Consider the following 55125-nt stretch of genomic DNA (forward strand, 5'->3'; position numbering starts at 1 on the left):
CGACCGACCGCGTCGAGAGCGTCGTCGACCGCCTCGACATCCTCGTCGCGCTGACCGAGCGCACCATCGAGGAGAACCTCGACGAACTCCACGACGACTCCGTCATCATCTACGACGGTGAGCGCACGGAGATGCAGGACGTCGATATTCCGGGCGAGATGACCGGGCTGTCGGTCCCCCTCCAGCGGCTCGCCGAGGAGGCGGGTGGGGCCATCATGCAGAACATCGTCGCGCTCGGCGCGGCCTGCGAGGTCACGAACTTCCCCATCGAGAATCTCGACTCTGCTCTCGAGAAGAAGTTCGGCGCGAAGGGCGAGTCCATCGTGGAGAACAACAAGGAGGCCGCCCGCAAGGGCCAGGAGTTCGTCGCCGAGGAGTTCGACCACGAGTTCGACTACGACCTCGACACGACGGACAACGACTACGTCCTCCTGAACGGTGACGAGGCCATCGGGATGGGCGCAATCGCGGCCGGATGCCGCTTCTACGCTGGCTATCCCATCACCCCCGCGACCGACGTGATGGAGTACCTGACGGGCCGCATCGAGCAGTTCGGCGGCGAAGTCGTCCAGGCCGAGGACGAACTCTCGGCCATCAACATGGCGCTCGGTGCCGCGCGGGCCGGAGCGCGTTCGATGACAGCCACCTCCGGGCCGGGCATCGACCTGATGACCGAGACGTTCGGTCTCGTGGCGACCAGCGAGACCCCGCTGGTCATCGCCGACGTGATGCGCTCGGGTCCCTCGACCGGGATGCCGACTAAGCAGGAGCAGGGCGACCTCAACATGACCCTCTACGGCGGCCACGGCGAGATTCCGCGGTTCGTCGTCGCGCCGACCAACGTCGGCGAGTGTTTCCAGAAGACCGTCGAGGCGTTCAACCTCGCCGAGAAGTACCAGACGCCGGTCTTCCTGCTGGCGGACCTCTCGATGGCCGTCACCGAGCAGACCTTCGAGCCTGAGGTCTTCGACATGGACGCGGTCGAAATCGACCGCGGGAAAATCGTGGACGACGACGAGGTCGAGGCGTGGACCGACGAGCGTGACCGCTTCCAGCCCCACTTCCCGACCGCCGACGGCATCAGTCCGCGCGCGCTCCCCGGCACCGAGAACGCCGCCCACATGTCCACTGGTCTCGAACACAACTCGCTTGGCCGACGGACTGAGGACACCGACGTCCGTATCGAGCAGGTGGACAAGCGCAACCGGAAGGTCGAGACCGCACAGGAAGAGGAAGACTGGAGTCCCCGCGAGTTCGGCAACCCCGACTCGGACAACCTCGTCATCTCGTGGGGGTCGAACGAGGGTGCGATGCGCGAGGCGCTGGACTTCCTCGAAGAGGACGACATCGACGTGCGGTTCCTCTCGGTGCCCTACATCTTCCCGCGCCCCGACCTCAGCGACGACATTGAGGCGGCCGACGAGGTCATCGTCGTGGAATGTAACGAGACGGGGCAGTTCGCCGACGTCCTCGAACACGACGCCCTGACCCGCGTCAAGCGCGTCAACAAGTACAACGGCGTCAGGTTCAAGGCCGACGAACTGGCAGACGAAATCAAGCAGAAGCTCCAGAGCGAGGAGGTCAAAGCATGAGTTCGGACGTACGATTCACAGACTTCAAATCAGACAAACAGCCGACGTGGTGCCCCGGATGCGGGGACTTCGGCACGATGAACGGCATGATGAAGGCGCTGGCCAACACGGGCAACGACCCGGACAACACCTTCGTCGTGGCGGGCATCGGCTGTTCCGGCAAAATCGGCACCTACATGCACAGCTACGCGCTTCACGGCGTCCACGGTCGCGCCCTCCCCGTCGGGACGGGCGTCAAACTCGCCAACCCCGACCTCGAAGTGATGGTCGCGGGCGGCGACGGCGACGGCTACTCCATCGGCGCGGGTCACTTCATCCACGCGGTCCGCCGGAACGTGGACATGACCTACGTCGTCATGGACAACCGCATCTACGGGCTGACCAAGGGGCAGGCCTCGCCGACCTCGCGCGAGGACTTCGAGACCTCCACGACCCCCGAGGGTCCCAAACAGCCGCCGGTCAACCCCCTCGCGCTCGCCCTCTCGGCGGGCGGGAGCTTCATCGCCCAGTCGTTCTCCACGGACGCCCAGCGCCACACCGAAATCGTCCAGAAGGCCATCGAACACGACGGCTTCGGCTTCGTGAACGTCTTCAGCCCGTGCGTGACGTTCAACGACGTGGACACCTACGACTACTTCCGCGACTCCATCGTGGACTTGGACGAGACCGACCACGACCCGACCGACCGCGAGGCGGCCAAGACGAAGATTCTCGACGCCGACAAGGAGTATCAGGGCGTCCTCTACCAGAACGAGGAGAGCGTGCCCTACTCGGACCTCCACGGTCTGGACTCGAACATGGCCGAGATTCCGGACGGTGCCCCCGAGGGCGCGATGGACCTCGTCCGCGAGTTCTACTGACAACCTGATTTCGGTTCGGCCGTTTTTCGCTCTCGTCTCACCTCGGTTTCGCTTCTCCTGTTATCTCGTCTACGCCCACTGAATCCACCACACGATACCGAGTAACATCAGGCCGATGCCGAGCGTGGAAGTCGCTGGCTCGGGAAAGACGAACAGGAGAAATCCGACTCCGATGAGTATCGTCGGTTCCACTTCCTCCGCGTGGTCTGAGAGAGCCATAGCCTCGTTACTCGGCCTATCGCCACGGAGCTGTTGACCGCTCGTACCCGTCCCGGCCCCCAAAATTATCCGCGGAAACGTCGTGGCTCACTCCATGAATCGACGGGAACTGCTGGCCGCCGTCGGCGTGGGGGCGACCGGGATAGCTGGCTTCGTCGGGGGCCGAGGAGCGAGCGCGAGACAGGGCACCCGGACCACTACCCCATCGACCACGACCGAGAGCGACGGGTTCACCGGCATCGACTCGTCGGCCGAGCGGCCCTTCGCCGCGATTTCGGTCGGGTCCCGCGAGGGCGTCCGGAATCCGGAGAACAACAAGGCTCACGCCGTCCGGGTGTGGAACGACAGCAACTCGGCGCGGACCATCGGCCTTCTCCTCTCGCGGGGCGATTGGGGCGACGCCGAATCCCCGCTGATAGACCGACAAATCGAGTTCCCCGCGGACGGCTATCTGACACTCCGACTGCTCGAACCCGCGAGCTACGCGCTGGCGGTCAGTTCCGGCGGAGGCACAAGCGAACCCGTCCAGATTCCGCGGGCGCAGTTCGACTGCAACGACTCGCAGACCGACGTGGCGGTCACAGAAGACGGGCAGGTCGAGTCCGTGACGACCACGACCGAAATCGGCTGTCCGCCGGAGGTGACCGACCGGACGTTCACCGCGCTCGCCGGGTCCTGCGGGTCGGAAAGCGAGGCCAGCGTCTCGTTCGCCGAGGAGTCGGTCGGCGTGTCGGGAGCCATCCGCGCGCCGAACCCCTGCTACGGCGCTGAGTTGGCCGAGGTGGCGGTCTCCTCGGCGGACACCCTCCGGGTGGTCGTCGGGACCACGGAGCCGACTGCGTCGGTGTGCGCCCAGTGTATTGCGAACGTCAGGTACGAGGCGGACCTCCAGTTCCGCGACCGCGTGCCGGGGACCGTCGAGGTGGTCCACGCGCGGGGCGACCAGACCGAGACGGTTGCGACCGTGACGCGCGACGGGGCGACGACCGGTCGAGGGACGACGGAATCGGGGACGACGGGCCAGCGGGATACGACGACCGAGTAGACGCGAGGCCCGACCACCGTCGTAAAAGAAATACTACTATTGATCTAGTATTCATAAAGAATGCTCGAGAACAGATTTTAATTTCTTTATTGCCGCGGCGGCGTCTCCGCTGAAGTTCTCCGAACCGAGGACGGTCGAATCCGAAACCGAGGACGCCCGGGCCAGTCCGAGACGGCCGACTGCACCCCGGTCGAATCCCGAATGGTCGTCCGCGACTCCGAGAAGGCAAGAGCCGTCCCAAAAATACGCTCGGTTGACACGTCTCGCCTTTTGCCCGCGTCGCGCCAACAGAATTCCCGTGCGAGAGCGTTTGCGTCCGTTTTTTATGGGAGAGGTGAATACACGCAGTAGAGATGACTGCGGACGAATACGACATCGGCGGGATTACTTCGCCGACTGACCGGACCCGCTCCGGTGACAGTCCCGTCGTCGGGGGCGAGGCGGGAAACGGGGCCGCCTCGACGCCGAGCGAACGGTTCGACGCCGACCGCGGGGGCGACGACCGACAGATTCGAGGCTTCGGGACAGTAGCCGAGACGCCGTCTTCTACCGACACCGAGGAACCACTCTATGTCTGAACACTTCGACGTAATCGTTGCCGGTGCCGGACCGGCCGGGGCGCAGTGCGCACGGGACTTGGCTCAGCGAGACCACGACGTGCTGGTGTTAGAGGCCGAGTCCGAAGACGAGTTCCCGCGCCAGTCGAACAAATCGACGGCGGGGACCTTCCCGTCGATGATGGGGTCGTTCGGGATTCCCGACGATGTGGTGATGAACTACACCGACGACGTGGTGCTGGAATCGCCGAACCGACACTTCGTCCGGCGACAGCCCGGTGCCGTGCTGGAGTTCGCCGACTTCAAGAACTTCCTCGTGGAGGACGCCCGCGAGGACGGGGCCGAGTACTGGTTCGACGCTCGCGTCTCGAAGCCCGTCACGGACGACGGCGAAATCGTCGGCGTCAAGTACGGCGGCAATCAGGAGGTCTACGCCGACGTCGTCGTGGACGCGACCGGCCCGGCCGCGCCGCTGGCGAAGAAACTCGGCGTGACAGACCTCGAGCGCGAGAATCAGGCCATCGGCGTCGAGTACGAGTTAGAGGGCATCGACATCGACGCGGACGGCTACGCCGACCTCACCGACTCGATGATGCTCCGACTCGACCACGAACTCGCGCCGGGCGGCTACTCGTGGATTTTCCACACCGGCGAGGACACCGCGAAGGTCGGCCTCTGCTACATCCAGAACGAGGCTCACCGCGACTACGCCAAGGACGGGATGGGCATCGACGACTACCTCCAGTACTGGCTGGACAACGACCCGCGATTCGAGTCCGCCGAGCGCATCGAGGGCAAACAGCACCGCGGGTCGGCCCACATCCAGATGCCCAGCGGCTTCAGCACCGACAACTTCATGGCAATCGGTGACACGGTCCCGACAATCGACCCGCTCTGGGGCGAGGGCATCCACACCTGCATGAAGTCGGGCCGCGCGGCCGCCATCACCGCCGACCGGTGTTTCATGGCAAACGACCGCGACACCTCCGCCGAGAAGATGGCAATCTATGACGACCTCTGGCACGACCAAGTCGCGCCGAACATGCGAGTCCGGCTACTGATGACCCAACTGCTCTATCTCGCACCCAACGAGCGCTACGACACCCTCATGGAGGACCTCAACCGCCTCAACCCCGAGACCCTGAGCGACGCGAACGCCGGAAGTACGCGGGAGATTCTGAAGCTAATGCACACCGACGACATTCCCCTCCTCGTCCAGTTCGCCAAGGAGCGACTCCTCGGCTGAAGCTCCCGGTTACGCCAGCGAACCCGGCCGACCGCGAAGCCCCCGAACCAGTTTTCGCAGGAGTTTGAGCGACCGAACGACGCTCCGCACGTCGTCTACGATTCTGACGAGTCGCACCAGTCGTGTGAGTATCGAAGCCATGTTGGGTGTTACCACTCCTTTCCGTATAAGCGTCGGGCCGCCCTCCTCGACTTTTTACCGGAAGACGAGACAAAGCCAGCCCATGTCGAGAGCGTGTTGGACAGTTTCGACCGGAGGAAGGCGATGAAGGAAGACGACGAGCAGGACGACCTCGACGTTCGCGCGTCGGTCGATTCCTTCCGAAGGGCGGGAGTGGCGGCGAGTGACGGCCTCGGGAGACTCTACGAGGCGGGTAGAATGTGGCTCGGTAGACGCCACTCGCTCGTCCGATTCGTTGCTGCGACAGCAATCTGGTTCGTCGGAAACTGGACGTACAACCGTATCGCTTCGCCGATTATCGGTACGGCAACGAAGATACTCGGTCAAATTTCCTCGGAACTCGCAGTCACACCCGCTGTCGCATTCCTCGAAGGAAACCCGATTTTCGCGTCGTTACAACTTCTAGTGATTCTCATCGCGGTCGTCGTGGCACAGAATAGAAGACATACCCAGAAACTTAAGGACTCCGAGGATAAATTGACTAATATGACTAACGGGTCGGAGGAGATTACGGACGGCGGGAGCCGAAAACTACCGCCGACAGGCCCGCGGGCAATCGGTGGGCTGATAGCCGGTGGTGCCATCGGCCTCAGCTTCGGGCCGGGTGGTGTTCTCGCAGGGATGTTTCTCGGCTTCGCGTGGGGCGACAAACTCGACATCCGAGCCTACGAACGCAACCCGAACACCCCCGAACTGAACCGCGAATCCAATACTGAGCAATAAAGAATCGGATCGAAATCATCTAATTCGCAATCAAAGTTTATTTTGTGAGCGTTGGTTTTTACTTCTCATAATCTCCATGTTGAATATGGACGATCTACAGGAGCTTTCGATTATAGAGTACGATTTCTCGACTGGAGAGGTCTGTGAGGTTTCCTCACCTAAAGATATAGAAAACATCGGAGGTCTAGAAAATATGACACCGACCACAACAGAAAGCATCGCCGCAAACATCTACAAGGAAAATGGATTTAAAGTAAAAAGACTCCATAATACCTCTAGCACTTTTACAGAGATGCACGAAAGAGGTGAAGAACTGAACGGGTTAATTCAGTTATTAGATGAAGAAGTTTCGAAAATTGCTACTGAGTTCGGTAACACACATCTTTGGGCCTTGGATAGATCCGGTTGCCCTGATTTACTAGTATATGAAATTAACGAGGACGGCATAGATTATAAATTTGTAGAAGTAAAATCGACGCCAGCTATACCTGGAGTTAGATCTAGAGATCGTCTTAAACACTCGCAAATCGACTGGATAACGCGTTTTAACTTTCTCTCAGTTAAAATCGCGTTTGTAGTCAACCCAGCAAATTGGGATGGTTTCCATGAGTTTTCGTAAGACGTTTGGGTAATTAAATTTGATTCCTACTTCTCACCGAACTCCGATTTCACGGCCTGCCGGTCGATTTTCGAGGGGCCGGACATCGGCATCTCCGCGACGAAGTCGAGGTGGCGCGGTCGCTTGAACCGCGCGAGTTTCCCGTCCAAAAACTCGGTCAGTTCCTCCAAGGTCAGCGACTCGTCGCCCTGCACGACCGCCTTGCCGACCTGCCCCCACTGGTCGTCGGGGACCGGCACGACGACGACCTCCTCGACCTTGGGGTGGTCGGCGATTCGGTCCTCGACCGCGGCGGGATAGACGTTCTCGCCGCCCGAGACGTACATGTTCTTCTTCCGGCCCTCGATGTAGACGTAGCCCTCCTCGTCCTTGCGAGCCAGATCGCCGGTCGAGACCCATCCCCCTCCGAACGTCTCCTCGGTCTCCTCGTCGTTGCGCCAGTAGCGATCCGCGGCGTGAGGACTCGCCAGTTCGAGTTCGCCGATTTCGTCGGGCGGGAGTTCAGTCCCGTCGTCGTCCACGACTCTGGCGTCGGCGTGCATCACCGGGACGCCGACGCTGTCGGCCTTCTCGCGGGGCCAGCCCTCGGGCATGGTGAAGTTGTTCGGGCCGCACTCGGTCAGGCCGTAGCCCTGCGAGAGGTCCACGCCCCTATCCCACCACGCCTCCATGACGGACTCGCGGCAGGGGCCGCCGCCGGACTTGGCGAATCGGAGCGTCGAGAGGTCGGTGTCCGCCCAGTCGTCGTGGTTCGCCATCATCCGGAGGACCGCCGGGACGGCCACGAGGACGGTCGCGCCCTCCGACTCCACGAGGCGGAGGACCTCGCTCGGGTCGAACTCGCGGGCGATGACGACCGTCGCGCCGAGGTGGAAGAGGGGAACCGAGAGGACGTTCCACCCGCCGGTGTGGAACATCGGGAACACCATCGGGGTCACGTCCTCCGGTCGGAGGCCCCACGCCGTGATGGTGTTGAACGAGTTCCAGAGGAGCGAGCCGTGAGTCAGGACCGTCTCCTTGGGAATCCCGGTCGAGCCGCCGGTGTGGAGGAACACGTGGGGGTCGTCCATCGAAATCTCGGCGGTCTCGACCGGCGAGTCGTCGTCGGGGAGCGCGCTGGCCCACGTTTCCCAGTCGGAACTGTCTGCACCGTCTTGAGTCGAGAGCGACAGGACCGAGCAGTCGAAGTTCCGGCGCTCGTGGTTCAGCACGTCTTCCGCGAGGTCCGCGAACGGCTCCTCGACCACGAGGAGTGCCGGGTCCACGTCGTCGAGCATCTCGACCAGTTCGCCCGCCGCGAGGCGGTGGGAGAGGGGCGCGAGGATGCCGCCGGTCTTGGCGGTGGCGAAAAAGAGGTCCACGAGTTCCGGCCGGTTGCGCGAGAGGACCGCGACGCGCTCGCCGTCCTCGCCCTGCGCTCGCTGCTCGACGCCGAACTCCCGCAGGAGTCGGGCGGTCCGATTCGCTCGCCGGTCTAACTCGGCGTAGGTGAATCGCTCGCCGGTCGTGGCGTCCACGAGGCCGACCGAGTCGGGCGAGAGGCGGGCGCGCTTCTGGCTCCACGCGCCGACCCAGTCGTAGGGTCGTTCGTCGTGGCTAAACATGGCTCAGGAACTCCGCGAGGCGGTCGTTGACCGTCTCGGCCTGCTCGACGAAAAAGAGGTGCGGGCCGCCCTCGAAGACGGCGAGTTGGGCGTTCGGAAGCTTCTGGTAGAGGAGGTCGGCGTTCCCGACCGGCAGGACCGTGTCGTCGGTGCCGTGGGCGACGAGGACCGGAATCTCGATGTCGCCGAGGCGGTCGCTCGAATCGAACTGCATCACTCCGGCGGCCTGCGCCTCGCGGGCCGAATCGCTGGCGTCGCCGTCGAGTCGCCAGTCCACGATGTCCGAAATCAGGTCGTCGTTCTCGGCCCAGAACTCGTCGGTCATCGCTGGCTTCATCTTGTACCGGATGGCCTCGCGCTCGTCGGCGTCGTCCGGCGCGCCGAACATCCGGGCTCGGGTCTCCTCGGGGGTGTCGATGGCCTCCTCGCCGCCGTGGCTGGTGCAGAGGAGTTCGAGGCTCTCGGCGCGGTCGTAGTCCAGCGCGTACTGCTGGGCAATCATTCCGCCCATGCTCGCCCCGACGACGTGGGCGCTTTCTGCGCCGACCGCGTCGAGGACCGCTTCGAGGTCGCTCGCCATCTCCTCGACGGTGTACGGGCCGTCTGGTTCGTCCGAGTCGCCGGTGCCGCGGTTGTCCCAGACGACGACGCGGTAGCCCTCGTCGGCGAGTCGGTCTTTCTGCCAGCGCCACATCCACCGGCCGTAGCCCAGTCCCTCCACGAGCGCGACGGTTTCGGCGTCGCCCTCGTCGGTGGTCGCTTCCGCTGGGTCGGTAATCTCGTAGTAGAGAGAAACCCCGTCGTTGTCCGCGTAAGGCATGGCTGAACCCACGGACGACCCCGCCTTGAAATCCCCGTTTCACATGTTAACCCGCGGATTGATTCGCCGGGCGCGGCCTCGTTCAGGTATGCCAGTCGCAACTGTGGACGACACCGCCGAAGCCACCCTGACAGTCACCGAGGAGACCATCGACGCCTACGCCGACCTCACGGGCGACGACAACCCCATCCACCGCGACGAGGAGTACGCCGCCGAGACGTTCTTCGGCGGCCGAGTCGCCCACGGGATGCTCTCGGCGGGCGTCGTCAGCGCCGCCTTGGCGGACCTGCCGGGCGACATCGTCTACCTCGCCCAAGACCTCGACTTCGAGAACCCGGTCCGACCGGGCCAGACCGTGACCGCGACGGTGACCGTCGAGGAGGACCTCGGCGACGACCGCCTGCGCGTCGAGACGATTGCGGAGGCCGAGGGCGAGGCATCCGACGGCGACGCCGAGCAGATTCTCTCCGGCGAAGCGGTCGTGATGTCTGTTCCGCACGAGGGCGAATAGATAACTAACCGTTTCCTTAAGATAGTTAATTATACTTTAAAGAACGAATTTCAATTCTCTAAAACCGGCGCGCGCTGGCGTCTTGCTGAGCGTAGTCGTTCGAAAATCGGAGATTTTCGTGATCACGAGAGCGTTGCTCTCGGACGACGAAGCAAGGTTCGTGGGAGGTTGCCTCCCACGGCGCGACCCTGTGTCGCGCCATCGGCGTGCGAGGTCTGCGGTCGCGGCGCGGTTGCGAGAGACGGCTTGGCTCACGCCTGAAGCTAGCTTCCTCTACTGTTCTCGGTTCACGGTCCGGTTCGGAAATCGAGAACAGACACGACACCAGGAACGAAAAGCCGACGCCGAAACCGCCGACAGAGAACTCCCGAAACGACGGATTCTCAGTACGACTTCGCGTAGTACGCGGTCTCGCAGGCCTTGTCACCGCAGACCGCGCACTCGTCGCCGATGGGTTCCTCGTCGCGGTCCATCGGGACCATCACGATTTCGGCCGCGATCTCCTCCTTGACGACCGTCTCGCAGGCCTCGTCGCCGCACCACGGGGCCTGCACGTAGCCGCCGTGCTGGCCGATGGTGCCCAGAATCTGAGAGGTCTCGTAGGCCTCGCGGACGTTCTCCTCGAGGTTCTCCTTGGCGGCGTCGTAGAGCTTGGCGTAGACTTGGTCGAAGTGGCTCTGGATGGTGTCGCCGATGCCCTCGCGGTCGACCACGGTGTCCTCGCCGTCGGGGCGGTGGACCACGGTGACCTCGTCGTCTTCGACCTCGTTGGGGCCGATTTCGATGCGAACGGGGACGCCCTTCAGCTCCCACTCGTTGAACTTGAAGCCGGGGTTGCGCTCGTCGCGGTCGTCCAGTTCGACGCGGACGCCGGCGTCGTCTAAGTCCTCGGTCACGTCCTCGGCGTAGTCCAGCACCTCCTCGCGGTTGTCCTCGTTCCAGATGGGGACGATGACGACCTGCTCGGGCGCGAGTTTGGGCGGACAGACGAACCCTTGGTCGTCGGAGTGGGTCATGATGAGCGCGCCGATAGCGCGCCACGAGAGGCCCCACGAGGTCGTGTGGGCGACCGATTCCTCCTCGTCCTCGTCGGTGTAGGTCAGGTCGTAGGCCTCGGCGAAGCCCTGCCCGAGGTAGTGGGAGGTCCCGCCCTGCACGGACTTGCCGTCGGGCATCAGCGCCTCGACGGTCGTGGTAGTGTGCGCGCCGGGGAACTTGTCGTGTTCGGGCTTGCGACCCCGGAGGACGGGGATGGCCAGCACGTCCTCGTAGAGGCTCTCGTACTGGTCGAGGCGAGTCATCGTCTCGTCCCACGCCTCGTCCTCGCTCGTGTGGGCGGTGTGGCCCTCCTGCCAGAGGAACTCCTTGGTCCGGAAGAACGGCTTGGTCTCGGTGGCCTCCCACCGGATGACGCTACACCACTGGTTGAGGCGCATGGGCAGGTCGCGGTGGCTCCGGACCCACTCGCTCATGAACGGCGTGATGATGGACTCGCTGGTGGGTCGGAAGGCCAGCCGTTCCTCTAGCTCCTCGTGGCCGCCGTGGGTGACCCACGCGACCTCGGGGTCGAAGCCCTCCACGATGTCGCTCTCGCGTTCGAGGTAGCTCTCGGGGATGAGCGCGGGGAAGTAGGCGTTCTGCGCGCCGGTATCCTTGAATCGCTCGTCGAGATAGTCCTGAATCCCTTCCCAGAGAGCGTACCCTCGGGGCCGGGTGACGATGAACCCGCCCATAGGGGCGTAGTCGGCGAGTTCGGCCTTCTTGACGACCTCTGCGTACCACTCCCCGGGGCTGTACTCCTTGCGCTCGGTGATGCCGAGTTCCTGCTCGTCGTCGGTCATTGGGTAGGAGTTTCTTCGATGTGGTCTTAAATGCGATGAAGCTATGGCAAGGATTCAGACGAATCCTCGCCGTGGGTTGTACTGACGACTCAAAACCAGACAATCTTGGATAAATATAACAATACTGTCGGGTGGTTCGGTGGACGAATCCCCGATTCGAGAGCGACCCCAGACTCGGGCGTAACGAGCGGACTACCCTCTCGAAGCGAATAGAACTGGATAAATGTAGTGAAAGCGGCGAAAACTCGTTCTCCGAAGACGAACCCAGTTGCTCGCTGACTCGTCACGGGGTCTTCGCTGGTCGCACTTGACGGAATGCGAGCGTTTTTAAATTGTCCACAGTATACAATACTATATGGTGTCCCCCAGCGAATGAGTGTACAGCGAGAAACGGAAAGCGACAACAAGTCTGCTCGCCGCGTCGCAGGAACCGCGGTCGGCACGTTCAGCATCATCGTATTGCTCGCGGCGGTCTCGTATTCGGTCATGGTGAACGTCGTCGATTGGGTCACGGTCGACGTTCTGACCTATCCCGTCAACGGAGTCGCGCCCTTCGTGGTCATTAGTGGGGCGATACTGACGATTCCCGTTCTCATCCCGACTGTCCTACTTACCGCGAAGCTTATCGAGTAGTCGGCTCATCGTTCCTTGTAGATTCGAACCACTTCTCCGTCTTTGAGACTCTGCGAGATAGCCACGAATTCAGAACTCCGTAGCTGCGTCCACCTCTCGCACGCCGGTCTCGACCTCCCACTCCAGCAACTCGTCGCCATCCTCGCCGAAGACGAACTCGCCCGCGAAGGTCTCGCCGTCGAGGAGATGCGGCATCCAATACCGGTCGTCCTCCCACATCTGGTCGTAGGGGAGCGCGCCGTAGTCGAACCACTCGGGGTCGGCCTCCGGGGACTCCTCGGGAGTTCCATCGAACTCCTCGGCCCGGAAGACGTGGACGAACATCTCCGACGACTCGCCGAAGACGAACTCGAACTCGCCGACTTTCTCGGGGGCGCGAGGAGTCACGCCGATTTCCTCCTCGACTTCGCGGACGACGCACTCTCGGGGCGTCTCGTCCTCCTCGACTTTGCCGCCGGGGCCGAGGTAGTTGCCCTCGCCGAGGCCGCGCTTCTTCCGGATGAGGAGGACCTCCTCGTCGTCGGGTCGCAGGAGGTAGCAGAGCGTGGCGGGTTGCATGGGTGGACGGTCAGGGCCGCGACAGATAAATCGGAACGGTTCGGCGGCCACCCGAGTTATCCGGCTTCCCGGCGTACTCCCTTCGATTCCATGAGCGACATCCACGAGGTCACGGTCACGTCGGTCCACCAGATGACGCCGAACGTCAAGCAGTTCGTCCTCGAATCCGACGACTACACTTTCGAGTTCGACCCCGGCCAGCACACCCACGTCCACTTCCCGCGGGAGGAGAGTCCGGCCGTTGATGATGAGGAGTCCAGCGACGAGGTCGTCCGGCCCTACACTTCGACCGCCCTGCCCGGCACCCGGAAAATCACGCTCGCAATCAAGCGCTACCCCGACGGCACCGCCTCGACGTGGATGCACGAGCGAACGCCGGGCGACACTATCGAAATCGACGAGTTGGGCGGAAATCTCTACCTGCGAGACCTCGACTCAGACGCGGCGTTCGTCTCGACCGGGACCGGCATCACGCCGATGATTGCGATGGTCAAGCAGTACGTCGAGGAGGGGTCCGGACAGGCCACCTTCTTCTTCGGCGAGAAGGACGAGGAACACATCTTCTACCGCGAGACGCTCGACCAGCTCGAAGCCCAGAACGACAATTTGGAAGTCGTCTACGTCCTCTCGGAGGCCGACGACGAGTGGTCCGGGCCGGAGGGCCACGTGCAGGACCACCTCGAAGAGCATCTGGACGACTTCGGCGACCGAGATTTCTACATCTGCGGCGTGCCGGAGATGGTGGTCGAGACGCAGGACTATCTGGACGAACAGGGTGCGGACGAGGAGCGTGTTTACGTGGAAGGATGGGAGGGCGACGAGGTGTCCGACGAGAGCGCGTGAGTTGACTTGGAAGGTGATGAGATGAAGTGCCGGGAGAAGACAGCGACAAAGACGAACACCGGAGATGCGGAGAAGAACGCTTAGAAAGCCCCCGCCCGGTCGCGGTCGCCTCTGCGGGATATTCGCGGTCCTCTCCGCACCGGAAGACAAACCGCGTCTTCCGAGCCATCATCGTCCGAAAATCGGAGATTTTCGTGATCACGAAAGGCTTCGCCTTTCGAACGACCTCACTTCGTTCGGTGAGACACCGCCCGACCCGCGAATAGTGGCCCGCAGAGGCGACCACAGGTCTTCGACCCGCCGGGAGACAATCCGCGTCTCCCGAGGTCACGCTCGGTTCCCTCGCGTGACCGCGACCGGGCGGCCCCTTCATCCCACCCGGCAGTTGATTCGCCGAGCGTTCGCTGGCGGTTGGTCAGCAGACCGTAACCCGTGGTCTGTTCGGCCCGCGCTCGACTCACTTCGCTCCGGCGATTTCGGCGGAATCGCCGGAGCTCCTCCCTGTCGCCACCCTACGCCCGGTCGATGGCGAAGGGACTCTCGGTCTCCTGCCAGTCCCATCCGGGCAGTCGGGTCTGGAACCCGGCGGCGAGCGCGGCGTCGAGGTCGTCGGCCCCCGCGGTTTCGCGGCCCTCCTCGGCGTGAACGCTCACGTCGGCGTAGTGGAACGTGGCCTCGCCGAGGAGGCGCAGGGGTTGAGTTCCGGCGATGGTGCCCGCGAGTTCGCGGCCCAGCATCTCGTCCACCACGAATCCCGGATAGTCGCCCTTCACGTCGAGTTCTCGGAGGAGGGCAATCATCGTGGCGAGGTTGACCGCCCGGTCGCCGTCCGCGAAGAGTCGGTCTACCTCCTCGCGGTAGGCCTCCTCGGAGACGGGGGCGACCTCGGTGTCGAACAGGTCACCGAGGTCGGCGCGCACGTCGTTGATTAGGGGCACTACCACGTCGGTCCGGTCGCGGACCCACTCGTACTCGTCGGCGACGCGCTCGGGAGTCAGTCGCATGTCGGGGCGAACGACCGCCACGGGCTTGGGTGTGCTCATTTTGAGAAGGCTTTTATAACATCGGCGACTAAAGACGCATAAGCGGGTTTTCCTGCGTCCCCGAGTGAGCGTCCGGTCCGCCCCGGTGATTCGGGGGCGTGGACGACTCGCCGACGCGCGAGTTATCGTATCCCGCGGAGAAGCGAAACCTATGCTGTGCTGTACTCTGCGTCATAGTCCTGACGGCATCCCGACCGGTCCGACACGCGTCCGTGAGCCAGTAGCTCGGGGTCGCTCAAGACCGGTGGGACGCCCACTCGGGACGACCCGGAGGACAGCGCGGTCACAGACGCAACCACTTTTTCACTATGAGTAAAGTAGACCAGCAATTAGAGGACCTGCGAGCAGAGATTACGAGCGAGTTACCGAGCGACATCTCGGTGTCGGACGTGAAGTACGAAGGCCCGGAACTGGTCGTGTACACCCGCGACCCCAAGAAGTTCGCCCGGAACGGCGACCTGATTCGCCAGTTGGCGAGCCAACTTCGCAAGCGCATCACGGTCCGGCCCGACCCCGACGTGCTGTCGCGCCCCGCCGACGCCCGCGAAGACATCATGGAGGTCATCCCGGAAGAGGCGGGCGTGACCGACCTCGACTTCCACGCCGACACGGGCGAGGTCGTCATCGAGGCCGAGAAGCCGGGGATGGTCATCGGCAAGCACGGCTCGACCCTGCGCGAGATTACCCAAGAGGTCGGCTGGACGCCCGAAGTCGTCCGGACGCCGCCCATCGAGTCCTCGACGGTCTCGAACGTCCGGAACTTCCTGAAACAGGAGCGCGACGAGCGCCGCGACATCTTAGAGAAGGTGGGTCGCCAGATTCACCGCGAGGAGATGTCCGACGACGAGTACGTCCGCGTCACGACCCTCGGATGCTGTCGTGAGGTCGGCCGCGCGAGCTTTATCCTCTCGACGCCCGAGACGCGCATCCTCATCGACTGCGGCGACAAGCCCGGTGCCGAGGACGAAGTGCCCTACCTCCAAGTCGAGGAGGCCCTCGGCGCGGGAGCCAACACCATCGACGCGGTGGTGCTGACCCACGCTCACCTCGACCACTCGGCGCTCATCCCGCTGCTGTTCAAGTACGGCTACGACGGCCCGATTTACACGACCGAGCCGACCCGCGACCTGATGGGTCTGCTCCAACTCGACTACCTCGACGTGGCCGCCAAGGAGGGCCGCGCGCCGCCCTACGAGTCCGAGATGGTCCGCGAGGCCATCAAGCACACCATCCCGCTGGAGTACGGCGACGTGACCGACATCGCGCCCGACGTGAAACTCACCCTCCACAACGCGGGTCACATCCTCGGGAGCGCGGTCTGTCACTTCCACATCGGCGACGGTCTCTACAACGTCGCGTTCTCCGGCGACATCCACTACGACGACACCCGCCTGTTCAACGGCGCGGTCAACGACTTCCCGCGGGTCGAGACCCTCATCCTCGAATCGACCTACGGCGGTCGCAACGACTACCAGACCGACCAAGAGGACTCCGAGCGCCGACTCAAGGAGGTCATCAACGAGGCCTACGACCGCGGCGGGAAGGTCGTCATCCCCGCCTTCGCGGTGGGCCGGTCCCAAGAGATGATGCTCGTCCTTGAGGAGGCGATGCGCAACGGCGATATCCCCGAGATGCCGGTCCACCTCGACGGCATGATTTGGGAGGCGACCGCCATCCACACGACGTATCCCGAGTACCTGCGCGACGACCTCCGGGACCGCATCTTCCACGAGGACGAGAACCCCTTCCTCGCCGACCAGTTCAACCACATCGACGGCGGCGAGGAGGAACGCCAAGACGTCGCCGACGGCGACCAGTGCATCGTCCTCTCGACGTCCGGTATGGTCACGGGCGGCCCCATCATGTCGTGGCTCGAACACCTCGGCGGCGACCCCGACAACCGGATGGTCTTCGTCGGCTATCAGGCGCAGGGGACGCTCGGCCGACGCATCCAGAACGGCTGGGACGAGATTCCGATGAACCGCGGCGGCGGCCGCAACGGCACGCTCAAACTCGAACTCGACGTCGAGACCGTGGACGGCTTCTCCGGCCACGCCGACCGGCAGGGCCTGATGAACTTCGTGAAGACGATGAACCCCCGGCCCGAGAAGATTCTCTGCGTCCACGGCGACGAGTCCTCGACGCAGGACCTCTCGTCGTCGCTCTACCACGAGTTCAACATGCGAACGTTCGCGCCCAAGAATCTGGAGACCTTCAGGTTCAAATAGGCAACACTCGCGCTCGTAGGCCCCTCGAAGGCCTTCGCAGGCCTTTCGTAGGCACCTTCGCAGACTCAGCCCGTCGAAGGCCTCTCGCAGGCCCCTCGTAAGCCTCTCGTTCTCCGCGTTTCGGCACGGGTAGCCGTGGGTGGGGCCGTCACGCGAAAGAAATAGAGAGGTTGGTTTAGAAAATAAATACCTGTTCTAAAGAAAGAAGAAATTGGCTAATGCCCTGTGCATGACCGCCGACCGCTCCGGTCGGCGGTCACGCGCTCGCTGGTGGAACTGCCGCCTGCTCGCCGGTCTCAGAGCCCTTCCAGCGACCGCAACTTCTGCTCGACGACGGCCGGGGCGGCGCTCGGGCCGTCCCGAACCCGGTGGTCCGGAATCAGCAACGGCGCGGGGTTCTGGTCGAGCGCGGTCCGGACCGTGTTCAAATCCGCCTCCTCGGTGTGGTCGATGCCGCTGGTCATCCGGGCCAGCGTCTCGACGTTGATCTGGTCGCCGTAGGGAATCTCGCGGACCCGCTCCAGCACTTTGCGCTGGTCGGTCGGAATCGTGAGCGCAACCCCCACGTCCGAGAAGTCGTCCTCCTCGACGCCGTCGAGGTAGTCGAAGATGCGGTCGAGCAGGTCGTGGTCCTCGGCGGCCTCCTCGTCGGCCGTGTCGGGGAAGGAGACGCTGAGGACTCGCCCGCTGGCGACGCCCAGTTGGACGTACCGCTCTAGGTACGACGACTCGCGCGCGAAGATACCAGCAACGCCGTTCGCGTCGCTACTCTCGTCCATGCCCCTCGGTTCGGGCGGTCCGGACTTGAAGATTCCGCGGGCGGACCGACCCCTCAACGCAAGCCTTATGTACAATTCCGTCCGTTAATGCACAACGATGAACGAAAGCGAGGAGCTCGCGCCTGCGGTCGCCTCCATTCTCCGGTCTGCGGAGGCTCGGGGGAGTCCCGACGGCGGTCCGCTGTCGGTCGATTCCCGGTCGCTTCCCGACGCGCTCGCGGACGCCGAGGCCGACGGGCGCGTCCCAGTCGTCGCCGAAGTCAAACCGACGAGTCCGACGACGGAGGGGACCCGCGAGGCCGACCCCGTGGAACTGGCAGAGCGGATGATTGAAGGCGGCGCGGCCGCCCTCTCGGTCCTCACCGAACCCGACCACTTCGAGGGGTCGCCCGAGAACCTCCGGCGGGTCCGCGAGGCGGTGGACGTGCCGGTCCTCCGGAAGGATTTTATCCTGCGCGAGGCCCAACTCGATACCGTCGAGGCCGACGCGGTTCTGCTCATCGCCCGGTTCGTCGGCGACGACCTCGAAGGCCTGATCTCGGCCGCGAGAGACCGCGGCTTCCAGCCCCTCGTGGAGGTCCACGACCGCGAGGAGTTAGCCCGGGCGGTCCGGGCCGGGGCCGAAATTATCGGGGTGAACAACCGGGACTTGGCCGAACTCGAAGTGGACCTCGAAACCTTCGAGAGCGTCGCGCCCTTCGCTCCGGACGAGGCGACGCTCGTCGCGGAGAGCGGAATCGCCACCCCTGACGACGCCCACCGAATGGTCGAGGCCGGAGCGGACGGCCTGCTGGTCGGGAGCGCGATTATGGACGGAAACGTAGCCGAGAACACCCAGAAGTTGACCGGGGCGACCCCAGAGGAGACCCAGACATGAGTCGAACTGATACCGATTCCAAATTCGGCGACTACGGCGGCCAGTACGTCCCCGAGGCGCTGATGCCCGCCATCGAGGAACTGACAGACGCCTACGAGCGGTACGTCCTCGACAACGAGGACGGCTTCGTGGACGAATTTCGGGAGCGCCTGCGAGATTTCGGCGGGCGGCCAACGCCCCTCCAGCGCGCGGACCGACTGAGCGAGCGCTACGACCGCGAGGTCTACCTCAAGCGCGAGGACCTGCTCCACGGCGGCGCGCACAAGTTGAACAACGCCCTCGGACAGGTCCTGCTGGCCAAATACATGGGCAAGGACCGCATCATCGCCGAGACCGGCGCGGGCCAGCACGGCACCGCGACCGCGATGGCGGCGGCCCACCTCGACGTGGACTGCGAGATTTACATGGGCCGGACCGACATCAACCGCCAGCGACCCAACGTCTTCCGGATGCGCATCCACGACGCCGAGGTCAACCCGGTGGACATCGGGTCGGGCACGCTCAAGGAGGCCATCAACGAGACGATGCGCGACTGGGCGACCAACGTCGAGGACACCCACTACGTCATCGGGTCGGTCGTGGGTCCCCATCCCTTCCCCAAGATGGTCCGAGACTTCCAGTCGGTCATCTCCGAGGAGGCCCGCGAGCAGGTCCGAGACCGGGCGGGCCGACTCCCCGACAGCGTGGTCGCCTGCGCCGGCGGCGGGTCGAACACGATGGGGGCCTTCCACGAGTTCGTCGGCGACGACGAGGTGGACCTCGTGGCGGTGGAAGCCGGTGGCTCGGAGTTGACTATCGACGAGGAGGAAGACCTCGCGCCCCACTCGGCCTCGCTCTCGACCGGCGAGGAGGGCGTGCTTCACGGCGCGAGGACGAAGCTCCTCCAGAACCGGGACGGCCAGATTCTCGAATCCCACAGCGTGAGCGCCGGACTCGACTACTCGGGGGTCGGCCCGGAACTGGCCTACCTCGCCGACGAGGGGCGAGTGACGCCCGTGAACGTCGGCGACGACGCGGCGCTCGAAGCCTTCCACCGACTCTCGAAGTTGGAGGGTATCATCCCCGCGCTGGAGTCGAGCCACGCGCTGGCCTACCTCGAAGCGAATCCGGAATCGCTCGGGGACCTCGTGGTCGTCAACGTCTCGGGGCGGGGCGACAAGGACCTCGACACGGTCATCGAGGAGAGCGACAAGCGGAATCTCGACGCCGCTCCCTCGATGGAGGTGTTCGAAGGTGGCGAGTGATACCCCGGCGACCGAGAGCGACATCACGGCGGCCTTCGCCGACGAACCCGCGCTGGTCGCCTACGTCGCGGCGGGCGACCCGGACGCCGAGGCGACCAAGGAGTACGTCCGGGCGCTGGTCCGCGGCGGGGCCGACGTGGTGGAACTCGGCCTGCCCTTCTCGGAACCCGTCGCGGAGGGGCCGACCATCCAGCAGGCAATCCGACGGGCGTTAGACGCCGGGATGACCCCCGACCGGTACTTCGACCTCGTGGCGGACCTGCGCGAGGACGAGGAGGTAGACGTACCGCTGGTCTGCATGACGTACTACAACCTGATTTATCAGTACGGCCCTGACGACGTAGCGGGACCGGAACCCTTCGTGGCGGCCGCCGCGGAAGCCGGAATCTCGGGCCTCATCGTCCCCGACCTGCCGGTGGACGAGAGCGACCCGCTGAAGGCCGCCTGTGACGCCCACGGCCTCGACCTCGTGTTCATCGTCGCGCCGACCACGACCGACGAGCGCCTCGGTCGGATGTTAGACCGCGCGACCGGGTTCGTCTACGTGCAGGGCCGGTTAGGCACGACCGGGGCGCGCTCGGACGTGAGCGACGAGACCCACGTCAGCCTCGGCCGACTGGACGAGACTGACCTGCCGAAGGCGGTCGGGTTCGGCATCAGCGAGCGCGACCACGCCAGAGAGATCGTCTCCGGCGGCGCAGACGGCGTGGTCGTCGGGAGCGCGTTCGTAGACATTGTTTCGGAACAGGAGGACACCGCGGCCCGCCTCGAAGCGAAAGCCCGCGAACTCAAGGCGGGGGCGCTCGACGGCGCGGAAGAAATGGCGCAACCGGAAGGCAAATAACCACACCTTGCCACACATTCACACAATATGGACGTAGGAACTGCGGCACGACTCGACCGAATCGGCACAGACGGAAAGTACGTAATCGTCCCGATGGACCACGGCATCACGCTCGGCGCGGTGAAAGGTCTCGCGGACATCGAATCGACAATCGACGCGGTGACGCGCGGCGGCGCGGACTCGGTGCTGACCCAGAAGGGCATCGCGCCCCGCGTTCACCCGAACAAGAACGGCGCGGGCTACATCGTCCACCTCAACGCCTCTACTTCTATCGGTCCCGACAACAACGACAAGCGCATGACCGGCACCGTCAAGGAGGCGGTCCGGGCGGGCGCGGACGCCGTCTCGCTCCACATCAACGTCGGGAGCGACTACGAGCGCGAGCAGATGGAGGACCTCGCTCGCGTCACCGACACGGCCGACGAGTACGGCGTCCCGGTACTGGCGATGGCCTACGCCCGCGGCCCCGGCGTGGACGAACACGACGCCGAGAATCTGGGCCACGCGGTCCGCCTCGCCGAGGAGATGGGCAGCGACGTGGTCAAGACCGCCTACAGCGGCGACGCCGAGAGCTTCGAGCGCGTGGTGGAATCGACCGCCCTCCCGGTGGTCATCGCCGGGGGCGCTCCCGAGGGCGACCGCGCCACCCTCGAAGCGGTCCGCGGCGCGATGGACGCTGGCGCGGCGGGGGTCTCGATGGGCCGGTCTATCTTCCAGCACGACGACCCCGAAGCCATCACGCGAGCGGTCTCGGCGGTGGTCCACGACGGCGCGAGCGCGGAGGACGCGCTCCGGGAAGCGGGTCTGGCAGTCGAAGTCTAATTTCGTAGCGGGTTCGTAGCAAGCAATTGTATTGTGGTCTTGGAATAAAGAACTATTTCTTAGAGCATTGTTTCTAATTCTCTAGTCGGTGCTGTGGCGCGTGCTGGCGCGGCGTCTCGTCGCCGCGCCGAACCGCGCGAGGGATGACTGAACGACCGAACGAAGTGAGGGAGCGAAAGAAGAGGCTGGGGAGGTGTGAGGCCCGCGGGTGCGGTTGCGGTGACTCCTCGGCTTCGGCAATAGCTAGCTTCCTGCCGCCATCAACTCTCTTTCCTGCCGCTGTCAACTCTCTTTCCTGCCGCTGTCAACTCTCTTTCCTGCCGCTGTCAATTCTCTTTCCTGCCGCTATCAACTCCTGTCCCAGAAGGTTCCAATCAGCGAACCGAATCCGAAGCCGATTCTCACCTGCCGACGACGCTGACCGTCACACGCGATTCCCAATCGTGTCACCGACGAAACGCCCGAAACCGATAACAGAACCACTAAACGGTCCCCGGCAATTTTTTCGCGCATGCAGAGAGAGCCGCAGGACTTCGGGCGGGTCCTCTCCTCTATGTGTACCCGACCGCACCCCGACGCCCGCGAGGCCGCCCGGCGGTTCCTCGCCGACAACCCCGGCGACCCCACGACCTACCCCGCCGTCGCCGAGTTGGAGCGCGAGGCGGTCTCGCTCCTCGGCGAGATGACCGGCCTCGACGACCCGCAGGGCTACGTCGCCAGCGGCGGGACCGAGGCGAACTTGCAGGCGGTCCGCGCGGCCCGGAACCTCGCCGACGCCTCGGCACCCAACGTCGTCGCGCCCGAGAGCGCCCACTTCAGCTTCCAGAAGGCCGCCGACGTGCTGGACGTGAAGTTGCGCCTCGCGCCAGTGGACGACGACCGGCGGGCCGACCTCGCCGAGGTCCGACGCCTCGCCGACGAGGAGACCGCGCTCGTGGTCGGTGTCGCCGGAACCACCGAGTACGGGAGGGTAGACCCGATTCCGGACCTCGCCGACGTGGCCGCCGATGTGAACGCGCTCCTCCACGTCGATGCGGCGTGGGGCGGGTTCGTCCTGCCGTTCACCGACTGGGAGTGGCACTTCGACCACGCGCCGGTGGACACGATGGCTATCGACCCGCACAAGATGGGCCAAGCGCCGGTCCCCGCGGGCGGGTTCCTGACCCGCGACGAGGCCGTCCTCGACGCGCTGGCGGTCGATACCCCCTACCTCGAATCGACCTCGCAGGCGACGCTGACCGGCACCCGGAGCGGTGCTGGCGTGGCCGGTGCCCACGCCGCGATGGACGCGCTGTGGTCCGAGGGCTACCGCGAGAACTACGAGTGCGGACAGAAAAACGCCGAGTGGATAGCCGACGCGCTCGAATCCCGGGGCTACGACGTCGTCGAACCGATTCTGCCGCTGGTGGCCGCCGACATCCCGCGCGAAGAAATCGAGGCGTTGCAGGACGAGGGCTGGCGCGTCTCGCCCACCGCGACCGGCGAACTCCGGGTGGTCTGCATGCCCCACGTCACCCGCGAGATGCTGGAGGAGTTCGTCGCGGACCTCGACGCGCTGTAGTCAGCGACAGTTCGAGTCGTCGCCCGCCTTCGAGCAGGCGTCCTCCTGAGCCGCGATTTGGACCTGCGTCACCGACGCCGACTGAGACTGGCTGATTGCGCCGCCAGCGCCCTCCTGTGCCGCGGTCTGAACCTGCGCGACCGACGCCTCCTGTGATTGCATCAGCGCCCCCTGCGAAGCGCCCTGCGCCGCCGCCTGAACCTGCCGCACCGTCGCCGACTGCGACTGGCTCAGCGCGCCGTAGGCCGCGCCCTGCGAGGCGGCCTGAATCTGTCGCACCGACGCCGACTGGGACTGCTCCAGCGCACCGCCGGTCGCCCCCTGCACTGCGACTTGAACCTGCGTGATGGTGACGGTCTGGACCTGCACGAGCGCGCCGAACGCCGCGCCCTGCGAGGCCACCTGCACTTGCTGGGCCGTCACGTTCTGGGCCTGCACCGCGGCCGCGACCGCGCCGTCGATGGCGGCCTGTCGCTGGGCTTGGGTCACCTCGACGCCCTGAAACTGCGCCTGCATGCTCCCCCGAATCGCGCCGCTCATCGCCGCGCCGCGGTGGCGCTGACCTGCCGACGCCGCCCCCGAGGCGACGCCGAGTCCGGCCACCGCGGCCGCCGCGCTCCGCAGTACCCTCCGCCGCGAAACTGTTCCGGTCTGTTCGTCTTCTCCCGTATCAGGTGTCATCTGTTAGCACCCAACGTTGTCCATGGCTGCGAGCGATTTGAACCCCCACAGCCCTCAACCCAGATTGCGACCGGTTTAGTGACTTTGCGACCGAATCAACGCCGATTCAGACGTGCAAGACTTGCTTTCAGCGTCGTAATACCCGATGGAGAAGCTACAACTGTCAGTGGGCTGGAAGCCGAGGAGAACGCGGGAAAGCGAAATCGACCGACGAACGAGTTACGACTCGGCGGGTTCCGTGCCCGAACTCTCGTTCTCGGCGTCGGAACTCGCTCGCACGTCGCGCTCGGTCTCGCCGCCGACGCGCTCGACTGGTGCCCCCAGCGCGTTGCGCTTGACGCTCCGGAGGCCCTTCTCGGCGGCCTGCCGCGACGAGTAGCCCTGCCCGGAGTCGGCGACGACGTTGCCGTTGTCGTGGACGAGTCGCCAGCGCCACTTCTCGTCTCTGCCCTCGTAGACCTCGAAGGTGGCCTGCGCTGGCGGGCGCAGCGCCTCGACGGTCGAACCGTCGAGTTGGCGCATCTGGACTCGACCGCCGGGGCGCTTGCTGGCGACGCGCTTGGCGGCGCGCTTGCCCCGACGGACGACAGACGGGGCGATTGTCTCGACGGCGTCCACCGCGTCGATGGCGTCCGAGAGGAGCGAGTCCGAGGAGTACTCCCTCGACAGCACGCGCTCGCCGTCCCGGTAGAGCGAAATCGAGAGGTCCTGCCACTCGATGTCGGCTTTCTCGGGGCGTTCGGCGGAATCGGCTCGGGTCGGAACTTCGACTGCGGTTCCCTCCTCGGTCCAACGCTCGTCGCGCCGGTAGTCGAACTCGACGCTCGCGGCCGCGAGGTCGCCGTCGTCGCTCCGGTAGGAGAGTCGCGCTCGGAGTCGCGGATGGGCGACGAGGGTGTACTCGTGGTCGAACATGCAACCGAGTAGCGGGCGGACGGGCATGAGTCTGTTCGCCATCGGCGTCGGTATCAGGACATCCTTTCGCGGGAAATCTCGCACGACCAAGACATAAAACTGATAATCGTGGTACTACCTTCTCCGAGCGTGTACTCCGTCGTCGCCCCTGCGCTCCTCGAAGGTCTCGGTCTCGGGTCTTTCGAGTGGATGGAACACCTCGTGGCAACAGCGACCGGTTGGGTCGGACTCGGCATCATCTTCGTCTACTCCTTCCTCATCGCGTTCGCGCTTCCCGGCGTGAGCGAGGTGGTGCTGGTCGCGCCGCTGGACCTCGGACTCACGCAGGTCGAGCGTCTGGGCATCATCATCCTCGTCAGTGCGGTCGGCAAAGCCGCCGGGAGCATCCTCGCCTTCCACATCGGTCAGGAGGCCAAGGAATCCGGGCCAATCATCAGCTTTCTCCGGCGCTCGCGCTTCGACGTCATCGAGTGGTCCGAGAACAAGACGGTCGAACTCGCCAAGAAGTGGGGCTATCTCGGGATGGCGCTGGCCCTGTCGGTGCCCTTCTTCCCCGACACGGTCTCGATTTACGCCTTCGCGGTCCTCGAAGAGGACTACGCCAAGTTCGCGCTGGCGACGTTCGCGGGAAGCGTCGGGCGACTCCTCGTGACCATCTTCCTCGTCGGCTCGACGGTCGTGGCGTTCTGAAATGCGGATTTTCCCTTCTGTTGGTTCTCGAGCTGGTTTCACCCGCCAGCGAACGCTCGGCGAATCAACCGTCGGGGTGGGATGAAGGGGCCGCCCGGTCGCGGGTCGAAGACCCGTGGTCGTCTCTGTGAGCCACTATTTCCGCGCGAGCTGTGCGGAGAGCGCGGAAATATCTCACAGAGTGACCGCGACCGGGCGGGGGCTTCAAGAAGACCTCACCACTGTAGCCCTGCTGTTTACGGCCACAATCACGTCATCATCAACGACAACGACCACTCGACCGAACACCCCATTCTCACGTAGGCGAAGGCTTAACGGCGCGCCGGTCCTCAATCGGTGGTATGCGATTCATCGAGGTGAGCGGTCGTGGCCGGTAGCTCGCGGGCCGCGCAGGTCGCACAGTTCTTTCTCGTGTTGGTCGGCGTCGCGGTGGCGGTCGCGCTCGGGTGGATGCTGTTCGTGGTCGTCCCCGAGGGCAACCTCGCGCGACTCCTCGGGGTCGTGCTGGCGGTCCTCGCGGGCGTCGTCGGGGCGCGAGCGGCCGGAGCCATCGCCTCCTCGCGGTTCGCTGGCTACGACGTGGCCGAGGTCGCCGTCGAGGGGCCGATTACCCGCGACGGCGGCGGAAGCACCTTCCCGCCGCGGCCCGGCGGGGCCTCGGCAGACGACGTGGTGGAACAAATCGAGCGCGCCGACGAGGACGCCAACGCTCAGGCGCTCCTGCTGAAGCTCAACACGCCCGGCGGGCAGGTCGTGCCCAGCGACGACATCCGGGTCGCGGCAGAGCGCTTCGACGGCCCGACGGTCGCCTACGCTACCGACACCTGCGCCAGCGGGGGCTACTGGATAGCCAGCGGCTGTGACGCCATCTACGCCCGCGACGGGAGCATCGTCGGCTCCATCGGCGTCATCGGCTCGCGGGTCAACGCCGCGGAGGCCGCCGACAAACTCGGCTTGGAGTACGAGCGCCTCGCGGCGGGCAAGTACAAGGACGCGGGCAACTCGCTCAAGGAGATGACCGAGGACGAGCGCGCGTACCTCCAGAACCTCATCGACGGCTACTACGACGAGTTCGTCGAGCGCGTGACCGACGGCCGCGAACTCAGCGACGAGCAGGTCCGGGACACCGAGGCGAAGGTGTATCTCGGCGAGGAGGCCGAGTCCATCGGCCTCGTGGACGAACTCGGCACCAAGCGCGCGGTGAAAGACCGCCTCGCCGCGGACCTCGGCGTCGAGGAGGTCACGGTCGAGGAGTTCGCACCCGAGCGCAACCTGATGGAGCGCGTCCGCGGCGGGTCCCAATCGGTCGCCTACGCCCTCGGTGCTGGCGTCGCCAGCGCGTTCACGGGTGAGGACGGTCAGGGCGTGGAGGGCGTCGAGTTCGAACTTCGGTAATATAATTCGTTTCTTTAGAAATTATATTATTTTCTGAGAGTGGTTCTATAATTGTTTAGCACATCTTTACAACAGCGGTTCGGCGCGCGCTGGCGCGGCGCTCTTGTGCGCCGCGCCGAACCGCGCGAGGGATGAGTAGCGCAAGGAGGAGCGACCGGAGGGAGCGACGACTGAGGCTTGCGAGACGCTCCGCGTCTCGCTGATCTGCGAACGTGATTCGCAGACAACGCAATCGGTTGGGGAGGGTGTGGCCCGCGGCCGCGGTGCGGGGCGGTGACCCCTAGGCTTCGGCAATAGCTAGCTTCGTCTCGATAACCGTCTCGTCACTCACCTCACCCTTCTTGATAACCGTCTCGTCACTCACCTCACCCTTCTTGATAACCGTCTCGTCACTCACCTCACTCTTCTCGATAACCGTCTCGTCACTCACCTCACCCTTCTCGATAACCGTCTCGCCTCCGAAGAAAACCGACACTACAACTCCCTAGCTACGAGAAAAACCACAAAAACCGCGCTACCCAGTTACCGCTCTTCCGAATCGAGAACCCGAATCTGGTCGCCGCGAACCGTAACCGGAATCGGGACGGTCGCCTCGTACAGTTCGACCGTCACTTGGTCTTTGCCCTCGTCGATGCGCTGGACCTGCGCCTTCTCGCCCTTGAACGGCCCGGCGATGAGTTCCACGATGTCCCCCTCGGCGATGCCCTCCACGTCGGGCGTCGGCGACAGGAAGTGTTCCACCTCGGAGATGTCGCTCTTGCCCGGCACCATGCTCCGAGCGTGGGGAATCTCCTCCAGAACGCGGGTGATGACCGCGTCGTTGTCGGCCTCGACCATCACGTAGCTCGTCAGCGAGTCGGGCGCGAGGACGGCGTGAATCTCCGGCTCCTCGCGGTTGATGATCATGTCCGCGACGGTGCGCTCCTGACTTGCGGTCGTCTTGACTGCGTACATTCCCATTTTGCGTCACCTACGTTGGGATGAAACTCATGATGGCGAAGATGATAAAGCCGAGCAGGCCGACGAGGATGATTCCCGCACCCGCGATCTTCGAAATCTTCGAGAACTCCTCCCAAGAGGGCGTGCTGGCGAGCTTCAGCACTCGGATGTACGACGAGAGGTCTAACTTGACGTCCATGTTATCGGGGCTTAGAGAGCGTCCTTTCTATATCTATTGCTATCGACGCGGTAGTTGGGGTGTGTGACGGGGTGGCTTTTGGTCTTCTTTTTCGAGTTCGTCTCGATGTGGTTGTGGCCGCGAACACCAGAACTGCCGTGGTGATGTCCTCTTGAAGTCCCCGCCCGGTCGCTTCGTCTTGACGTGATTGTGACCGCAAACAGCAGAACTGCCGTGGTGATGTCTTCTTGAAGCCCCCGCCCGGCGGCGGTGGCCGGGCCGACATATCTGCGGCTCTCAGCAACGCCCGCCGCAGATAGGGGTCGGCCAGACGACCACGGGGCCTGACGGCCCGCGACCGGGCGGCCCCTTCATCCCACCCGTGATGATTGATTCGCCGAGCGTTCGCTGGTGGTTGTTCCGCCGAGCGTTCGCTGGTGGTTGTTCTGCCGAGCGCAACCCGTCGGTTGGTCGGTCGTCACGACACAGCGCCGAAATCGGCTCTCGAATAAAAATCGCTACAGCTATCGCTCCCGAACCAGCGAACGAGGAGGGAGGCGGGGCAGGGCGGGCCGAGGAGGCCGAGCGGACTGGACTACTCCACGTAGTCGATATCTTGCAGTCGCTTGTTGGCCTTGGCCTGCTGGGCCTCGTTGCGGCCGTAAATCTGGGGCGACTCGACGCCGGTCACGACGATCATCGTGCGCATCTCGCCGTCGAGTTCCTCGTCGATGGAGGTCCCCCAGATGATGCGGGCGTCGGGGTCGATGCGGTCGTAGATTTCTTCGACTACGCCTTCGGCCTCCTCGATGGACATGTCGTTGCCGCCGGTGACGTTGACCAGCGCGGAGTTCGCGCCGGAGATGTCCACGTCCAGCAGGGGCGACCGGAGCGCGGACTTGACCGAGTCCTGGGCCTTGGCGTCGGAATCGCTCTCGCCGAGGCCGATCATCGCCACGCCGCCTTTCTCCATGACGGTGCGAACGTCGGCGAAGTCCAGATTCACGAGGCCGGGCTTGGTGATGAGTTCCGTGATTCCCTTGACCGAGCGCATCAGGACCTCGTCGGCCACCTTGAACGCCTGTCGGACCGGAAGCTTGCCCACCGAGTCGAGCAGGCGGTCGTTGGGCACGACGATGACCGTGTCGGAAACGTCGCGCAGGCGCTCCAGACCGGCCTCGGCGTTGGTCCGGCGGACCTCGCCCTCCGCGGTAAAGGGCGTCGTGACGATGGAGATAGTCAGCGCGCCGGACTCGCGGGCGGCCTTGGCGACCACCGGGGCCGAACCGGTGCCCGTCCCACCGCCGAGTCCGGCGGTGACGAACACCATGTCCGAGCCTTGGATGGCGTCGTAAATTTCTTCCTGACTTTCGAGGGCGGCCTCCTCGCCGACCTGCGGGAGCGAGCCAGCGCCCCGGCCTTGGGTCTTCTGCTCGCCCATCAGAATCTTGGTGTCGGCCTCGATTTCCACGAGGTGCTGTACGTCGGTGTTCGCCGCCACGAGCTTCGCGCCGTGGATGCCCTCCTCGGCCATGCGGTTGACGGTGTTACCGCCAGCACCGCCACAGCCGACGACCGTGATGTCGGTCTGGAGGTCTTGGAGTACGTCTTTGAGTTCCTCGTCGGTCATCGTCCCCGAGGCGTTCGCGGCCTGCGACTTCGCCCCGGCCCCCGAACTGGCCTGTCGGGAGTCCTGTCCCCCCTCGGCTTCCTCGATGGCGTCTTCGACTAGCGAGTCCATGCTGAAGTTGCCTTGAGAACGGAGCTTAATTATCTTTCCCCTCTATGTCGGACGAATGTCTGACATTCGGTGACATTTAGCGCGTCAGACGGCCGAAATTAGATCTCGAACCGGCGAACTCGCTCCGACTGAACCGTCTCCGGGTCGATTTCTTTGCCATCGACCGTGACGGATTGGCCCGCCGAGAGCTTGCCGAAGGCCGGTCCCTCCTCGACTCCCAAAGTACGCGCTTTCTCGGGGTCGAACGTCACTTCGCGGGCCACGACTGCGCCCTCCTCGCGCGCCACGGAGTCGTACTTCTCGCCCAGCAAGTCCGCCAAATCAGCGACCAGCGCCTCGCGGTCGTCCGGCCCGCGGACCGCGGCCCGACCCGCGGCCCGGGTCCCGCTCTGCTCGGTCTCGAACGCGACGGTGTGGGACGCGACCGCCTCGCGGGTCTCCTCGGCGTCGATGCCCTGGACCTCCACGAGGAGGTCGTCGGGAAGCGAGACGATTTCGTACTCGCCCGAATCGGCTTCGTACTCGCCCGAATCGCCCTCGGACCCTGCGGCGTGGTCGCCGAAGCGCAGGCCCGACGAAATCGGAGCGAGGTCAGATTCGAGGTTCTCCACGAGGTCGAGGGCGACGCCGGTCGTCTCGCGGACCCACGTCTCGCCCACCACGTCGTAGCCCAGTTCACGAATCACCGATTTCAGTTCCGGATACTCGCCCTCCACGACCGCGCGCTCGGCTCGACTCTCCTCGAAGGCCCGGCGAATCACCTCCCGATTCTGCTCGGGTGACCCCATCGCGTCCAGTACCCAGTCGGCCGCGATGTGGCCGACCGCCCAGTCGGTCTCGCGCTCGATGCGAGTGAACCGCGGGACGTAGTGGCCCCCGCCGAAGCCGACGATTTGGCGCTCGCGGTGCGCTTGCACTCCCTCCAAGTCGAGGATACCTCGGGCGACTGCTCGCGCTCCCTCGGGGTCCTCCCACTCGGACTCGGCGCTCCCCAACTCGGCGAACAGCGAGGGGACGCCGACTTCCGAGGGGCCGTGGTGGGTACACTCCATCCCGACCTCGTAGGACTCGGGGGCGTACTCCTCGAAGGCTTCGAGGAGCCGAGCGTGAGCGTTGGGGCAGGTCTCGGCGAGGCCGCCCTCGGTGCCGCCGTACTCGGCGGGACCGAAGTTGCCCGTGAAGTGGGCCGTCAGCAGGGGGCCGGTGTCTCCGGAGTGCCGCGAGGCGAACACGAGCAGGTCGGGGTCCTCGGAGTGGCCGGTCGAATCGCGGAACGGTTCGGCCGCGTCCTCGATTTCGAGGTGGAGTGCGTCGAACTCCCGCAACTCGAATCCCTCTCGAACGTAGACCGTGCCGCCGCCCTCGGCGTCGGGTCGGGAGTCGTCCTCGCGGGTCTCCCAGTCGGCGAGGTCCAACAGGTGGTCGCCGATGTGAACCGAGGCCGAGTCGGCGCTGCTGACGACGATGGCAATCACGCTCGAACCTACGGCACGACCGGAAGAAAAGCGCGTCGAAGAAGGGGTCGTCGGAATCGGTCGGCGGTCGGCAGTCGGCGGTTGGCAGTCGGCGGTCGGCGGTCAGTCGGCGTGTTCCGCGTGGCTCGACTGGCCGCCCATGGCTTCGCGGGCGGTCGAAATCGTCCGACCGAACAGCGCGCGGACCTCCCTGCGGCGCTGGAAGAACAGCACCGCGCCGAGGACGAGGTAGACGACCGTGTAGGCGTAGAGGATGAGGAGACTCAGCTCGTGGGCCTGCGCGTCGGCCATCGTCTGGATGACGTAGAACTCCGCGATAATCTGGGTGGCGAACAGCACCAGCAGGGCGATTGCCTCGCGGACGCTAATCTCGAAGTTAGACAGGATGGCGATGGCGAAGAAGCTCTGTGCCGCGGTAATCCAGATTTCGGCCTGCTGCTTCTCGTCGAAGGGGAGCGCGCCGATTTGGCCCGAGGCGATGGAGTAGACGACCGCGAGCGTCCCGATGAGCAGGGTCCACTGGTTGAGCTTCGAGGAGATGAGCGCGTTGAACCCGGCAGTCGAGCGCGCCTTGTTGACCAGATAGGCGACGACGATGAGTTCCGGCGACTCGGAGGCCAGCGGTGCGATCCACTGAATCATGAAGAACGCCGGGACGCCGATGGCCTTCCCGAGCGATTCGAGTCCGTGGGCGAAGGGGTGGACCGCAGTGTAAATCATGAAGCCCGAGTAGCCGAACAGAAAGAGGACCGAGGCGATTCGCGGTCCCTTCGAGTACGACTGGAAGTAGGCGGGGACCCCGACCTGTTCGTCGGTCTCATCGACTTCGCCCCGGATGATGATGGCGATGTAGGTCACGTAGAGGCCGACGAGGACGACGGTGTCGAGCATGCCGATACCGCCGCCGAGCGGGACGAAGAACGCGAACGCGGTCGCCGCCAGCAGGAAGGCGATTTCGGTGGCGATGTCGTGGTCGAGTTCGACGTTGCTGGTGAGGAACCCGGACTCTTTGCTCACGGCAGTATCAGACGAGCTCCCCGCGCGATAGACCGTGAACAGCGCAATCGCGGACCAGCCCAGACCGATGAGGATGCGGTTCGCGCCGGTCATGTTGGCGACTGCGAGGTTCGCGGCTTCGGCACCGCGTGCTGTGCCAGCGTTCGCGCCTGCTGTCCACGCATAGAGCGCGTCGACGGCGTACTCCGGTGCCACCGCGAGGACCGCGAGAACGGCCAGCGCGAAGGCGCGAGGCACATCCTCCTCGGCGGTCTCGGCACCCCACGCGAGCATGAAGGAGGCACCGAGGACGGCCACGCCGGTGATTGCGACCGTCTGGAGGTGGCTCAGACCGGGCGTGCCGCCCGTCGCCCAGACGAACAGCCACGGGAGCGTGAGCGCCGTCGTCGCGCCGACTGCGGCAAGAGGATGACGTAAACGACCCAACATTCTGCCAGAGGATAGCTCACCCCAGCAAGTAGGTCTTGCGTTATGCCTCAGGGTAGCAGGAAGTAGACGAACCCGCCGTAGGCCGCGACGAGCGCGACGCCGCTCGGACGCGAGATGTCGCGGCCGAGGGCCATCAGCGCAATCGCACCGACGGTGAACGCTATCATCACCGGGAAGTGGAAGGTCTGGACGCTCGTGTTCACCGAGAGGGGATTGACCACCGCGAGGAGTCCGATGACCGCGAGGACGTTGTAGATGTTCGACCCGACGACGTTGCCGATGCTGAACTCGGCCTCGTCGCGGAGCGAACTCACCAGCGAAGTCGCCAGTTCCGGGAGCGACGTGCCGAACGCGATGATGGTGATACCGATGAAGAGGTCACCGAAGCCGAACGACCGCAGGAGGCCCGTCCCGCCCTGCACGAGGCCGACCGACCCGCCCAGAAGGCAGAGTCCCGCGCCAGCCAGCACGGCGAGCTGTCGGGCGCTCACCGACCCCTCGTCCGACTCGACCTGCATCTCGTCGGGGAGGACCTCCTCGTCCGCCGACCAGGAGTTGTAGATCATGTACCCGGTGAAGACGGCCAACAGCGCGAGGAGTCCGACGCCGTCGAACTGCCCGAGTCGCCCGTCGCTCCCGAGGACGATGAGCAGGACTGCGGCCGCGAGCATGAACGGGCCGTGTCGCCAGAGAATCTTCGAATCGACCGAGAGCGGGCTGACCATCGCCGACGCGCCGAGGACCAACCCGATGTTGGCGATGTTCGACCCGATGATGTTGCCCAGTCCGATGTCCCCCGAGATGCCGATGCCGCCGACCATACTGACGAACAGTTCGGGCGCAGTCGTCGAGAACGCGACGATGGTGACGCCGACCGTCGCGGGGTTGATGCCGTAGCCGACGGCCAGCGACGACGCGCTGTCTACCAGCAACTCCGCGCCGAGATACAGGAGGAGAATTCCTCCGACGAGATATATCGTATCAACCGAAACCAATGAACTAGCTAACGCTTGAAGCGGTATCATCTGTCCTATACTGCCGACCGAATCGGAGGACCATGATAAGTATTTGGATAATTCCAGATTTCGAGAACCGGTCACCCGGTCCCGAAACCAACCAGTTAACCCGAGGGCGGACCATCAATCGGGCATGGACGTGTTCGGACTCCTCGGAAATCCGGTCGGTCACTCGCTGTCGCCGCCGATGCACGAGGCGGCCTACGACGAACTCGGGATGGACGCTCGGTACGTCACCTTCGAACCGGACCCCGACGACCTCGGCCGAGCAATCGAGGGCGCGGCCGCACTCGGAATCTCGGGCCTGAACGTCACGATTCCGTTCAAAGAGGACGCCCTCGACCACGTCGACCCCGACGACCTCGCGGCCCGAATCGGCGCGGTCAACACCATCGACTTCTCCGGCGACGAGGAGAAGCCCCCCACCGGCCACAATACCGACGCGGCGGGTGTCCGCCGGTCGTTCGCCCACCACGACGTGACCCTCGCGGGGAAGGACGCGGTCGTCGTCGGCGCTGGCGGGGCGGCCCGGGCGGCGGCGTTCGCGCTCGCCGACGCCGGGGCGGCGGTCCACATCGCCAACCGGACGGTCGAGCGCGCCGAGCGACTCGCGGACGACCTGAAAGGTTCGACCGCGGGCGGCCTCGCCTCGCTGGAGTCGCACGTCTCCGACGCCGAGGTGCTGGTCAACGCCACGAGCGTCGGCATGGAGGAGGACGTGTCGCCGGTCCCGGCCGAGGCGCTCCACGCCGACCTCGCGGTGCTGGACGCGGTCTACCGCCCGCTCGACACGCGACTCCTCCGCGAGGCCCGCGAGCGAGGCGCGACCACCATCGACGGCGCGTGGATGCTTTTGTATCAGGGAGTGGAAGCTTTCGAGCGCTGGACTGGTCGAGACGCCCCCGTGAGCGCGATGAACGAGGCGCTTCGGGCACGGCTTTAAGTGGCGCGGCCGTCTACTGTCGCGCAAATGGGACTGCTCACTAAGCTGAAGTCGTTGCTTGGTTTCGAGGACGACCGCTCGCAGGTGCGACGGAGCGAGTCCGGCGTGACCATCGAGCGAGAACCCGACGAGTCGGCCCAACCGGACGCAGAGAGCGAGAGCGCCGTCAAAGGCGTCGATACCGGTACGGAGGAGTCCTTCGACACCGAAGCGACCCGAACCGACGAGCGGGCGGAAACCGAGGAACCGACCGAGTCCGAGACTGCGGAACCGGAACGAACCGAAGCGGCCGAGGAACCCGAAACGGAACCGTCGGCCGAAACAGCGGAATCGACTGAAACCGGGGAACCGGCCGAAACTGAAGAACCGACCGAAGCGGAGGAACCGGAAGCAATCGAAGGCATCGAGGAGGCCGAAGAGTCGGACACCGAGGAGGCGGACGAAACCGAGGCCGACGAGCGAGCGGAGTCGGCCGAGACGGGCGTCACCACCGAGGACGTGACCACCGCACCCGAGGCCGAGAGCGGCGAGGAGCAACTCGACGAGGCGGCCGAACCCGCCGAGGCCGCCGGTCCCTCGATGGACGTCGCCGAACCCTCCCAGTCCGCGGGCGACGAACCCGAGCCGACGCCCGAAGAGACCGAGGGCGAGACGCCCGAACCCGACGAAGCCGCCGAGGAATCGGTCGGCTCGGGCGAACCCCTCGAAGACGTGAAGGGCATCGGCCCGGCCTACGCCGAGCGACTGCGCGACGCTGGCGTCGCCGACATCGGCGAACTGGCCCGCGCCGACGCCGACCAACTCGCCGACGAGACCGGCCTCTCCGCCAAGCGCATCTCGACGTGGATAGAGCGGGCCGACGCGCGGTAGACTCCTCGGGGTCGGTTTCTACCTGCCGCGAGTCGGGGTCGGTTTCTACCTGCCGCGAGTCGGGGTCGGTTTCTACCTGCCGCGAGTCGGAGCGGTCGGCTACGCACCACCAGCCACGCGCTTCGTTCGGTGGAACAAACAAGTCCTGGTGGGACGTTGCTGTCTCGTCTGCTTCTGCGATTCTGAGCGCGAGGGCTTTCGAGGACGTTGCTGTCCTGTCTGTTTCTGCGACTCTGAGCCTAAGCGCGATGAGAAGGCTGAAAAGCCCGGACTCGCTACCGATGGATAGATGGACGAGGACAGCCGCATCGCCGACGTCTCGGAGGTCCCCGACGACTCGACGCTCCTGTTCACGGTTCGAGACGGCTTCGACGACCGCGAGGCCATCCTGACCAAGACCGACGAAGGCGAGGTCACTGCCTTCGAGAATTACTGCCAGCACTGGACCGACGTGAGACTCGACAGGGGGAGCGGCGCGACCAAGCGCGACGGCGAACTGGTCTGTGGCAAGCACGGCGCGCTCTTCGAGGAGGATTCGGGCTGTTGCACCTACGGCCCCTGCGAGGGCGCGGTCCTCCAGCACGTCGAGGTCACCGTCGAGGAGGGCGGCGTCTACCTCACCGACGACGACTACGAATTTGTCGAGGTCGGCTCCTCGAAGGAGTACGACCTCTCTTCGAACCGGTCGCTCGGGTTTGATTGACGTTCGACGCGCCCATCGCCGCTAGAGACTCCGGGTGACGTTCTCCTTCGATGTCGAACGGGATTCGGTGTTTCGGGCACGTGCCGTATCCACCCAGTCCGGTTCAGCAACAGTGGTCGAATTGAGATCCGTTACCACGAACTGTTCCGAGTACGTGACGGTTTCGCCCCCTTCAACCAATGTAGTAGTAACCGACATCAACCGGACGATACCGTGTCGGTCCACGATAACAGTCGCATTGAAGGATGTGACGTTCTTTCCGTCCCGTTCGTTTACGTCGGCGAGTGAGGCACTAAGCACGACGGCCGGAACTCCACTCCGGTTCACCACCCGCTTAGGAGTGAACTCTGCCGATCTGAGATGCGTCCGAACGAACCACGTTGCGGCGTACGATTCGGGGAATACACTAATTGGACTGTCCGAACGTTCGTACATGGAGTACGCGGCCTCTTGACCAGTTCCGGTTCGCACATACACCGTTTCCTCCGTCGCGTATGTGTTCGTCGTCTTGTTTTCGTGCTTGACGGTGTGTTTGAGGTGGACTGGTGCTAATCCAGTATCAGCCGTTAAAACCAGCCGACCTGCTCGCTGACCGTTTGACGTGTTGGCTTCGGTTGACGAGCGAAGTGTGAAATTGGTCCTCGAAAGCGCCTCCTCATGATTTTTTGCGACGAGACTTGCGTTCACCCCGGACTCATTGATACCACGGGGATAGTTGAAGCCGTCGGTCACATCGGTCGTGGTCCTGGTTACTGTCGGTGAGCTGGTATCGTTGACCGGCACACCACTACTGCACCCCGAGAGCAGGAGTAGAAGCGCCACAGCCAACGAGATGTGACTGGTTCGAGACACTACCAAGAAGGTCTTCCCCCGTTGTAAAAAGTCCTATACATTCGCGCTTCAGTCCGGACCCTACCGAGGACTGGGTTCGTAGGTCTCGACGCTGAAAGCGTCACGCTCGACTGATTAGCCGATTCTGAACTCAGGCTCCTCGACTGCTTCGCTCTTGCACTCGGGGCACCGCGACGGGCGATTCGCCGGGTCGTCGAAGTCGTCGAACCCGCAGTCGCTACACTCCGGCGGCGCGACCAGCAGTTGCTCGTCGTCGCCAGCGGAAATCGACTGGGCGACGTGGCGGACGTGGTCGATGGCGGCGCTCGCGGTCACGTCGAACTCCGTCGCCAGCGCGCTCGGCGAGGCGGTCGTCTCGCGGAGGTGGTCGGCGATGCGCTCGCGGGTGGTCTCGTCGGCCTCGCGCATACCGTCTCGTCGCAACTGAGGCGACATAACCCTTTCCCGCGAGTGGGAGCGATAGAGACTCCTATACCAGTCTTTAAAGGAACAAAATATTGCTTTTAGACAATAGAATATATGTCTCGCTCGGAACGAACCTCGAAGCGTCTCCCGAAGCGCCCCCGAAATACCTGCGAAGCACCTCTGAAGCGCCTGTCGTTTTCGAGCGGACGTGCGGTTGGAACGACCGAAACCACCCCCGATATTTATGTGTATTGCGTGACTCTTTTACAGAGAACTTCCGATGGACGACCTCGATTCGACCCACCGCGACGGCGAGTACACGCGGCGCTTAGAGGCGGCCGTCGAGACCACCACCGACGCCATCTTCATCAAGGACACCGACGGTCGCTACCTGTTCGCCAACGGGGCGGCCGGGTCGGTCCTCGGCGTCGAAGCCGACGACGCCGTGGGCCAGACCGACGAGGAGGTGTTCGGCGAGGACGCGGCCGCGGAACTCTGCGAACGCGAGCGCGAGGTCCTCGACACCGAGACCGAGCGGACGTTCGAGGTCGTCCTCCCGGTCGGCGACGACGAGCGGGTGTTCGAGGCCACCTGCTCGCCGTACTACGACGCCGAGGGCGACCTCGCGGGGACGGTCTGCATCTATCGGGACGTGACCGACCAGCGAGTCCGCGAGCGCCGACTGGAGGACCAGCGCGACGAGTTGGAGACCTTCGACCGCATCAACGAAGTCGCCCAAGAGGTCGTCCAAATCCTCATCGGCGAACCCACCCGCGACGAAATCACGCGAGCGGTCTGCGACCACCTCGTGGAGACCGAACTGTATCAGGTCGCGTGGGTCGGCGAACCCAGTCCCAACGGCTCGCGGATGACGAACGTCGTCGGCGCGGGACTGGACGACCAGACCCGCGACCTCATCGAGAGCATCGACGCCAGCGAGGACAGCGAGGAGCCGGTGCCCCGCGCGTACTACGACGGCGAGACCCACGTCGTCCAGAGCGTCTCCGACGACGAGTCGCTGCCCGAACAGCGCCGCGAGGACATCCTCGAACGCGGCGACCGGTCGGGCATCGCGGTCCCCATCCGCTACGGCGACACGACCTACGGCGTCCTCTCGGTCGGGTCCGACCGCCTCTCGGCGTTCAGCGAGCGCGAGGCCGCCGCCTTCGACGTCCTCGGTGAGGTCATCGGCTTCGCCATCGGCGCGGTCAAACACCGCCGACTCGCGCTCTCGGACACCGTAGTCGAACTGGAGTTCCGGTTGACCGACGCCGACTCGTTCTACGTCGCGGTCTCCGACGCGCTCGACTGTCGCCTCTCGCTGGAAGGCATGGCGGCCGGACCCGAGGGGACGCTGTTGTTCTACGATACGCTGACCGGGGCCGACCCCGAGGAACTCCTCGAACGGACCGACGAGTGGGACGCCGTCGAGGACGCCCGCCTCGTCAGCGACGGCGACGACGAGTCGCTCATCGAGTTCACGGTCTCGGGGTCGTCGCTCGCGCTGACCCTCTCGGAGTACGGCGCGAACACCAAGACGGCGGTCAGCGAGAACGGCGAGGCCACCGTCGTCGCCGAACTCCCCGCCGACGCGGACGTTCGGAGCGTGGTCGAGCGCGTCCGGACCAAGTTCCCCGACGTGGAACTCGTCGCCAAGCGCGAGACCGAGCGCGAACTCCGGACGCCGCGGGACTTCCGGCAGGACTTCGACGAGCGACTCACCGACGCCCAGCGGACCGCGCTCCGGGCCGCGTACTTCGCTGGCTACTACGAGTGGCCCCGCGACAGTACCGCCGAGGAGGTGGCCGACGCGCTCGGCGTCTCGTCGCCGACCTTCCACCAGCACATCCGGAAGGCACAGCGAGAACTCCTCGGGACGTTCTTCGATTCCGAGGGCGACCGACCCTAGCTGTTTAGGTCCACCGTTCTTTATGATTCGGTGGTAACTATTCGTCGGCGCGCCGCAACATGAGTAAGGAATATACACCGACGGGAGAAGAGGGGGCAACCACGGACGGTGGGCCGTCCGTGTCCGACGAGCAGGTGGCGACGGGGACCGAACTCGACGACCTTTTCGAGGTCCTCGCCGACAGCCACCGGCGTCGTGTCCTCGCGTACCTCGCCGACACAGATGACGACGTTGCGGCGTTTTCGGAGCTTATCGAACACGTCGCAGACGACTCGGCCGGGGAATCGACTGACAACGAACGACTCGCCGTGAGCTTACACCACACCCATCTGCCGAAACTCGCGGACGCTGGCGTCGTGGAGTACGACCCCCGAAGCGAAGTCGTTCGCTATCGAGGCGGGGACGTCGTCACCGACTGGGTGGAACTCGCTCGGTCCTACGAAACCAGCGAGTAAACCGACTCCGATTCTGGCGCTGATTGCCCCGCGATTTCGTCCGACCTCGGAAATGAAAAAGGACTTACCGCGGCGCGTCGAGTCTCATCTTATGAAGGCAGTCGTTCTCGCGGGAGGCTATGCGACGCGACTCTGGCCGATTACGAAGCACCGACCGAAGATGTTCCTACCGGTCGGCGACTCGACCGTCATCGACCAGATTTTCGCCGAACTGGAGGCCGACGACCGAATCGAGGAGGTGTACGTCTCGACCAACGAGCGATTCGCCGAGGACTTCCGGACCCACTTGGACGAGAGCGAGTTCGACAAGCCGAAACTCACCGTCGAGGACACCACCGAGGAGGACGAGAAGTTCGGCGTCGTCGGGGCGCTCGCCCAACTGTTCGACCGCGAGGACATCGCCGAGGACACCCTCGTCATCGCGGGCGACAACCTCATCAGCTTCGGCATCAGCGACTTCATCGACTTCTTCCAAGCCAAGGACTCGCCGACGCTGGCCGCCTACGACGTGGGAAGCCGCGAGCGAGCCAAATCCTACGGGCTGGTCGAACTCGACGGCGACGAGGTCGTGGACTTCCAAGAGAAGCCCGACGACCCCAAGAGCACGCTGGTCTCCATCGCGTGCTACGCCTTTACCGCCGAGAACATCCCGCTGTTCGAGGAGTACCTCGAAAACGGCAACAACCCAGACGAACCCGGCTGGTTCGTCCAGTGGCTCCAACAGCGCGACTCGGTGTACAGCTACACCTTCGACGAGGCGTGGTTCGACATCGGCACCCCCGAGAGCTATCTGGAGGCGGTCGGCTGGAAACTCGACGGCGAGAACCAGATTGCCGATTCCGCCAGCGTCGAGAACACCACGGTCGGCGAGAACGTCCACGTCATGCCGGGCGCCGAAGTCGTCAACTCCAGCGTCAACAACTCCATCGTCTTCCCGAACGCGACCATCGTGGACTGCGACATCCGCGACTCCATCATCGACGAGAAGACCCACGTCGAGAACATGGACTTGGCTGGCGCGCTCATCGGGGCGCACACCCAGATTCTGAACGGCGAATAGCGCAGCTCCCTATTTCTGCGGATTATTCTCTGACGCCCAGATACACTTCTTGGCCCTCGAACTCGCCGCCGCGCAAAAGATAGAGGACGTAGGCCGTCGCGCGGTGGTTGCCGTCGGCGACGTAGGCCGGGTCCGCGCCCTCTCGAAGCACGACCAGTTTGCCCTCGGGACCGGACTCCTCGATTTCGTCGGCGAAGTCGACGATTTCTCGGATGTCCTCGGAGGACTCGGCCTCCAGTTTCTCCACGTCGTCGGTCTCGCGGACTCGCTCGGCGATGGGGATGCGCTCGAGGAGTTCCTGCCGAAGCGCGGGTTCGGTGGCGAGTCGGTCGGGGTTCGGAGGGTTCTCCTCGTCCCCGACCTCTTGGCGGAGCCAGTAGCGGAGGACCTCCTCGGGAGAGACCGGTTCGGGGTCGCCGCGGAGGCGGTCTTCGATTGCCATCGGGCCAGTACGAAGGACGCCCGCGGGGAGAAGAGTTACGGCAACCTTGCGGAGTTTCCTTAAATCGCGCCGTCACCCCACGAGCGGTAGAACTTGTAGTAGGCCTGTCGGGCGTCGACGACGTAGGACCGGCACATCGTCTCGGACCAGCTCGGGCAGTAGTTGCGCTCGTCGAGGCCGGGCGTCCACTCCAGCCCGCCGCCGCAGGCGCAGCCGGTGGTGTCGTCGCCTTCCTTGGGCATGCTCCGGGGCGAGTAGAAGTGGGTCGCGCCGCAGGAGGGGTCGGGTTCCGAGCAAGTCAAAATGGCTCCCGCGAGGTCGTAGATTTCGTCGGTCGGGTCCTGATTGTGGGCGTAGGCGTCCCACTCGTCGGAGACCTCGGTGGTGCCGTTTCGCTCCATCCGGTTGAGGACCGTGTAGCCCACGGCCCGTCGCTCGGTGGTGTTGCCGACCGAGGCCTCGGACATGACGACCTTGGCGAGTTCCCACTGGTTCGAGTCGGTGTCCCACGCCGAGTTACAGCCGTAGAGCATCCCCTCCTCGAGCCAGTTCTGGGCGACCCAGCCGTTCTCGTCGTCGTAGAACTCGACTTTCCACCACGTGTAGCCGTCGTTCTGCTCCGGCCCGGCGAGGACCGTGCCCCAGTCGCCGGGTTCGGTGGTTCCGATGTCGGTCCCGCTGGTCGAGGGGCTGTCGCGGATGTTCACGTAGTCGGTGGCGTGGACCGCGTCGTAGCGGCAGAACTTGCTGGTCCACTCCTTGCCCGAGGAGAGCCAGCCGTCGCCCTTGGCGCACCACCCGGTCGCGGTGCCGTCGTAGCGGTCGTCGTCGAACTCGACGTACCACCACTCGTAGCCGTCGGCGTAGGCCGGGCCGTCTTTGACCGTCCCGCGCATCGCGGCGGGTACGGTGTCGATGACGGTGTAGTCGGTGCCCGCGCCGTCGCGGACGTTCAAGTCGGTCGTGGTGTGGACGACCTCGCCGAGTTGGAAAGTCGCCGCGCTCGCGGTACTCGCGCCGAGAACGGTCGCTCCGCCCGCGGCGACGCCTGCTTTCTTCAGGAAATCGCGTCGTGAATCGTGCATCGTCAGTTTCGACCACGAACGCCCCGCAAATAAATTCCATGACAGAATGTAGGAAATAATACTCCGCGAGAATCTCAGAAAACCTCCCGGCGCGTGCTGGCGTCTGCGCGAGCGAAGCGAGCGCAGGCTCGACAGACGCGAGTTGTCTGTCGGCGCGCGCGGTTCTGCGCGCGACGTTCCGCGCGAGGGACGAATATCGCAGGCCCGTGGCCGAGAAGCACAGTCGGTTGGGGAGGGCGTGGCCTGCGTGCGGGGCGGTGCGGAGGACTCCGATGTTCAAGCCTGAAGCTAGCTTCCGTGACCATCCACTAACTGCCGACGAACTATCAGAATTTACCCCCGGCGAACCGCGAGACCACCGAAATCACTCCGCCAGCCACGCATCTTCTATTTGCAGCGTCCCGCGGGTCCCGTCCCACTCCGTCTCGTACTCCAGTTCGATGGCACGGTCCATGTGCGGGGCGTCCGTCACCAGCGTCTCGAACTCGCCGCCCTCGCCCAGAATATGCACACCGTGGCTCTCGTTGAGGTCCTCCAGTTCGGCGATGGCCTCCTCGTCCAAGGTCCGGCCGAGCCACGACTCGTCCAGTCCGTAGGCCGCGACTCTGATGATGGTAATCTCGAAGCCCGCGTCGAGCATCGCGTCGGCGAGGTCTCGGGGGTTCTCCTGCCAGAGGGGTGCGAAGACCTCGGCGTCGAGGCGGTCGGCCATCGCCTCGATGCGGGAGGTCTGGTACTCGCTCTCGACCGCGCCAGCGGTCACGCCCTCGACGCCGCCGAGGAGTTCGGCGTCGAGTTCTCGGACCGCGGCTTCCAGCGGCCGGAGTTCCTCGTCGCCCTGCGCGCCCGATTCGTCGGCCTCCTCGGCCTCGAAGTCGTCGGGTTCGACCTCCACGAGGGGGATGCCGATGCTCTCGGCGGCGAGCGAGGCCAGTCGCGTCGCCGGGACGTGGTACATGTAGGAGTCGCCCTCCGGGTGAACCGTGACGAGGCGGGACACGTCGAGTCCCGATTCGAGGGCCTGATACAGCGCCCACGACGAGTCCTTGCCGCCTGAGAAGAGGCTGACCCACTGCCCTTCCCGCGCTGCCGACGATGGCTGTTCGGTCATGGCTGTACCTCTGAAGCAGACAAATAAAGGTGGCGCGAAGTCGGCCTACTCGGAATCGCTTCCAGATACGCTCACTTACGCGACCGTGGCATTAGGCTTTCGAGGAGTGTCGGGAGAGAGTATCTGTGCGATTTCCTCCGCAATATCCTTCAGAGTGGCCATCGAGGGTGCCGGCGGGCTCAATCCAAAGAAGGAGAGTACGCTCATCCCGGTTCTCACTACGCGAACGTACTTCCAGACTCTTTTCAAGGATATTCGGCTGGTAACTGCCCCTTCTGCCTTTTCCAAGGTCCTCACGGCCTTTAATAACGCTTTCTGCCACCTCCCGTTCACGTATCGGTTGTTTTTAATTAGCTGTTTAGCCCAGTCGTACTTTGAGCGGGAACCTGTCGAAGTCACGATGTAATGTTTAAGAATGGTAAGTGTAAATATTCGTATCTGATACAGCACAATTACCTTAATAATTAAACTAGATTGCGGTTCGCCGTCCGGGACTTCTTCGGCTGGCTGTTCACTCGCGGGGAGCTAGTCCACCAACTCTTCGTCCTCGAACTCCTCGCCGAACGAGGAGCCAGTGACGTACGACGAGATACGAACTCCGAGTAGGCTCACCACGACGCCCGCGACGACGAACAGAGCCATTCGCGTGCCCGGCATGAGTTCGATGCGCTCGACGGCGAGGCTCCCGAACTCGGACTGGGGAATCACGACCGGTTCGACGAAGCCCTCGCGCTGGAGGAAGTACGCCGAGAAGCCCCGGACGACGAGGCCGACCGCCAGCACGCCGAACGGGAGGTTCAGGTAGGAGTTGCGCACTCGGTCGTTGCGGATGACCTCGTCCAGCAGGCGACCGGTCGAGGCCGCGAGCGCCGCCGCCGCGAGCCACGGGACGCTGGCGAACGCGAACGCCATCGCGGGCATCAGGACGCCTTGGGTCGGGGCGGCGGGGTCCGAGATGCGGAGCGCCCCGGCGAAGAGACCGATGAGCGAGAGGCCCGCCGCGACGACGTAGGTGACGATGGAGACCCGACCGGAGTAGAGCGCGTCGCGGACCTCGCCGGGCAGGTCCGAGACGTACTCGTCCACGCCCAGTCCCTTGTAGAGGACGAACAGGCCGATGACCGCCGTAATCGAGGCGACCGCCATCGCGGGGCCGAACGCCATCAGGAGGATGGGGAAGGCGAGCATGGCGACCCCGACCGGGACGAGGACGGTCTGGCGGAGTTCCTCGTCGGCGAGGAACTGCTTGAGGAGGTAGTAGGTCGATTCGATGTCGCGGGCCTGTCGGACGACGACTCTGTCGACCGCATCGACTCGCACTCGGCTCTCGATGATTGGAACCAGTCGCTCGTCCTGCGCGCTGTCGATGACGACCACGGCCGAGTCCGGGTCGTGGTCGGCGATGAGGTCGTCCATCTGGGCGGCGACCGCGCGGTCCCGGCCCACCATCGACTCGGCCGCGCCGGAGATGACCGCCACCGTGGTCTCCTCGTCGTCGTCCCGCAGGTCGCGGGCCACGCGCAGGGATTCGAGCAGACAGTTGACGCTGGCGTCTTCTGGGTCCGCGAGCCCGACTTCGGTGACGAGCGACCGGACCGCCTCCCACCCCGAAACGGGGGTCTGGAGACCGGTCTTGGTCCCGATGTCGTCGTCGCGGTCGACGCACACTACCAGCGTACTCATGTCGCGTATCTGAATCCAGACGGCGGGGCGTTAAAAACCCTCGTGCTTTGGGCGATACTACCGGTATCGAGGACTCAGAACCACGCGAAGCTGGGCACGCTCGCGGCGACGCCGTGGCCGACTTTCCGGCCAGCACCGAGCGCGTAGTGGCGGACGCTCCGGGGGAGCGGCTGGCGTCGGCCGTGGACCTCGGCGTCGCCGTTGCCAATCGCCTCCGCGATGCGCTCGCTGTCGAGGTCGGCCTTCGACCCGACGCCCTCGATGGTGAGTTCGGTGTAGGCCCGACCGAGGTACTTCGCGGAGTGGGCGTCGCTCGCGGCGACGCCGGGGTAGTCGCACCGGTCGGCGAACTTCCGGGCGCGCCGGTTGCGGTAGCCCGTGAAAATCCAAGCGTTGTACACCTCGATGGCGTCGCAGTCGGTGATGCGGCCCCTCCGAATCCCGTGGCGCGTCCGCTGGAAGGGGTGGGGAACGACCGCGGTCCCGCCCGCGTCCCGAATCCACTCGACCGTCTCGTCGAGAGGCCGGTGGGGTTCGGGACGCTCCTCGACGCCGATGGCGAGCAGGTGGCCCGCGGCGGTCGAGACCTCGACGCCGGGAATCCCGACCAGTCCGTACTGGGGCGCGAGTTCGGCCGCCCGGAGCGACTCGGCGATGGTGTCGTGGTCGGTCACGACGATGCCGTCGAGACCGATGTCGCTGGCCTGCTCCAGCAGTAGCTCGACCGGCTCGTGACCGTCGTAGGACCCCTCAGAGTGGACGTGGGGGTCGATGGTCACCGTGACCTTCGAGGTCATTCTCTCTCTCGATAAGGCCCGAAACGCCAAAAGTCCGGCTCTCGAAAATCCGAGGAGTCGAATGGCGGAGTTGACCCTCGAATCCGAGGAGTGGTACGTCCTCACGAACTGGCTCCGCGAGCGCGAGAACCGCCTCCAGTACGCGCTCTGGGACAAATCCGCCGAGTGGGAGTTCGTCCGCGACCTCCGGCAGGACATCGAGCGCCAGCGAGGCGAGCAGTCCGAAGTCGCGGGCGTCACCGAGACCGTCACCCTCTCGAACCGGCAGGTCAGGTACCTCTCGTCGCTCCTCCGAAAACGCGACCGAAAGCTCCTCTTTCTGCCCTGGCGCGACCGGGAGCGACGGGACGTGCGCCACCTGCGGGACCACTTGCTGGCGGAAGCCGAGCGAGGCTAGCGAGCGAGACGAACCGAGCAAGTCGAGCAGGGTAAGTAGGTCAGTCCGCGTCGGAGGCGGCATCCGCGGGGTCCACGACCGCGCCGGTCTCGATATCGACGCCCACTCTGTCGCAGATGTCCGACATCGGACACTCGTCCAGTCCGTTCAGACACGCCGGTTTGCGCGCCGAGCAGTACTCTCGCCCGAACTGGATGCTCGCGGTGTGGCCGAACCCGCACTTCTCGGCGGGGACCTCGCGCTCCAGCACCGCCCGAACCGCCTCGTGGTCGGCGTCCGGGGGCGCGACGCCGAGTCTGCGGTAGATTCGATGGACGTGCGTGTCCACGGGGAAGACGCCCGCCTGCCCGCCGGAGAACAGCAGGACGCAGTCGGCGGTCTTGGGACCCACGCCGCCGAAGTCGAGGAGGACGGGTCGGACCTCCTCGGGGTCAGCCTCGCGGACGAAGGCGTCGAACTCGGCGGCACTCCCGTACTCGGCCAGCACGCGGTCGGCGACCGAAATCAGCACGTCGGCCTTCTGGTTGTAGAGGCCCGCGGGCCGAATCGTGTCGGCGAGTTCGTCGTGGACGGCGTCGGCGAGCGCGACCGCTAAGTCCCGGTCCTCGCCGTCCGAGGAGCCGTACCGCTCCATCAGCGCGTCGTGGGCCGGTTGGCTCGCCTTGTCGCTGGTGTTCTGGCTCAGAATCGTCCGGACCAGACACTCGAAGGCGTCCTGCCCGCCGTAGGTCTTCTGCCAGTAGCGTTCTCCGAGCCGGTTCACGACCTCCTCGGCGCGGGTTTTGGCCTCGCCAGCCTCGAACTCCGCGACGGAACTGGCGGCCGGGTCGCCGCCGCTGATGTTCTCGACGGGTTCGGGGTCTCCTCCGTCGAGTTCGAGGTCGGCCTCGGCAGGTTCGGCGTCTTCGCTCATGACCGAGGCTGAGGACCGAATCCGATTAAAACGCTCGGCTGTGCGGTCGCCACGGGTGGCTAGCAATCAGGCGGAGAAATTCAGAGAATTGCTAAAGAAATAATTCTAATCCCAAAGCAAACAATATCACGTCTCGCCACCGATGGCGTAGATGCGGAGCGCCCCGCCAACCGAGAGGTGGACGGCTCCGAGAGTGGTCAGGTAGAACCCCGAGGAGGGGACGAACGCGCCGAGGAAGCCGGTCGAGACGAGGGAGTAGACTGCGAGCACCACGATGACCCCGCCCGCGATGGCGGTCATCGCGGCGGCCCGCACCCCGCCGAGGAGGGGCACCGAGGCGGGCATCAGTTCGACCGGGAGGACGCCGAGGAGCGCCACGGCGGCCACGGCGAGCGCGAGCCAGTCGAGACCGGCGATGCCCGTCTCCATCGCCGCGAGGTGAATCGCCGGCACCGGCCCCTGATGCCCCGGTCGGACCATCAGCCACGGGAGCCACGCGCCGACCGCGACCGCCGCGGCCCCCGCGAACGCGACCAGTCGGGCCACGACGCCCCACGTCTGGCGGTTCATTCGTCGCGCTCGACGGTCAGCGTCACGGTCAACTCCGCTCCCTCGGCGAGCGCGGAGACCAGTTCGCGGTCGAAGCCCTCGGCGGCGAACTCCGCGCCGACCAGAATCGTACGGTCGTCCACGTAGTCGCTGGTCCGGCCCACCGCGCTCCGGTCGCTCTCGAAAGTCAGGTCCGGGTCTCCTCGGCCCGTGACGGTCTCGCTGTAATTTTCGGTCTCGAAGGTCGCCGTGATGGTGGCCTCCTCGTGCTGGCAGGCCGCGACGAACTCGGGGTCGAAGTCCGCCGGGGCGCGGTCGGCCTCGATACCTAAGATACAGTCGCCCGCGGGCGTGAGGAAGTCGTCGGTCGTAACCTCGAACGTGCTGACGTGTTCCGCCGAGACGTTCTCGTGACCCTCCGCGTGAATGACCTCTTGCATCGTTTCTGGCGGGGTTTGGGGGGGTGGTTACTTGAGAGTCTTCTTTCGAGATGGCTCGTTTTTCGGTATCGCTGGATGGTGTTTTGAAGCGTCCTCAGCAGTCGTAGCAGAGAAGGTTTAGAAAGCCCCCGCACCCTCGCGGTCGCTCAGCGGGATATTTCGCCCGCGCAGAACTGCGCGGGCGAAATAGTGGCCCGTCTGAGACGACCACGGCCGTCGGCCGCGAGGGTGCGGCCCCTTTCAGTCCACCCAGACCGGTGGATGCGACACGAAGCGTCTGCTGTGCTGGAGGTGTCACCGAGCGTCTGCTCTGGTAGCTGTTCCACCGGGCGCATCCTCGTGGTCTGTTCCCCCGACCGCCCGACTACGCCGACCAGCGCAGTCGGGCGGTCGAGAGCGACGGCGGTCAGAGCGCCGGAGCATCGGAGCATCAGAGCGCCGGAGCATCGGAGCATCAGAGCGCCGGACCGTCGGCTACCAGGCGCTCGGAGCGGGAGGGCGGAAGGTGAGCGCGGAGTTCTCGACAGGGCGGGGCGCGCGGTGCTACCGGACGACGGTCACCGTGACCGCGCCGCAGGCGCACTCGTAGGCCCGGCGCTCGCCCGCCTCCGTCGTCATCCGGAGCATCAACTCGTTCTCGCCGAGCGTGCGCTCGCACTTCGCGCCGTCGCAGGCACACCGCAGGTCTTCGAGCATGGCAGGAGGTCGTCCCGCCATCCTACTTAAATTGTGCCAAGGGCGCGGTGAAAGTGAAAGTGGTCGGCCACGGGACGTAAAACCTATCTGGTATGGGTTTAGTTGCCCCAGTATGTCTCTCACCGACTGGACGGGCGCGGCCCTCGACTCGCCCGCCGGGGACGAACCTCCCGCCCCCGACGAGTGGCACCCTGTCGAGGTGCCGGGCCGCCCCGAGCGGTTCGCCGACGCCGAGGTCGTGGCCTACCGGACCGAGTTCGGCGACCCCCGTGACGACGACGAACGCGCGACGCTCGAACTCCGGGGCCTGTTCGCCCACGCCCGAATCTGGCTCAACGGCGACCTGCTGGGCGAACACGACGCCTACTTCGTCCCCGCGCGATACGAACTGGACCTCGACGCCGACAACGAGTTGGTCGTTGAGTGCCGCGCCCCCGAGGAGTTCGGCGGCATCTACACGACCGACCGAGTGCCCGACTCCCGCGCCGTCCCCGGAATCTGGTGGGGCGCGGACCTCGACACCCACCCCGAGACGTTCATCGACGACCTCTCGCTGACCCCGCGCCGGACCGACGAGGGCGCGGTCATCGACGCCGAGTTGGCGGTCGAGGCGGGCGAGTCGCTCGCCGAGCGCATCTCGATGTCGGTGCGCCCGCAGGGGTTCCGCGGCGGCGGCGTGATGGAGCGCGCCAAAATCGAAGCCGAGGCCGGAGAGCGCGCGACGATTTCGAAGACCCTCGAACTGCGCGACCCGGCCTACTGGTGGCCCGCCGGGCACGGTCCCCAGCACCGGTACGCGGTCCGGGCGAAACTCGGCGACTCCGAGCGCGTCGTCCAGACCGGCCTCTGCGAAATCGAGGAGGCCGGAGACGGAGCAGGTGACGGCCTGCTGGTCAACGGCCAGCAGGTCCGAGCGCGCGGGTTCTCGCTCCTCCCGACCGGCGACCCGACGTGGGACGTCGAGCGCGCGGCCAACGCCAACGCCAACCTCGTCCGCGCTCGGGGTCACGTCCCGCCCGCCGAGTTCTACGAGGCCGCTGCCGAGGCGGGCCTGCTGGTCTGGCAGGACCTCCCCATCGCGGGACCCGACGACTACGACGCCGAGCGCGCGACTGACCTCGTCGGGACGCTGACCTCCTCGGTCGAGCGCCATCCCTGCGTGGCCGCGTTCGGCGTCCGGTCCGACCCCACCGACCACCTCGCAGGCGTGGGACCGTCCCGACTCGCGCGCTACAAAGTTCGCTGGCGAGCGTGGCGTGCGGGCTACGACGACGCCGCGGACCGCGACGTCGCCGAGGCCTTCCCCGAGGACGCAGTCGTCTTCCCGGTCTCGGGTGCGCCGGGCATCGGCCCCGACGCCGCGCACGTCTATCCCGGATGGGAGTTCGGCGGTGCGGACGATACGGAGTGGATTTTGGACAAGTACGACTGCGACGGCGCGGTCGGCGCGTTCGGCGCGGGGTCGCTCGCCGCCGAGGAGGGCCACGACGCCGCCGGATTCGACGCCGACGCTCACGACGCTTACGTCTCGCGGAACGGTGGCAAACCGGGGGCCGACGAAGCCGGGGCGGTCGAGGCCTCGCAGGCCTACCAGACGCGCGTCCTCAAGCAGGTGACCGAGACGCTCCGCAGGCGGGGGACCGGATTGCTGGCCGCCGACGCGCTCCGGGACACCGACGCCGGAGCGGGCATGGGTGTGCTGTCCGCCGACGGGAGCCAGAAGGCCGGTTACGAGGCGATGGCGGCCTCGCTCGAACCGGTGCAGGTACTGCTGGACGCTTACCCGACCGGCGGCGACACCCGCGAGTTGACCGTGGTCAACGACACGCCCGAGGCGGTCTCGGGCACCGTCTCGTGGACCGCGGGCGACCGGACCGGCGGCTCGGACGTGGAAGTCGCTGCCTACGGTCGGGAAGCGGCCGGGACGTTGCAGGTCCCCGACGACGCCGAGGCGGTCGAACTCTCGTTCGGGCGGGCCGACAGCGCGGTGCAGAACGTGTATCCTTTATAACCCCCTGAGATGTGTGGGAGGGCCTTACACGGGCGTTAGCGGGCGTGTGAACGGTTTCCACGCCCTCTCTGAGCGGAACATTTATATATCCACGGCGAATATTTGCAGATACCAGAACGCCACGAGCGTTCGGCCAGCATCGTGCGACAAATGACATGGGACTATTGTCAACGGTCGATTGCCAGTCACAGACAGCAGTTGCTGTCGGTCGCTGGACTGCCGGACGCCACGGCGGGCATGGAATCGAGGTTTAATTAGCATGGTAAGTGTAACAGAAGAGGAACTTCAGAACAAGTCGAAAGGCGAACTAATCAAACTTGCAGGGCAGCTCCGAGACCGACGAAACGAGCTGAACCAGAAGGCGTCCAAGCGCGCCTCCAAGCGCGACGACCTGAACGCCAAGACCCGCGAGAAGGTCGACGAGGCTCAGGAACACCGCGAGAAGCGCGACGAGCTCAACGAGCAGGTTCAGGAGCACAAAGAACAGCGCAACGAGCTCAACGCGAAGGCCAACGAGCTGTTCGACGAGGTCGAGCAGAAGAAGTCCGACCTCGAACTCGACGAGGGTAAGGACATCGAGGAGCTGGAATCTGAAATCGAGGACCTCGAGTTCAAGCAGCAGACCGAAGTTCTCTCGACCGAGGACGAGCGCGAACTCATCGAGAAGATCGAGGAGAAGCGCGAGAAGCTTCAGGCCCGCAAGGAGAAGCTCGAGGAGAGCGAGGACCTCGAAGGACTCGTCGAGGAGGCCGAGGAAGTTCGCGCCGAAGCGAGCCGCCACCACGAGAAGGTGACGGAACTCGCGGACAAGGCCCAAGAGCATCACAACCAGATGATCGAGGCCTACCGCGAAGCCGACGAAATCCGCGACGAGGCCGACGAGATGCACGAGAAGTTCGTGGAGGCCCAGGAGTCGGCCGACCAGCACCACGAGGACTTCGTCCGCGTCCAGAAGCGCCTGCGCGAACTCGACAAGCAGGAAGAGGAAGAGCGCAAGTCCGAGAAGGAGAAGGAGCGCGAAGAGGCCAAGGAAGAGGCCGAGGAGATCTACCAGCAGTTCAAGGAAGGCGAGACCCTCGACACCGAGGACCTCATGAAGCTCCAGAAGACGGGCCTGCTCTAATTCCGACGTAGTTCTGCGGACATTTCATTCTCAGTTTTCTGTTTTGCGTAGCGACGGGTGTCTGCTTGTGGTAGGGGTGGTTTCTTGTTGCTTAGATGCATCTATAGACATGTTATATAATTCAAAATGTGTTCTAAAAGTAGGTAGACATTGGTGGTGTGTTCCCGGAGGAAACGCCGAGAGAGCTAGCTATTGCCGAAGCCGAGGCATCACCGCACCGCAACCGTGGGCCACACCCTCCCCAACCGATTGCGCTTCTCGGCCTTCGGCCTGCGATGCTCATCCACCGGCAGCCAAACCGCGTCTGCCGAGCCTGCGCGAGCGAAGCGAGCGCAGACCTCGCACGCCGATGACGGACCACGAGGGTCCGCCAGCGCGCGCCGGAAAGACGAGAATTCACTTGCTGAAATGGTGCTACAACCACCACCGTATGTTTGGCTATTACCCAAACATTCATATCCTCGGCATCTGTATTCGAACGTGTCGCACGTCGAACGAGATGAGTCGATGAGAAGGCGTGAACTTAGAAAACAATCCACGCTTCGAGTTTCGTGACGGTAGCTTCGTCGAAGTCAGCGTAACTCGCGTTCCGGAAAGCCAAATCCATGACCTCGGAATCAAGTACTCGTTTCAGTTCGTCAACCCGGACGGGACACCCGTCCTGCGGTACGACAACGCTCACGGCGTCCACGAGCGCCACGAGGGCGACGGCGATGGCGCACCAATCGAGTACGAAGGCAACGTGGAGGCGCATCTGGAGCGCTTCTTCGATGAAGTTGAGGAGTTACGCAGATAGACGCTACCGTCGAGTGTCGAATCGGAGGAGCGGACCGCGCTCCTTGCGCAGTAATCGGTAATCGAACTGAAAGCCGGGACCCTAAGCCAGCAAATGTCCGACGACGGAACCACCGAACAAAACCAGAAGCTCCGAATCGAATCGGCTCCGTGGGAGTCGTTCAAGGAGCGCGCACTCGAATCCGCTCGGGAGTTCGACCGCGAGGAGGAGAACGGCCCTCGCGTGCTGAGCTTCGAAGACCCAGAGCAGATTCAGCGACTCCTGACCCCACGGCGACTCGAACTACTCCGGTCGGTGATGGAGGACCCGCCCGAGAGCATCCGACAGTTGGCCGACCGCCTCGACCGAAACGTCAGCGACGTTCACGACGACGTAACCCTGTTCGACGAGTACGGAATCGTCGAACTCGAACAGAACGGTCGGGCCAAGCGACCGGTCGTGCCCTACGACGAAATCGAAATCGCGGTCACGCTGTCGTTGCCGAACAAGGGCGACTCGAACGAGCGAAGTCCCGCCGCACCGTGAGGGTCGGCCGTCCGTGCGGTAATTTTCGATTTTACTCCGCGTCGTCTAGCGAGTCCACCATCTCACTCGCAACGCCGGTGTACCCCGCGGGCGTCAGGTCGAGCAGTTCCTCGCGGGTCTCCTCGTCAACGTCGAGGTCCGCGAACAGGTCCCGAAAGTCCTCCAGCGTCACGCGCTGGCCGCGGGTCAGGTCCTTGACGCGCTCGTAGGCGTCGTCGTGGCCCTCGCGCCGGAGGATGGTCTGGACCGCCTCGCCGATGATTTCGGGCGTCGATTCGAGGTCCTCGCGCATGACCTGCTCGTTCGGGACGACCTTGCCGAGTCCGGCCTGCAACTTGACGTAGCCCAGCAGGCAGTAGGCGAACGCCGCGCCGATGTTGCGCTTGACCGTCGAGTCCGAGAGGTCCCGCTGAAGCCGCGAGGAGGTCACGTAGTCGCCGAGGAAGACCAAATCCGAGTTGGCCTTCGAGAGGTTACCCTCGCTGTTCTCGAAGTCGATGGGGTTGACCTTGTGGGGCATGGTCGAGGAGCCGGTTTCGCCCTCCGCGGCCTCTTGGCCCAGATACCGGTCGCTGACGTAGCGCCACGCGTCGCGGTCCAAATCGAGCAGGACGTTGTTCGCGCCCCGGAGCGCGTCGAACAGCTCCGCGAGGTCGTCGCAGGGGTTGACCTGCGTGGTCAGGGGCGCTTGCTCCAGTCCCAAATCCTCCACGAACTCCTGCGAGAAGGCTCGCCAGTCAACGTCAGGGTACGCAGCGACGTGGGCCGCGTAGGTGCCCGAGGCACCCGCCAGCTTACCCTGAAGCCCGTCGCGGGCCGACTTCACGCGACCGATGGCTCGACCGAGCCGCGAGGCGAAGACGGCCATCTCCTTGCCGAAGGTGGTCGGGGTCGCTGGCTGGCCGTGGGTTCGGGCCAGCATCGGCACGTCCCGGTACTCCCGAGCGAGGTCCGAGAGGCCCGCCCGGATTTCCTGAAGCTCGGGCAGTAGCACTTCCTCGACCGCCTCGTTCACCAGCAGGCGGTAGGCGAGGTTGTTCACGTCCTCGCTGGTCAGCGCGAAGTGAATCCACGACGAGGCTCCCTCCAAGCCCTCGGGCAGGCCCTCGCGGACGAAGTACTCGACCGCCTTCACGTCGTGGTTGGTCGCCGAGTAGTCCCGGTAGCCCTCGGTCTCGATTCGCTTGACGACGTCGGCGTCCTCCTCGTCGAAGTTCTGATAGAGAGACCGAAGCTCCTCGCGGTCCTCCTCGGCCAGTTCGAGCGGCGTCGCGTCGAGGTCCGCCAGCGCGACGAGATACTCGACTTCGACCTCCACGCGAGCCCGAATCAGCGCGGCCTCGCTGGCGTACTCCCGCAGGGGTTCGGTCCGTCCGGCGTACCGGCCGTCGAGCGGCGACACGGCGTAGAGCGGATTCATGTCCGAATCTGCCGGGGCGCGCGGCAAAAGCGTGTCGGTCCGTGTCGTCACGGTCGTGCATACTGTGGTGGCTGTGGCGACGAGAGAGCACCAAAATATACGTATTCGTGTATACTTACTCGAACGCAACCGCAATACCTTTCCGCGGAGACGGCGCGGGTTCGAACATGACTCGAATCGCTGGACTCGCCAGCAACCGTGGACGGAACCTGATG

General features: G+C 64.8%; 60 protein-coding genes (2 of these 60 cut by a window edge). 30 read left to right on the forward strand and 30 right to left on the reverse strand.

What is annotated here, in order from left to right; all coding sequences use genetic code 11:
- Positions 1 to 1592: the 3' portion of a 2-oxoacid:acceptor oxidoreductase subunit alpha gene (locus EPL01_RS11860; protein WP_135825485.1), read on the forward strand. 169 nt of this gene lie to the left of the window's left edge; 1592 of the gene's 1761 nt are visible here — the last part of the coding sequence; its start codon lies off the left edge, out of view; the stop codon is at positions 1590 to 1592.
- On the forward strand, positions 1589 to 2452 hold the full coding sequence (locus EPL01_RS11865) for a 2-oxoacid:ferredoxin oxidoreductase subunit beta (RefSeq protein ID WP_135825486.1): 864 nt from the start codon (positions 1589 to 1591) through the stop codon (positions 2450 to 2452). The genes EPL01_RS11860 and EPL01_RS11865 overlap by 4 nt, the downstream gene beginning before the upstream one ends.
- Before the next feature lie 69 nt (positions 2453 to 2521).
- On the opposite strand, the gene EPL01_RS21655 is transcribed toward EPL01_RS11865, so the two are convergent.
- Positions 2522 to 2671, reverse strand: coding sequence for a hypothetical protein (locus EPL01_RS21655; protein ID WP_168215892.1), 150 nt, complete (start codon positions 2669 to 2671; stop codon positions 2522 to 2524).
- Positions 2672 to 2765: 94 nt separating this feature from the next.
- Between EPL01_RS21655 and EPL01_RS11870 the strand changes: the two genes are divergently transcribed.
- The 3 genes from EPL01_RS11870 (at position 2766) to EPL01_RS11880 (ending at position 5519) form a co-directional block, all read left to right on the forward strand.
- Complete coding sequence (locus EPL01_RS11870) at positions 2766 to 3716, forward strand: hypothetical protein (protein WP_135825487.1); 951 nt, start codon at positions 2766 to 2768, stop codon at positions 3714 to 3716.
- 353 nt (positions 3717 to 4069) lie between these two features.
- Positions 4070 to 4294, forward strand: a complete 225-nt coding sequence (locus EPL01_RS11875; protein ID WP_135825488.1) for a hypothetical protein — start codon at positions 4070 to 4072, stop codon at positions 4292 to 4294.
- Positions 4287 to 5519 (forward strand): digeranylgeranylglycerophospholipid reductase, encoded by a 1233-nt coding sequence (locus tag EPL01_RS11880; protein WP_135825489.1) that lies wholly within the window; start codon positions 4287 to 4289, stop codon positions 5517 to 5519. Before EPL01_RS11875 ends, EPL01_RS11880 begins: the two co-directional genes overlap by 8 nt.
- A 9-nt stretch (positions 5520 to 5528) precedes the next feature.
- On the opposite strand, the gene EPL01_RS22490 is transcribed toward EPL01_RS11880, so the two are convergent.
- Positions 5529 to 5660 carry a hypothetical protein gene (locus EPL01_RS22490; protein ID WP_281275367.1) on the reverse strand — a complete coding sequence of 44 codons (132 nt, stop codon included), beginning with the start codon at positions 5658 to 5660 and terminating at the stop codon, positions 5529 to 5531.
- A 123-nt stretch (positions 5661 to 5783) separates the two neighbouring features.
- Here EPL01_RS22490 and EPL01_RS11885 point away from each other — a divergent pair, with 123 nt between their 5' ends.
- Both EPL01_RS11885 and EPL01_RS11890 read left to right on the forward strand, forming a co-directional pair.
- Entirely contained in the window at positions 5784 to 6422 is a 639-nt protein-coding gene (locus EPL01_RS11885; protein WP_135825490.1) for a hypothetical protein, read from the forward strand.
- 85 nt (positions 6423 to 6507) lie between these two features.
- On the forward strand, positions 6508 to 7041 hold the full coding sequence (locus EPL01_RS11890; protein WP_168215893.1) for a VRR-NUC domain-containing protein: 534 nt from the start codon (positions 6508 to 6510) through the stop codon (positions 7039 to 7041).
- Between the two features lie 26 nt (positions 7042 to 7067).
- Here the strand turns inward: EPL01_RS11890 and EPL01_RS11895 are convergent, their stop codons facing one another.
- Positions 7068 to 8645, reverse strand: a complete 1578-nt coding sequence (locus tag EPL01_RS11895) for an AMP-binding protein (protein WP_135825492.1) — start codon at positions 8643 to 8645, stop codon at positions 7068 to 7070.
- Positions 8638 to 9465 carry an alpha/beta fold hydrolase gene (locus EPL01_RS11900; RefSeq protein ID WP_135825493.1) on the reverse strand — a complete coding sequence of 276 codons (828 nt, stop codon included), beginning with the start codon at positions 9463 to 9465 and terminating at the stop codon, positions 8638 to 8640. Before EPL01_RS11900 ends, EPL01_RS11895 begins: the two co-directional genes overlap by 8 nt.
- Before the next feature lie 88 nt (positions 9466 to 9553).
- Here EPL01_RS11900 and EPL01_RS11905 point away from each other — a divergent pair, with 88 nt between their 5' ends.
- Positions 9554 to 9976, forward strand: coding sequence for a MaoC family dehydratase (locus EPL01_RS11905; RefSeq protein WP_135825494.1), 423 nt, complete (start codon positions 9554 to 9556; stop codon positions 9974 to 9976).
- A gap of 383 nt (positions 9977 to 10359) precedes the next feature.
- On the opposite strand, the gene proS is transcribed toward EPL01_RS11905, so the two are convergent.
- A complete protein-coding gene (gene proS, locus EPL01_RS11910) occupies positions 10360 to 11817 on the reverse strand; it encodes a proline--tRNA ligase (RefSeq protein WP_135825495.1) in 1458 nt (485 codons plus the stop codon).
- A gap of 372 nt (positions 11818 to 12189) precedes the next feature.
- Between proS and EPL01_RS11915 the strand changes: the two genes are divergently transcribed.
- Positions 12190 to 12450 carry a hypothetical protein gene (locus tag EPL01_RS11915; RefSeq protein WP_210424135.1) on the forward strand — a complete coding sequence of 87 codons (261 nt, stop codon included), beginning with the start codon at positions 12190 to 12192 and terminating at the stop codon, positions 12448 to 12450.
- 69 nt (positions 12451 to 12519) lie between these two features.
- Here EPL01_RS11915 and EPL01_RS11920 read toward each other — a convergent pair whose 3' ends face one another.
- Positions 12520 to 13008, reverse strand: coding sequence for an 8-oxo-dGTP diphosphatase (locus tag EPL01_RS11920; protein WP_135825496.1), 489 nt, complete (start codon positions 13006 to 13008; stop codon positions 12520 to 12522).
- A gap of 90 nt (positions 13009 to 13098) precedes the next feature.
- Here EPL01_RS11920 and EPL01_RS11925 point away from each other — a divergent pair, with 90 nt between their 5' ends.
- Positions 13099 to 13851, forward strand: a complete 753-nt coding sequence (locus EPL01_RS11925) for a ferredoxin--NADP reductase (protein WP_168215894.1) — start codon at positions 13099 to 13101, stop codon at positions 13849 to 13851.
- Between the two features lie 512 nt (positions 13852 to 14363).
- Here the strand turns inward: EPL01_RS11925 and EPL01_RS11930 are convergent.
- Positions 14364 to 14855, reverse strand: coding sequence for a DUF7984 family protein (locus EPL01_RS11930; RefSeq protein ID WP_135825695.1), 492 nt, complete (start codon positions 14853 to 14855; stop codon positions 14364 to 14366).
- Between the two features lie 347 nt (positions 14856 to 15202).
- On the opposite strand from EPL01_RS11930, the gene EPL01_RS11935 reads away from it, so the two are divergent.
- Complete coding sequence (locus EPL01_RS11935) at positions 15203 to 17122, forward strand: beta-CASP ribonuclease aCPSF1 (RefSeq protein ID WP_135825497.1); 1920 nt, start codon at positions 15203 to 15205, stop codon at positions 17120 to 17122.
- 296 nt (positions 17123 to 17418) lie between these two features.
- Here EPL01_RS11935 and EPL01_RS11940 read toward each other — a convergent pair whose 3' ends face one another.
- The gene (locus EPL01_RS11940; protein ID WP_135825498.1) at positions 17419 to 17901 is read right to left on the reverse strand and encodes an MGMT family protein; all 483 of its coding nucleotides are present in this window, start codon (positions 17899 to 17901) and stop codon (positions 17419 to 17421) included.
- A gap of 97 nt (positions 17902 to 17998) precedes the next feature.
- Here EPL01_RS11940 and trpC point away from each other — a divergent pair, with 97 nt between their 5' ends.
- From trpC to mfnA, 5 genes are all read left to right on the forward strand, one after another.
- A complete protein-coding gene (gene trpC / locus EPL01_RS11945) occupies positions 17999 to 18778 on the forward strand; it encodes an indole-3-glycerol phosphate synthase (protein WP_135825499.1) in 780 nt (259 codons plus the stop codon).
- Positions 18775 to 20022 carry a tryptophan synthase subunit beta gene (trpB, locus tag EPL01_RS11950; RefSeq protein WP_135825500.1) on the forward strand — a complete coding sequence of 416 codons (1248 nt, stop codon included), beginning with the start codon at positions 18775 to 18777 and terminating at the stop codon, positions 20020 to 20022. Before trpC ends, trpB begins: the two co-directional genes overlap by 4 nt.
- Positions 20012 to 20866 (forward strand): tryptophan synthase subunit alpha, encoded by an 855-nt coding sequence (gene trpA / locus EPL01_RS11955; RefSeq protein ID WP_135825501.1) that lies wholly within the window; start codon positions 20012 to 20014, stop codon positions 20864 to 20866. Before trpB ends, trpA begins: the two co-directional genes overlap by 11 nt.
- Before the next feature lie 27 nt (positions 20867 to 20893).
- Positions 20894 to 21688 carry a 2-amino-3,7-dideoxy-D-threo-hept-6-ulosonate synthase gene (locus EPL01_RS11960; RefSeq protein ID WP_135825502.1) on the forward strand — a complete coding sequence of 265 codons (795 nt, stop codon included), beginning with the start codon at positions 20894 to 20896 and terminating at the stop codon, positions 21686 to 21688.
- A gap of 511 nt (positions 21689 to 22199) precedes the next feature.
- The gene (gene mfnA, locus EPL01_RS11965) at positions 22200 to 23249 is read left to right on the forward strand and encodes a tyrosine decarboxylase MfnA (RefSeq protein ID WP_135825503.1); all 1050 of its coding nucleotides are present in this window, start codon (positions 22200 to 22202) and stop codon (positions 23247 to 23249) included.
- On the opposite strand, the gene EPL01_RS11970 is transcribed toward mfnA, so the two are convergent.
- Positions 23250 to 23930, reverse strand: coding sequence for a hypothetical protein (locus EPL01_RS11970; RefSeq protein ID WP_135825504.1), 681 nt, complete (start codon positions 23928 to 23930; stop codon positions 23250 to 23252).
- A gap of 219 nt (positions 23931 to 24149) precedes the next feature.
- Positions 24150 to 24845, reverse strand: coding sequence for an HVO_2922 family protein (locus EPL01_RS11975; protein ID WP_135825505.1), 696 nt, complete (start codon positions 24843 to 24845; stop codon positions 24150 to 24152).
- A gap of 189 nt (positions 24846 to 25034) precedes the next feature.
- On the opposite strand from EPL01_RS11975, the gene EPL01_RS11980 reads away from it, so the two are divergent.
- Together EPL01_RS11980 and sppA are read left to right on the forward strand one after the other, a co-directional pair.
- Positions 25035 to 25535 carry a YqaA family protein gene (locus EPL01_RS11980; RefSeq protein ID WP_135825696.1) on the forward strand — a complete coding sequence of 167 codons (501 nt, stop codon included), beginning with the start codon at positions 25035 to 25037 and terminating at the stop codon, positions 25533 to 25535.
- Between the two features lie 366 nt (positions 25536 to 25901).
- A complete protein-coding gene (gene sppA / locus EPL01_RS11985) occupies positions 25902 to 26930 on the forward strand; it encodes a signal peptide peptidase SppA (RefSeq protein WP_368279404.1) in 1029 nt (342 codons plus the stop codon).
- A 280-nt stretch (positions 26931 to 27210) separates the two neighbouring features.
- On the opposite strand, the gene EPL01_RS11990 is transcribed toward sppA, so the two are convergent.
- The 7 genes from EPL01_RS11990 to EPL01_RS12020 form a co-directional block, all read right to left on the reverse strand.
- A complete protein-coding gene (locus EPL01_RS11990; RefSeq protein ID WP_135825506.1) occupies positions 27211 to 27405 on the reverse strand; it encodes a hypothetical protein in 195 nt (64 codons plus the stop codon).
- A 47-nt stretch (positions 27406 to 27452) separates the two neighbouring features.
- Positions 27453 to 27890 carry a transcription elongation factor Spt5 gene (locus EPL01_RS11995; RefSeq protein ID WP_135825507.1) on the reverse strand — a complete coding sequence of 146 codons (438 nt, stop codon included), beginning with the start codon at positions 27888 to 27890 and terminating at the stop codon, positions 27453 to 27455.
- Positions 27891 to 27900: 10 nt separating this feature from the next.
- Positions 27901 to 28068, reverse strand: a complete 168-nt coding sequence (locus tag EPL01_RS12000) for a protein translocase SEC61 complex subunit gamma (RefSeq protein WP_135825508.1) — start codon at positions 28066 to 28068, stop codon at positions 27901 to 27903.
- A 574-nt stretch (positions 28069 to 28642) separates the two neighbouring features.
- Positions 28643 to 29788 (reverse strand): cell division protein FtsZ, encoded by a 1146-nt coding sequence (gene ftsZ, locus EPL01_RS12005; RefSeq protein WP_135825509.1) that lies wholly within the window; start codon positions 29786 to 29788, stop codon positions 28643 to 28645.
- A 98-nt stretch (positions 29789 to 29886) separates the two neighbouring features.
- Entirely contained in the window at positions 29887 to 31263 is a 1377-nt protein-coding gene (locus tag EPL01_RS12010) for a D-aminoacyl-tRNA deacylase (protein WP_135825510.1), read from the reverse strand.
- A 102-nt stretch (positions 31264 to 31365) separates the two neighbouring features.
- Complete coding sequence (locus EPL01_RS12015) at positions 31366 to 32709, reverse strand: sodium/calcium exchanger protein (protein WP_135825511.1); 1344 nt, start codon at positions 32707 to 32709, stop codon at positions 31366 to 31368.
- 47 nt (positions 32710 to 32756) lie between these two features.
- Positions 32757 to 33734: a calcium/sodium antiporter gene (locus tag EPL01_RS12020; protein WP_135825512.1), complete on the reverse strand. Its 978-nt coding sequence runs from the start codon at positions 33732 to 33734 to the stop codon at positions 32757 to 32759.
- A gap of 124 nt (positions 33735 to 33858) precedes the next feature.
- Here EPL01_RS12020 and EPL01_RS12025 point away from each other — a divergent pair, with 124 nt between their 5' ends.
- The 3 genes from EPL01_RS12025 to EPL01_RS12035 all read left to right on the forward strand — a co-directional run bounded on the left by EPL01_RS12025 (position 33859) and on the right by EPL01_RS12035 (position 36241).
- Positions 33859 to 34668 carry a shikimate dehydrogenase gene (locus EPL01_RS12025; protein WP_135825513.1) on the forward strand — a complete coding sequence of 270 codons (810 nt, stop codon included), beginning with the start codon at positions 33859 to 33861 and terminating at the stop codon, positions 34666 to 34668.
- A gap of 27 nt (positions 34669 to 34695) precedes the next feature.
- Positions 34696 to 35538 carry a helix-hairpin-helix domain-containing protein gene (locus EPL01_RS12030; RefSeq protein WP_135825514.1) on the forward strand — a complete coding sequence of 281 codons (843 nt, stop codon included), beginning with the start codon at positions 34696 to 34698 and terminating at the stop codon, positions 35536 to 35538.
- Positions 35539 to 35827: 289 nt separating this feature from the next.
- On the forward strand, positions 35828 to 36241 hold the full coding sequence (locus EPL01_RS12035; RefSeq protein WP_135825515.1) for a Rieske (2Fe-2S) protein: 414 nt from the start codon (positions 35828 to 35830) through the stop codon (positions 36239 to 36241).
- A gap of 21 nt (positions 36242 to 36262) precedes the next feature.
- On the opposite strand, the gene EPL01_RS12040 is transcribed toward EPL01_RS12035, so the two are convergent.
- Positions 36263 to 37093, reverse strand: coding sequence for a DUF7537 family lipoprotein (locus EPL01_RS12040; protein ID WP_135825516.1), 831 nt, complete (start codon positions 37091 to 37093; stop codon positions 36263 to 36265).
- A gap of 114 nt (positions 37094 to 37207) precedes the next feature.
- Entirely contained in the window at positions 37208 to 37501 is a 294-nt protein-coding gene (locus tag EPL01_RS12045; protein ID WP_135825517.1) for a transcriptional regulator, read from the reverse strand.
- A gap of 277 nt (positions 37502 to 37778) precedes the next feature.
- Here EPL01_RS12045 and EPL01_RS12050 point away from each other — a divergent pair, with 277 nt between their 5' ends.
- The 3 genes from EPL01_RS12050 (at position 37779) to EPL01_RS12060 (ending at position 40922) form a co-directional block, all read left to right on the forward strand.
- Entirely contained in the window at positions 37779 to 39407 is a 1629-nt protein-coding gene (locus EPL01_RS12050; protein ID WP_135825518.1) for a bacterio-opsin activator domain-containing protein, read from the forward strand.
- 119 nt (positions 39408 to 39526) lie between these two features.
- Positions 39527 to 39862 carry a DUF7344 domain-containing protein gene (locus EPL01_RS12055; RefSeq protein WP_210424136.1) on the forward strand — a complete coding sequence of 112 codons (336 nt, stop codon included), beginning with the start codon at positions 39527 to 39529 and terminating at the stop codon, positions 39860 to 39862.
- A 91-nt stretch (positions 39863 to 39953) separates the two neighbouring features.
- Entirely contained in the window at positions 39954 to 40922 is a 969-nt protein-coding gene (locus EPL01_RS12060) for a nucleotidyltransferase family protein (protein ID WP_135825519.1), read from the forward strand.
- 22 nt (positions 40923 to 40944) lie between these two features.
- Here EPL01_RS12060 and EPL01_RS12065 read toward each other — a convergent pair whose 3' ends face one another.
- From EPL01_RS12065 to EPL01_RS12090, 6 genes are all read right to left on the reverse strand, one after another.
- Positions 40945 to 41364, reverse strand: a complete 420-nt coding sequence (locus EPL01_RS12065; protein ID WP_135825520.1) for a hypothetical protein — start codon at positions 41362 to 41364, stop codon at positions 40945 to 40947.
- A gap of 59 nt (positions 41365 to 41423) precedes the next feature.
- The gene (locus EPL01_RS12070; protein WP_135825521.1) at positions 41424 to 42449 is read right to left on the reverse strand and encodes an SH3 domain-containing protein; all 1026 of its coding nucleotides are present in this window, start codon (positions 42447 to 42449) and stop codon (positions 41424 to 41426) included.
- Between the two features lie 364 nt (positions 42450 to 42813).
- On the reverse strand, positions 42814 to 43560 hold the full coding sequence (locus EPL01_RS12075; protein WP_135825522.1) for a diphthine--ammonia ligase: 747 nt from the start codon (positions 43558 to 43560) through the stop codon (positions 42814 to 42816).
- 75 nt (positions 43561 to 43635) lie between these two features.
- Entirely contained in the window at positions 43636 to 43959 is a 324-nt protein-coding gene (locus tag EPL01_RS12080) for a hypothetical protein (RefSeq protein ID WP_135825523.1), read from the reverse strand.
- A 126-nt stretch (positions 43960 to 44085) separates the two neighbouring features.
- Entirely contained in the window at positions 44086 to 45243 is a 1158-nt protein-coding gene (locus EPL01_RS12085) for a DUF373 family protein (RefSeq protein WP_135825524.1), read from the reverse strand.
- A 74-nt stretch (positions 45244 to 45317) separates the two neighbouring features.
- On the reverse strand, positions 45318 to 46040 hold the full coding sequence (locus tag EPL01_RS12090; protein WP_135825525.1) for a PHP domain-containing protein: 723 nt from the start codon (positions 46038 to 46040) through the stop codon (positions 45318 to 45320).
- A 61-nt stretch (positions 46041 to 46101) separates the two neighbouring features.
- Between EPL01_RS12090 and EPL01_RS12095 the strand changes: the two genes are divergently transcribed.
- Positions 46102 to 46437: a hypothetical protein gene (locus EPL01_RS12095; protein WP_135825526.1), complete on the forward strand. Its 336-nt coding sequence runs from the start codon at positions 46102 to 46104 to the stop codon at positions 46435 to 46437.
- A 40-nt stretch (positions 46438 to 46477) separates the two neighbouring features.
- Here the strand turns inward: EPL01_RS12095 and EPL01_RS12100 are convergent, their stop codons facing one another.
- The 4 genes from EPL01_RS12100 to EPL01_RS21660 all read right to left on the reverse strand — a co-directional run bounded on the left by EPL01_RS12100 (position 46478) and on the right by EPL01_RS21660 (position 49035).
- Positions 46478 to 47350, reverse strand: a complete 873-nt coding sequence (locus EPL01_RS12100) for an endonuclease III domain-containing protein (RefSeq protein ID WP_135825527.1) — start codon at positions 47348 to 47350, stop codon at positions 46478 to 46480.
- Positions 47351 to 47476: 126 nt separating this feature from the next.
- Positions 47477 to 47920 carry a hypothetical protein gene (locus EPL01_RS12105; protein WP_135825528.1) on the reverse strand — a complete coding sequence of 148 codons (444 nt, stop codon included), beginning with the start codon at positions 47918 to 47920 and terminating at the stop codon, positions 47477 to 47479.
- Positions 47917 to 48339: a DUF371 domain-containing protein gene (locus EPL01_RS12110; protein WP_135825529.1), complete on the reverse strand. Its 423-nt coding sequence runs from the start codon at positions 48337 to 48339 to the stop codon at positions 47917 to 47919. Before EPL01_RS12110 ends, EPL01_RS12105 begins: the two co-directional genes overlap by 4 nt.
- A gap of 543 nt (positions 48340 to 48882) precedes the next feature.
- Positions 48883 to 49035 (reverse strand): hypothetical protein, encoded by a 153-nt coding sequence (locus tag EPL01_RS21660; RefSeq protein ID WP_168215896.1) that lies wholly within the window; start codon positions 49033 to 49035, stop codon positions 48883 to 48885.
- A 112-nt stretch (positions 49036 to 49147) separates the two neighbouring features.
- On the opposite strand from EPL01_RS21660, the gene EPL01_RS12115 reads away from it, so the two are divergent.
- The 4 genes from EPL01_RS12115 to EPL01_RS12130 all read left to right on the forward strand — a co-directional run bounded on the left by EPL01_RS12115 (position 49148) and on the right by EPL01_RS12130 (position 53490).
- Complete coding sequence (locus EPL01_RS12115) at positions 49148 to 51046, forward strand: hydrolase (RefSeq protein ID WP_135825530.1); 1899 nt, start codon at positions 49148 to 49150, stop codon at positions 51044 to 51046.
- A gap of 259 nt (positions 51047 to 51305) precedes the next feature.
- Positions 51306 to 52169, forward strand: coding sequence for a coiled-coil protein (locus tag EPL01_RS12120; RefSeq protein WP_135825531.1), 864 nt, complete (start codon positions 51306 to 51308; stop codon positions 52167 to 52169).
- A 517-nt stretch (positions 52170 to 52686) separates the two neighbouring features.
- Positions 52687 to 52965, forward strand: coding sequence for a toxin-antitoxin system TumE family protein (locus tag EPL01_RS12125; protein ID WP_135825532.1), 279 nt, complete (start codon positions 52687 to 52689; stop codon positions 52963 to 52965).
- Between the two features lie 93 nt (positions 52966 to 53058).
- Positions 53059 to 53490, forward strand: a complete 432-nt coding sequence (locus EPL01_RS12130; RefSeq protein ID WP_135825533.1) for an HVO_A0114 family putative DNA-binding protein — start codon at positions 53059 to 53061, stop codon at positions 53488 to 53490.
- A 31-nt stretch (positions 53491 to 53521) separates the two neighbouring features.
- Here the strand turns inward: EPL01_RS12130 and purB are convergent, their stop codons facing one another.
- Entirely contained in the window at positions 53522 to 54910 is a 1389-nt protein-coding gene (gene purB, locus EPL01_RS12135) for an adenylosuccinate lyase (protein WP_135825534.1), read from the reverse strand.
- 167 nt (positions 54911 to 55077) lie between these two features.
- On the opposite strand from purB, the gene purH reads away from it, so the two are divergent.
- Positions 55078 to 55125: the beginning of a bifunctional phosphoribosylaminoimidazolecarboxamide formyltransferase/IMP cyclohydrolase gene (gene purH / locus EPL01_RS12140; protein WP_135825535.1), read on the forward strand. Its footprint extends 1578 nt past the window's final position; the window shows 48 of its 1626 coding nt (coding positions 1-48); the start codon lies at positions 55078 to 55080; its stop codon lies beyond the right edge, outside the window.

Source organism: Halorussus ruber (assembly GCF_004765785.1).
GTDB lineage: Archaea > Halobacteriota > Halobacteria > Halobacteriales > Haladaptataceae > Halorussus > Halorussus ruber.

Bases quoted from the DNA above. Each gene is read 5' to 3' on its own strand.
- EPL01_RS11865 (WP_135825486.1), top strand. From the start codon at position 1,589: ATGAGTTCGGACGTACGATTCACAGACTTCAAATCAGACAAACAGCCG.
- EPL01_RS21655 (WP_168215892.1), bottom strand. From the start codon at position 2,671: ATGGCTCTCTCAGACCACGCGGAGGAAGTGGAACCGACGATACTCATC.
- EPL01_RS11870 (WP_135825487.1), top strand. From the start codon at position 2,766: ATGAATCGACGGGAACTGCTGGCCGCCGTCGGCGTGGGGGCGACCGGG.
- EPL01_RS11875 (WP_135825488.1), top strand. From the start codon at position 4,070: ATGACTGCGGACGAATACGACATCGGCGGGATTACTTCGCCGACTGAC.
- EPL01_RS11880 (WP_135825489.1), top strand. From the start codon at position 4,287: ATGTCTGAACACTTCGACGTAATCGTTGCCGGTGCCGGACCGGCCGGG.
- EPL01_RS22490 (WP_281275367.1), bottom strand. From the start codon at position 5,660: ATGGCTTCGATACTCACACGACTGGTGCGACTCGTCAGAATCGTAGAC.
- EPL01_RS11885 (WP_135825490.1), top strand. From the start codon at position 5,784: ATGAAGGAAGACGACGAGCAGGACGACCTCGACGTTCGCGCGTCGGTC.
- EPL01_RS11890 (WP_168215893.1), top strand. From the start codon at position 6,508: ATGGACGATCTACAGGAGCTTTCGATTATAGAGTACGATTTCTCGACT.
- EPL01_RS11895 (WP_135825492.1), bottom strand. From the start codon at position 8,645: ATGTTTAGCCACGACGAACGACCCTACGACTGGGTCGGCGCGTGGAGC.
- EPL01_RS11900 (WP_135825493.1), bottom strand. From the start codon at position 9,465: ATGCCTTACGCGGACAACGACGGGGTTTCTCTCTACTACGAGATTACC.
- EPL01_RS11905 (WP_135825494.1), top strand. From the start codon at position 9,554: ATGCCAGTCGCAACTGTGGACGACACCGCCGAAGCCACCCTGACAGTC.
- proS (WP_135825495.1), bottom strand. From the start codon at position 11,817: ATGACCGACGACGAGCAGGAACTCGGCATCACCGAGCGCAAGGAGTAC.
- EPL01_RS11915 (WP_210424135.1), top strand. From the start codon at position 12,190: ATGAGTGTACAGCGAGAAACGGAAAGCGACAACAAGTCTGCTCGCCGC.
- EPL01_RS11920 (WP_135825496.1), bottom strand. From the start codon at position 13,008: ATGCAACCCGCCACGCTCTGCTACCTCCTGCGACCCGACGACGAGGAG.
- EPL01_RS11925 (WP_168215894.1), top strand. From the start codon at position 13,099: ATGAGCGACATCCACGAGGTCACGGTCACGTCGGTCCACCAGATGACG.
- EPL01_RS11930 (WP_135825695.1), bottom strand. From the start codon at position 14,855: ATGCGACTGACTCCCGAGCGCGTCGCCGACGAGTACGAGTGGGTCCGC.
- EPL01_RS11935 (WP_135825497.1), top strand. From the start codon at position 15,203: ATGAGTAAAGTAGACCAGCAATTAGAGGACCTGCGAGCAGAGATTACG.
- EPL01_RS11940 (WP_135825498.1), bottom strand. From the start codon at position 17,901: ATGGACGAGAGTAGCGACGCGAACGGCGTTGCTGGTATCTTCGCGCGC.
- trpC (WP_135825499.1), top strand. From the start codon at position 17,999: ATGAACGAAAGCGAGGAGCTCGCGCCTGCGGTCGCCTCCATTCTCCGG.
- trpB (WP_135825500.1), top strand. From the start codon at position 18,775: ATGAGTCGAACTGATACCGATTCCAAATTCGGCGACTACGGCGGCCAG.
- EPL01_RS11960 (WP_135825502.1), top strand. From the start codon at position 20,894: ATGGACGTAGGAACTGCGGCACGACTCGACCGAATCGGCACAGACGGA.
- mfnA (WP_135825503.1), top strand. From the start codon at position 22,200: ATGCAGAGAGAGCCGCAGGACTTCGGGCGGGTCCTCTCCTCTATGTGT.
- EPL01_RS11970 (WP_135825504.1), bottom strand. From the start codon at position 23,930: ATGACACCTGATACGGGAGAAGACGAACAGACCGGAACAGTTTCGCGG.
- EPL01_RS11975 (WP_135825505.1), bottom strand. From the start codon at position 24,845: ATGTTCGACCACGAGTACACCCTCGTCGCCCATCCGCGACTCCGAGCG.
- EPL01_RS11980 (WP_135825696.1), top strand. From the start codon at position 25,035: ATGGAACACCTCGTGGCAACAGCGACCGGTTGGGTCGGACTCGGCATC.
- EPL01_RS11995 (WP_135825507.1), bottom strand. From the start codon at position 27,890: ATGGGAATGTACGCAGTCAAGACGACCGCAAGTCAGGAGCGCACCGTC.
- EPL01_RS12000 (WP_135825508.1), bottom strand. From the start codon at position 28,068: ATGGACGTCAAGTTAGACCTCTCGTCGTACATCCGAGTGCTGAAGCTC.
- ftsZ (WP_135825509.1), bottom strand. From the start codon at position 29,788: ATGGACTCGCTAGTCGAAGACGCCATCGAGGAAGCCGAGGGGGGACAG.
- EPL01_RS12015 (WP_135825511.1), bottom strand. From the start codon at position 32,709: ATGTTGGGTCGTTTACGTCATCCTCTTGCCGCAGTCGGCGCGACGACG.
- EPL01_RS12020 (WP_135825512.1), bottom strand. From the start codon at position 33,734: ATGATACCGCTTCAAGCGTTAGCTAGTTCATTGGTTTCGGTTGATACG.
- EPL01_RS12025 (WP_135825513.1), top strand. From the start codon at position 33,859: ATGGACGTGTTCGGACTCCTCGGAAATCCGGTCGGTCACTCGCTGTCG.
- EPL01_RS12030 (WP_135825514.1), top strand. From the start codon at position 34,696: ATGGGACTGCTCACTAAGCTGAAGTCGTTGCTTGGTTTCGAGGACGAC.
- EPL01_RS12035 (WP_135825515.1), top strand. From the start codon at position 35,828: ATGGACGAGGACAGCCGCATCGCCGACGTCTCGGAGGTCCCCGACGAC.
- EPL01_RS12045 (WP_135825517.1), bottom strand. From the start codon at position 37,501: ATGCGCGAGGCCGACGAGACCACCCGCGAGCGCATCGCCGACCACCTC.
- EPL01_RS12050 (WP_135825518.1), top strand. From the start codon at position 37,779: ATGGACGACCTCGATTCGACCCACCGCGACGGCGAGTACACGCGGCGC.
- EPL01_RS12060 (WP_135825519.1), top strand. From the start codon at position 39,954: ATGAAGGCAGTCGTTCTCGCGGGAGGCTATGCGACGCGACTCTGGCCG.
- EPL01_RS12065 (WP_135825520.1), bottom strand. From the start codon at position 41,364: ATGGCAATCGAAGACCGCCTCCGCGGCGACCCCGAACCGGTCTCTCCC.
- EPL01_RS12070 (WP_135825521.1), bottom strand. From the start codon at position 42,449: ATGCACGATTCACGACGCGATTTCCTGAAGAAAGCAGGCGTCGCCGCG.
- EPL01_RS12075 (WP_135825522.1), bottom strand. From the start codon at position 43,560: ATGACCGAACAGCCATCGTCGGCAGCGCGGGAAGGGCAGTGGGTCAGC.
- EPL01_RS12085 (WP_135825524.1), bottom strand. From the start codon at position 45,243: ATGAGTACGCTGGTAGTGTGCGTCGACCGCGACGACGACATCGGGACC.
- EPL01_RS12090 (WP_135825525.1), bottom strand. From the start codon at position 46,040: ATGACCTCGAAGGTCACGGTGACCATCGACCCCCACGTCCACTCTGAG.
- EPL01_RS12095 (WP_135825526.1), top strand. From the start codon at position 46,102: ATGGCGGAGTTGACCCTCGAATCCGAGGAGTGGTACGTCCTCACGAAC.
- EPL01_RS12100 (WP_135825527.1), bottom strand. From the start codon at position 47,350: ATGAGCGAAGACGCCGAACCTGCCGAGGCCGACCTCGAACTCGACGGA.
- EPL01_RS12105 (WP_135825528.1), bottom strand. From the start codon at position 47,920: ATGAACCGCCAGACGTGGGGCGTCGTGGCCCGACTGGTCGCGTTCGCG.
- EPL01_RS12110 (WP_135825529.1), bottom strand. From the start codon at position 48,339: ATGCAAGAGGTCATTCACGCGGAGGGTCACGAGAACGTCTCGGCGGAA.
- EPL01_RS21660 (WP_168215896.1), bottom strand. From the start codon at position 49,035: ATGCTCGAAGACCTGCGGTGTGCCTGCGACGGCGCGAAGTGCGAGCGC.
- EPL01_RS12115 (WP_135825530.1), top strand. From the start codon at position 49,148: ATGTCTCTCACCGACTGGACGGGCGCGGCCCTCGACTCGCCCGCCGGG.
- EPL01_RS12120 (WP_135825531.1), top strand. From the start codon at position 51,306: ATGGTAAGTGTAACAGAAGAGGAACTTCAGAACAAGTCGAAAGGCGAA.
- EPL01_RS12130 (WP_135825533.1), top strand. From the start codon at position 53,059: ATGTCCGACGACGGAACCACCGAACAAAACCAGAAGCTCCGAATCGAA.
- purB (WP_135825534.1), bottom strand. From the start codon at position 54,910: ATGAATCCGCTCTACGCCGTGTCGCCGCTCGACGGCCGGTACGCCGGA.